The following is a 57,671-nucleotide window of genomic DNA, read 5'->3' as shown; positions in this document are numbered from 1 at the left end:
CTTGCGAGTAATGCTGCAGCCAGTTTACCTGTATGTCAAATTTATAATTAATAGCAGCAAGATCTCTCGCTCCCCAGGCAGACAGTTTTAATATGGCCGGGCCACTCATCCCCCAGTGTGTAATAAGTAATGGCCCTTCAGACTTTTGCTTTATACCAAGTACTTTTATAGTGACATCTTTTGCAACACCCATTAACCCCTCAATACGTTTATCTTTTATATTAAAAGTAAAAAGTGACGGTACGGCGTTAGTAATAGTATGACCTAGTTTTTCGAGGAGTTTCCACATTTTAGGGTTACTACCTGTGGTCATCACTAGCTTATCGCAAGTAAACACACCCTTACTAGTTTTTACAAAAAAGGTGTTGGTAGTTTGCGCTTTCGCGAAAGCGTCATCAAAACCTACATCTTGCACCGCGTGGTTAGTAAGCACTTCAATGCGATGCTTTTTTGCCAGAGAGATAAAACAATCTACAATAGTGGCCGAAGAATCTGTTACTGGAAACATTCTTCCATCTTCTTCTATCTTGAGCTCGACACCACGTTCTTCAAACCAGGCTATGGTATCACCCGTCATAAAAGTATGAAATGGCCCAAGCAGCTCTTTCTCACCTCGAGGATATTTTTTTGAAAGCTCCTTAGGTATAAACTCTGCGTGGGTAACATTGCAACGACCACCACCAGAAATTTTAACCTTAGTAAGGACATCTTTACCTCGCTCAAGTATAGCAATCTTGAGTTGCGGATTTTTTTCGGCAAGATTAATAGCTGTAAAAAAACCAGCAGCACCACCACCTACTATAAGTATATCAAATCTATTCATCTTAACATCTGGAATAATACGTTTGTAAAGATAGGTTTATTAAAGCCTTTGCTATACAATTTACTTTGCTTCTATATTAGTGTGGCCCCATCATTAAATACTTTTTTAAAATAGCAACTTAAGGAGCTCTAAGGATATTAAACAAAGTGACTAATAATATGAGTACGCTTTCGCGAAAGCGTAAAACCAATTATAGGACCCGCATCACTTGTTTTACAAGTTGAAATTTTAACATTTACTAATGTTACGAAAACATTACGAAAAGGTGTTTTAAATAGCTAGGTTTTAAAAAATCGTTTTTCATTTAGAGATTACACCCATAAAATTATGCGAAAACACGAATTTTGATTACCATTTTTTACTGAATTCCTACTAAAATGGGTTTGTTCACACGAAATCGTTTTCGTAACTTTATCGGGCAATGTGTATGGTCTTAACATAAAATTTACATATTTTTAGCTTTTAAAATGAGGTAATTACTCATAAAAAAACTAAGCAAACTAATTTTTAAACAAGATTCTTATGAAGAAAGTAATACTTAAAAGTATGCTCTTGTTTGTCGCAATTCTCTTTGTAGGGATTGCCCAAGCCCAAACAGTAACAGGTACAGTTACTGAAGAAAATGGCCCGCTACCGGGAGCAAACGTAATTGTAAAAGGTACCTCAAATGGTGTAACAACCGATTTTGACGGTAACTACAGTCTTAACAATGTTCCTAGCGATGCTACCCTAGTATTTAGCTATGTGGGATTTGCTACTCAAGAAGTAGCTGTAGGAGGTAGAAGTGTTGTAAATGTTTCTTTGGCAACAGATAACGCACTAGACGAAGTTGTACTTATAGGGTACGGTTCTACTACTATTAAAGATGCTACAGGGTCTGTAGACAACGTAGGGTCTGAAGATTTTAACCAAGGGGTTATTCAATCTCCAGAGCAACTTATACAAGGTAAAACTGCCGGTGTACAAATCTCAGAATCTTCTGGTGAGCCGGGTGCAGGTATTGCTATACGTATACGTGGTAACAACTCTATACGTTCTGGTAACGACCCATTATTTGTAGTAGACGGTGTGCCACTTTCTGGTGGAGGAGCCCCTACGGTAGGTGTTGGAGCTGATGTACAAGGTGGTGCTACTGGTGGTAACCCGCTAAGTTTTATTAACCCTAACGATATTGAAAGTATCTCTATACTTAAAGATGCATCTGCTACAGCGATTTACGGATCAAGAGGAGCAAACGGTGTAATCATTATACAAACTAAAGCTGGACGTGGAGCGTCTAAAGGTGTTTGGGAACTAACTTCTTCTGTAAGTTCTGCAAAGCCACAAAATAGTTATGACCTACTTAACAGACAACAATTTCTTGATGCTACAGATGCAATAGGAGCTACTCCTCTTGTAGAAGGTGGTAACACAGACTGGCAAGATTACATTACTCGTAATGCTTTCTCAAGACAGACTGACTTAAGTTACTCTAAGAGTTACACTGGTGGTAACTTACGTGCATCTTTTGGATACGGAAACAACAACGGTGTGATTGAAAACTCAAGCCTTGAGCGTATCGCAGGTAGATTAAACTTCTCACAGCGTTTACTTAATGACAAACTTTTAATTACTGGTCAAGGTAGTATCTCTCGTATTAACAGAGAGAACCCTGCACTAGATGGTACTGCTGGTTCTACTGGAGATTTAATAGGTGCTGCACTAAGAGGTAACCCTACTTTCCCTTCTGATCCAGATTTTAATCCAGGTGGAGGTGTACTTAACCCAGCAAGTTTACTTCAGTACTTTGAGGGTAGAACAAATAGTAAAAGATTACTAGCAAACATCTCTGCAGATTATTCATTTACAGATGAGTTTAGCGCAAAAGTAACTGTAGGATATGATAAGACAGATGCAGAGGGTAGTGCAATTTACTCTTCTAGCATAGTAGGTCTTCCTAACACTTCTGGAATAGGTCGTGGAGGTTTTACAGAGACCGAAAATAAAAACTCACTACTTGAAGCTACACTTAACTATAAGAAAGACTTTGGAAACTCATCTTTAGATCTTTTAGCTGGTTATTCTTACCAAGAGTTTGACAATAGCGGTTATTTCTCAAATGCTGCTGGTTTTGGATCTCAAACACTAGAGCAAACTAGAGACGCTTTAAGTCGTCAGTTTGGATTAGTAGATGATGTACTTGATGGAGGATATGCTGTATTTGGATACGGTGCAGATGGTACGTATTTAACAAGGTTAACTCCAGAGGTTCAAACTGGTCTTGAATTACCTACAAACTTTACACGTTTATTACCTGCTTATACAGCTGGTATCTTTGACTCTGTAGATGAGTTACAATCTTATTTTGTAAGAGCTAACTATACTATTGCAGATAAGTATTTATTTACTGGTACATTTAGAGCAGATGGTTCTTCACGTTTTGGTGATAATGAGCGTTATGGTTACTTCCCTTCTGGAGCATTTGCTTGGAAGATATCTGAAGAAGATTTTGTAGGAGATAATATTTCTACATTAAAACTTAGACTAGGTGCTGGTATTGTAGGATCACAAGATGGTCTTGGTTTTGGACAGTTCTTACAGATCGAGAGAGCTGCAGGAGCAGGAATTGACAACAACCTTAATGTACTGGCAGGAGGAGTTCCTGGAACTTTTATTGACGGAGCATTTACTAACCCTGACCTTAAGTGGGAAGAAACAACAGACTTTAACGTAGGTCTTGATTTTGGATTTAATGATGATCGTCTTAACGGTTCTGTAAACGTATACCGTAAAGAAACTCGCGATTTATTACTTAATCAAGATGTTGCTGCACCTGCAGGAAGCGGAGGAACAGTTTTCCAAAACTTAAAAGATGGTGTTGTACTTAACCAAGGGGTTGAATTATCATTAAACTATGATTTCTTTGATACGGATGATTTCGGATTTGGAGCTAGCTTCAACATCGCGTATAACAAAAACGAAGTACAAGACACACCACTAAGCATCCCAACTGGAGCAATACGTGGTAATGGACTTACTGGTGCATTTGCACAACAACTTGAAGCTGGTCAACCATTATTCTCATTCTTTATGGCTGAGTTTACAGGATTTGACGGAGATGGTAACCCAACATATAGAGACTTTAACGGTGACGGTGTAGGTGATCCAGATTCTGACAAATTCTTTGTGGGAGAGAATGCTGTTCCTAAAGTAACTTCAGGTTTATCTCTTAATGCACGTTATAAGAACTTTGACATCGCTACATACTTTAGCGGTCAGTTTGGATTCTCTGTATACAACGGTACTGCAAACGCTTTCTTTACAAAGTCTGCTCTTTCTATTGGTGGTAACGTAACTCAAGATGTAGTAGCCAGCAATGAGAATGCAAACTCTACAGTTGCTGTATCTACAAGATTCCTTGAGAAAGGAGATTTTATTAGAATGCAAAGTGCTTCTATAGGATATAACTGGCCATTAAGCGGTGAAGGGATGTTTGATTCTTTACGTTTAAGCCTTACTGGACAAAATTTATTCTTAATTACAGATTACAGTGGTCTTGACCCAGAAATAAGCCAAAACACTGGTTCTCTTAATGCTTCTGCGATTCCTACTGCGGGTATCGACTACGCTTCTTACCCTAGAGCCCGTACATTCACACTTGGTGTAAATGCAAGATTTTAAATAAAAAAAAAGAAGAATTATGAAACACAACAAAAATTTATCAAAGATGGTTCGCAATATTGTGGGCATCTTTGCGGTGGCAGCACTCACTGTAGGCTGTACCGATCTCGAAATTGAAGGAAACGAAGCAGGTATTGTAACAGACGCTAGTTTTGCTGGTGTTACAGATCCAGATTCTTTCATAGACAATATGTACGGATCACTTAATGGTTACATAGGAGACCAAGCAAACTTATTTGCTTTATCTGAAGTAACTACTGATGCTGCTGTTGTACCTACTCGAGGATCTGACTGGGGTGATAACGGAATATGGAGACAGTTACACCAGCACAACTGGTTAACAACTCACACGTTCATTCTTAATACATTCGTACAGTGGAACTCATTACATTTCCAATCTGCACAAGTACTTTCAAGTCTAACTAACTCGTCTACTCAAAACAAAGCAGATGCTTACTTTTTAAGAGCATTAGGTATGTGGGTAGTACTTGATAACTTTGGACAGGTCCCAGTAAGAGATCCAGAAGAAAATCTATCTGTTAACCCTGTTGTTTTAACTGGTGCAGAAGCTGTAGATCAAATCGTTTCTGACCTTAACGCTGCAATTACAGATCTTCCAGCTGGTGGACCTGGATCAGGTAACTCTAGAGCAACTAAAGCGGCAGCAAGATACCTTCTTGCAAAAGTGCTTCTTAACAAGCATATATACTTAGGTAATGAAGCTGCAGATAGTGCAGATATGAACCAAGTAGTATCATTAGTAGACCAAATACAGGCAGAAGCTTATGGTCTTGAAGATGGATATTTTGATATTTTCAGAGAAGAACTTGATGACGAAACAATCTGGTTTATCCCTACAGGTGTAGGTAACCGTATCTGGAATGGTCTTCACTACAATATGTCCCCAGAAATTGCTGGAGGTGGATGGAATGGATTCTCAACACTTGCATCTTATTATGACTTATTTGAAGGAGATCCTAATAATAATGAGCCAGGAAACGGTCAAGAAGAAAGAAGAGGTTTTGTACCAACATCAGGTCTTACTCTTGCAGAATTCCCAGAAGGAACTGATGGTAATGACAATGGTATTGCAGATGGAACAAGTATTGGTTTTGGATTCTTAATTGGACAACAATATGCAGATGATGGTACTCCATTACAAGATCGTGCAGGTAACCCACTCTTCTTTACAAGAGACTTTACTGATGCAGATGGAAACATAAGCCTTATTAACAATAACGAAATTACAGGTATACGTGTTCAAAAGTATGCTGCTCGCTATGGAGGATTTACTCCACACGAGATATTCTTCAGATATTCTGATGCACATATGATGAAGGCAGAAGCAATCTTCCGTTCTGGAGGTGATGCAACACCACTTGTAAATGAATTAAGATTATTAAGAGGAGCTACAGCCTTAGGTTCTGTTACTGCTCAAGATATTATAGATGAGAGAGGTCGTGAGTTTTATGCAGAATTCTGGAGACGAAATGATTTGATCCGTTTTGGTCAATTTACTTCAGACTGGCAACTTAAAGACCCTGCTGCTGTAGGAAATACTGATAAGAATTTATTCCCTATCCCAGCAAGTCAGCTTATTTTAAACCCTAACCTTACCCAAAATCCAGGCTACTAAACTTGGTACAATAATTAGCTTAAAAGAGGGTTAGAGTTTTCTAACCCTCTTTTTATATATTACATTCTCATAAGTAATTTATCTAAGTGAAAACTTCATTACCCCTACTCCTACTATGTATGTTTCTTTTCTCCTGCTCGCAGCCAGAGAAAAATTACCGCTTTGTACATAAAATAGATACTGGGATCACTTTTACAAATGAACTTACAAAATCACCAAAGCTTAACATACTTAATTATCTCTACTACTATAACGGTGCTGGCGTTGCTACAGGCGACTTTAATAACGATGGCCTAATAGACATTTACTTCACTTCAAATCTTCAACAAGATCATCTATATTTAAATCTAGGTGACTTAAAATTTAAAAATATAACCACCTCCTCTGGTATAACCAACAGAGACGGCTGGACCACTGGCGTTACTACAGTAGATATAAATAATGATGGATATCTAGATATTTATATCTCCAAAGTATCTGGCCACCTCAATCTTAAAGGCTCAAATAAACTATATATAAATCAAGGCCTTACAGATGGAGTACCTACTTTTAAAGAAGAAGCGTCAACCTATCAATTAAATATAGATGGTCTCAACACACAAACAGCTTTTTTTGATTACGACCTAGATGGTGACCTTGATGCATATATACTATCACACTCACTGTACCCCAATGCTTACTTTGGCAGAGGTAGCCAGCGAGAAACTAGGGATACTATAAATGGCGATAGACTGCTAGAAAATAGAAACGGTGTTTTTTATAACGCTTCCGCGAAAGCGAATATATATGCATCAAAAATAGGCTACGGCCTAGGAATTAGTATTAGCGATATTAATAACGACGGTTATCCAGACATATATATTGGGAACGACTTTTTTGAAGATGACTATTTGTACCTAAATCAAAAAAACGGCACCTTTAAAGAAATACATAGCAGTGCAGGAGTTTTAGGTCACACCTCGCACTTCTCTATGGGAAATGATATAGCAGATTTAAATAATGATGGCCTTTCTGATATCATATCTGTAGATATGTTACCAGAAGATCCATACACCTTAAAAACATCTGGTGCCGAATATAACTACCCTATATTTTCAAATAATCTAAAGCAAGGCTACAAACCACAATTTATGCAGAACACGCTACACATAAATAGCGGCGCTGCTACCTTTACCGAAACGGCATTTTTGAGCAACATAGCGAGTACAGAATGGAGCTGGTCTCCCCTCTTAGCAGACTTTGACAATGATGGACATAAAGACCTTTACATTACAAATGGCATACTAGGAGCTACTAACGATATGGACTTTATCAATTTTATCTCTAATGATAATATTCAGAAACGTCTAGGTAAAAATATGACTGATGGTGAACTTCCTTTTATAGAAGAAATACCTAGCAAAAAAACAGAAAATTACTTCTTTAAAAATAATAGAAACGCAACTTTTATAAACACCTCATCAGACTGGATAGCTCCTAAAACATCATTTAGTAATGGAAGCTCATATGCAGATCTAGATAACGATGGAGATTTAGACCTCATTGTAAATAATGTAAATGAAGCTGCTTACATACTGGAGAATAAGACACAACAAATAGACACCACAAGAAACTATCTTAAAGTGGCCTTTAATGGTCCGCATCACAATAAATTTGGTATCGGTGCAAAGGTGGAGGTATACAGTACGCAAGGTAAACAGTACTTTGAAAATTATACTACGCGTGGCTTTCTGTCATCTGTTGCTCCTGAACTATTTATAGGTCTAGATACTGTGAATACCATAGACTCTTTAAGAGTGATATGGCCAGGCGGAAAAACACAAAAGCTAAACACTATTATTTCTAACCAAAAGATAACTCTAGATTATAAAAATGCCTCTGGCGATTTTTATGATAGTATACAGATAACACCTATAACACGTTTTATAAATGACACCCTAATTCCTTTTCGTCATAATGAAAATGCTACCGTAGAGTTTAGTCGCAATCCTTTAGTGCCATATAGTTCTACTAATCTTAGCAAAGCCATACGTATAGGTGATATAAATAATGACGGCCTAAAAGATTTTATAACCCTAGGTGCAAAATCTCAAATAACTTCGTTACAACTGCAAACCACTTTAGGAAAATTTACTCAAAAAGAACTTCCTAATGATCGCACACACGCAATTACCGAAGATATAGACGCTATCATTTTTGATGCAAATGGTGACGAGCTCAACGATCTTATCATTGTGAGTGGTGGTAATGAGATACAAACCGGCAGTGCGCTACAACCTAGGTTGTATCTCAATACTCAAGAAGGGCTTAAACAAGCTGAAAAAGCTTTCGACAACATCTTTGTAAATGCATCTACTGTTCGTGCAGTAGATCTAGATCAAGATGGTGACCTAGATCTTTCTATAACAAGTGATGTTATCCCTCAAGAGTTTGGGACGACACCGCAACAATATCTTTTTAGTAATGATGGTGCAGGTAACTTTAGTAATATCTCAAAAAGTTATAGCTCAGACTTTACAGACATTGGTAATGTGCGTGACATACAGTGGCAAGATATAGATAATAATGGTTATCCAGACGCAGTAGTTGCAGGTCACTGGATGGCTCCCACAATTTTGCTCAATAACGGTAAGGAGCTTTCAAAACAATATAATAATGGCCTAGAAAACGCTAGAGGGTGGTTTAATTCGTTAGAAGTAGAAGACTTTGACAATGATGGAGACCTTGACATAATTGCTGGTAACTGGGGACTCAACACCCGTCTCAAGGCTTCGGAGGGAGCGCCAGTACAGTTATATATCCAAGATTTTGATGATAATGGTAAACTTGACCCTATAGTAACCTATTTCTACAAAGGAGCAGAGACGACTATTGCCACAAAAGACGAACTTGTAAAACAGCTACCACAACTCAATAAAAAGTATCTTTCTTATAACGCTTTCGCGAAAGCGGAATTTAAAGATTTACTACCTAACAACAAGCTTACAACCGCAACAGTAAAACGAGTCACAGAGCTTGCCTCTGTTTATTTTGAAAACAAAGGAGATGGCACCTTTACCAAAAGACAATTACCATTACCAGCACAAATCTCATCTGTACACGACATACTTGTAGATGATATAAATAATGATGGTTATAACGATCTCCTTCTAGTAGGTAATGATTACCAGATAAGTACACAATTAGGCAGGTTAGACGGCTCAAAAGGTATTGTCCTTTACAATGATAAAAAGGGCTTTTTTAACGTGGCGGAAAGGACAAAATTCAATATTTTAGGTGCTTCCAGAAGCATTGACACAACAACGATATCTGGAGAAAAATACATCATCGTTGGTAGAAATAATGACACTCCATTGTTTCTTAGAAAAGAAGAATAAACTTATGGACATTTTAAAAAAATACAGGCTTTTTACCTTAGTAACTTTTACCATTTTTCTATGCTCTTGTAATGAAGAAAGTGCAAGTCTGGATATTGACACTAAGGAGACACTTTTTACACAAATGTCGCCAGACAGCACGGGTATTTCTTTTATAAATAGTATAAAAAATCAAGCAGATTTCAACATTTTTAAATACCGTAATTTTTATAATGGAGGCGGTGTTGCTATAGGTGATATAAATAATGATGGGCTTGCAGATATTTACCTAACGGCAAATATGGGGAAGAATAAATTGTATCTCAATAAAGGCAATTTTAAATTTGAAGATATTTCTAAAAGCGCTGGTATTGAAGGTAACAAACCTTGGTCTACTGGTGTTACAATGGCAGATGTTAATGCAGATGGACTTCTAGATATTTATGTAAGTAATGCCGGCAACCTTAAGGAAAACAGTCACGATAATGACCTGTACATTAACAATGGTGACCTCACTTTTACTGAGCGCGCAAAAGAGTATAATCTCGCCACCTCTGGCTTTACAACACACGCGACCTTCTTTGATTATGATAAAGATGGTGATCTAGATGCATATATCCTTAACAATAGTAATGTCCCTGTGAGTAGTCTAGGTAACAAAGGACAACGGGACAAACGTGCACAAGATTGGGCAAATGTAGATAGCGATACTAGAGGTGTAGGTGATTTACTTATGCGCAACGACGGTGGAGTATTTACAGATGTAAGTGAAGAGTCTGGCATATATGGCTCTCTTATAGGTTTTGGGCTAGGCGTTGTAGTTACAGATATAAATAAAGATCTCTGGCCAGATATTTATATATCAAACGACTTCTTTGAGCGTGATTATTTATATATAAATAACCAAGACGGCACTTTTACAGAAGAGATTAAAGAGTGGACCTCTCACCTGTCACTCTCTGCTATGGGTATTGATATCTCAGACATAAATAATGATGGGCTGCAAGATATTTTTATCACAGATATGCTTCCCGATGGAGAGGAGCGCGTGAAGTCTGTAATGGAATTTGACGGTTATAATGTGTATAAACGTAAACAGCGTGATGACTTTTACCAGCAGTTTATTCAGAACACGCTGCAAATAAATAACGGCAATGGTTCATTTTCTGAAACAGCATACTTTAGCGGTGTTGAGGCCACAGACTGGAGTTGGTCGGGTCTTGTATTTGATATGGATAATGATGGTTACAGAGACATTTATATTACTAACGGTATTAACCACGACCTCACAGATCTAGACTTTGTAGACTTCTTTGCAAATGAACTTATACGTAGTAAGGTCAATGGTAAAACGCACCCAGTAGATTCTATCATTAATAAAATGCCTGTAAAACCACTACCTAATTATGCCTATCAAAACCAGAAGGACTTAACATTTACAAACAAGGCTCAAGACTGGGGCCTAGGCCTAGAGAGTATGTCTAATGGTGCTGCTTATGGTGACCTAGATAATGATGGTGATCTAGATATTGTGGTTAATAATGTAAATATGGATGCATTTGTTTACAGAAACAACTCTGTAGTAGATGAGTCTCATAATTATATAAAAATAAACTTTGAGGGTAGTGATAAAAATAGATTTGCCGTGGGTACTACTGTACGTCTATATCACGACAATCAATCTATTTTACAAGAACTTGTTCCATCTAGAGGTTTTCAATCTTCTATGGAGTATGGTATGACCATAGGTCTAGGAGCTTCAAAAACCATAGACTCATTGCGTATTATATGGCCTAATGACAAGACACAACTACTCAAAAACATTAATGCGAACCAAACACTTACGGCTAAAATTAGTGAGGCCTCCGAAATATATAAATACCCAGTCAAAGAGTCTAACACCCTGCTTAGAGAATTAGATAACACACTCCTTACTTCACATCAAGAAAATGAGTATAATGATTTTGACTATGAAGGGCTTATTGCAAAGAAACTCTCACAAGAAGGTCCTGCCCTCGCAGTAGGTGATATAGATGGAGATGGTAATGAAGATATCTTTATAGGTGGAGCAAAAGATCAAGCTCCTACCCTCTACTTACATAAGGGAGATGGGAAGCTTGTACCTTCTTCTATAAATTTTGATAAATCTGCAATTTTTGAAGATACTGCGGCTTCTTTTGTAGATGTAACTGGTGATGGCGCCTTAGACCTCATCGTAGCTACTGGAGGAAACCAGATAGACGGCGCTCCATTTTACAGACCACGTATATATATAAATAAAGGTGACGGCTCATTTAATCCGGCTCAATTACTTCCAGCTGTAAATCAAGGTGCCTCGGTTATTGCTCCTTATGATTATGATCAAGATGGTGATGTAGATTTATTTATAGGTTCTAGAAATACAGCAAGCACCTACGGTATTAATCCAAAGCATTTGTTATTACAAAACAATGGTAAAGGTAGCTTTACAAATGTAACACCTCAACAAGGAGCTCTCCTTAATGATGCTGGTATGGTTACAGATGCTGTATGGACAGATATAGATGGTGACACTATAAAAGAACTAGTAATCACTGCAGAGTGGGATACCGTAAAAGCATATAAACTAGAAAATGGAAAGCTTGTAAGACACAACTCAAGTCTTGATAATGCTTACGGCTGGTGGCAGAGTATAGAAAGTGCAGATATAGATAATGATGGTGATCTAGATTTAATACTCGGTAATGAAGGAACAAATATTCATTACAAACCTACTCAAGATGCACCTATGAAGTTATTTATAAATGATTTTGATGCAAATAGTACGATAGAGCAAATCACTACCATAACTCAAAATGGCAAAGATTACCCGCTACACCAGAAAAAGGAGATAATGGGACAAATCGTATCACTAAAAAAACAGAATATCAAGGCCTCAGATTATGCAAAAAGATCTATTGATGAGTTATTCTCTGCAGAGGTACTGGCAAACTCTAAAGTAAAGAAGGTTAACACCTCTGAGTCTGCTATTGCCATAAATGATGGGAAAGGAAACTTTACCTTAAAAGCACTACCTGCTGGCGTACAATTATCTTGTGTGTGCGGTATAAGCTGTACAGATGTAAACAATGATGGACTGCTTGATCTTGTTATGGGTGGTAATAACTTTGAGTACAAACCACAGTATTCTCAACTAGATGCAAGTTTTGGGAGTGTATTACTAGGTGATGGCTCTGCAAACTTTGAGTGGCAACCATATACTAAAAGCGGATTTTATGTGCGCGAAGAGATGAAACACTTACAGACGTTTACGGATGCAGCTGGTAACACATACTTTATAGCCGCGCTTAATGACAGTAAACCTAGAGTTTTTGCGCTTAACAATTAACTATGAGAAGAGGTGCACTAGTACTTTTATGGATCGCACTTATCATTGTCTCGTGTACACGCGAGACTGTAGATGAGAGCTTGCCGCTTTTCAAAACTCCACCTGGACACAGTACTGGAGTCACCTTTGCAAATACACTTGCAGAGAGCGATTCCCTTAACATACTAGATTACCTCTACTTTTATAATGGTGGTGGCGTAGCTGTGGGTGACATTAATAATGACGGCCTACAAGACATTTACCTATCTGGCAACCAAGTACAAAACAAACTGTATCTCAACGAGGGTAATCTCAAGTTTACAGACATTACAACAAGCTCTAAAACCGGAGGGAATAACTCTTGGAGTACCGGTGCTATAATGTTTGATGCAAATGCAGATGGATACCTAGACATCTATGTGCGTGCTGTTGTGGGTATAAATGATTTCGCTGGTCACGATGAGTTATTTATAAACAATGGTGATGGTACTTTTACAGAACAGGCAAAAACCTATGGGCTTGATTTTAAAGATTACGGGACTACAGCCGCAGTGCTAGATTATGATCTTGATGGAGACCTAGATATTTATTTACTCAACCACGCCATACACACAGAGTCCTCTTTTGGCAAAGCATCCCTGCGCAACAAGCGTGAGGAAAAGACAGGTGACAAACTTCTCAGAAACGATGGTAACCACTTTACAGATGTAAGTGAGCAGATGGGTATTTATGGAGGCATAAATGGTTACGGCCTCGGTATTTCGGTGGCAGATTTTAATCAAGATGGATGGCCAGATATCTATGTGGGTAATGATTTTCACGAAGATGATTACTACTACATTAATGAAGGAGGTTTACGCTTTCGCGAAAGCTTAAAAAAACACTTCCCACATACCTCAAGATTCTCAATGGGTAATGACAACTCAGATCTTAACGGTGATGGCTTCCCAGATATCATCTCATTAGATATGCTTCCAGATGATGAAGTTGCTCTTAAAGCGTCTGAAGGTGATGATAATATCCAAACGCAAAAGTTACGTACAGAGCGCTTTGGGTATCACTACCAGTTTACCCGTAATATGCTCTTTATAAATCAACCGGGATATCAATTTAAAGAGCAAGCACTATCTTCTGGAATTGCTGCTACAGACTGGAGCTGGAGCGCTCTTTTTGCAGATTTTGATCACGATGGTGTACAAGATTTATTTATTGCAAACGGTATTCCTAAGCGACCTAACAATCTAGATTTTATAAACTTTATCTCTAGTGATAAAATTCAAAATCGCATTAACGAGTCCCGACTACTGGACAATGAAGCTCTAGACCTTATGCCCATCGGGGCAACACCTAACAGGTTATTTAAGGGTGGTGGAGATTTGAACTTTACAGACAAATCACAGACGTGGCTAGCATCTCAACCATCTGTTTCTGGCGCATCTGCCCTTGCAGATTTAGATAACGATGGAGACCTAGACATTGTAGTTAATAATATAAACAAAGAAGCAACGCTCTACATCAACCAGACAGATACTACGGCTACATATGTCCAACTCAAATTTGAGTACACAGCTAAGAATCCTTTTGGGATAGGTACTAAAGTATTTGCATATGTAGGAGGTAAGACACAGTACAAAGAGCTTTATACCGCCAGAGGGTTTCAAGCATCGTCACAGCCTCTAGTGCATTTTGGCTTTCCTAAAAATACGACTATTGATTCTCTCAAGGTTATATGGCCAGATAACACGTATCAAACTGAGCGTAACATAACTACAAATTCATTGGTAAAGCTGTCACCACGAGCTTCAACACCTTTTGACTACCATAGTTTATTGCCAAAAAATGAAAAACTCTTCTCAAAAACACCAGGAAATCTAGGTATAGATTACACACACAAGGAAGATGCATACATAGACTTTAACCGCCAAAAATTAATTCCTTATCAACTTTCAGATCGGGGTCCAGCTACCGCAGTGGGTGATATAAATAATGATGGGGTGGATGATATTTATTTTGGTAGTTCAAAATTTACTTCGTCTCAAATATACTTGGGTGGAGATTCCGCTTTCGCGAAAGCGTATATAGAACCCTTAAAAAAACAGAGTAAAACCGAAGACAAAACAGCAATCATTCAAAATGGTGAGATTATAGTAGGCACCGCTGGCGCAGATTTTGCACAAACTAATAGTGCTCTTGATGATTATATCTTAAAACTAGATGATAGCCTCTCAAAGCAACCTCTCAACTTACTGGGCAACACTTCTGTTATCGCTCCAAACGATTATGACAATGACGGTGATATGGACTTGTTTATAGGTCACCAAGTAATTACTGGCGATTTTGGCACAGCACCAGAAAGTGTGCTTCTCAAAAACAACAATGGCAAATACACTGTAGATAAAAATAACAACCTAGGTAATATAGGTATGGTTACAGATGCCGTGTGGACAGATCTTAACGATGATAACCAGAAAGATCTCATTGTAATAGGTGAATGGATGGCACCTCAATTTTACATAAATAATGATGGCGTGCTTTCTAAAGAGAAGTTAACAACAGAGATGCTTACTGGCTTATGGCAAACCATAGCGCCTTTTGATATAGATGATGATGGTGATCTGGATTACTTGCTAGGCAACTGGGGAACTAACAGCAAGTTTACAGCTACAGAAGGTGAGCCGCTCAAAATGTATCACGCAGACTTTGATAACAACGGCCAAACCGAAACGCTGGTTGCTACTGCTAGAAATGGTAACTACTACCCTATTCAAAATCTTCCTGAACTAGCGAAACAACTTGTATCTCTTAAAAAGAAATATAGTACAAATAATGATTTTGCTGGTAAAACTATCTCAGAGATTATAGGTGCCAAGAGTTTATCTAAGGCTCAAGAATTAAATGTTACCACTTTAAAGTCTGGATACTTAAAAAATGAAAAAGGTTCCTTTACTTTTGTACCTTTCCCATCATCATTACAAGTTGCTCCCCTACTAGATTTTGTAGTATTTGACTTTACTAATGATGGAAAAAAAGGGGCCCTCGTAGGAGGAAATTATTTTGGCACAAAACCGTATCACGGTAGGTTAGATTCGTTCCCTGGTGCTCTTATAAAATCAGAACAAGAAATAATAGATGGGTATACCATCGGATTAGATTTTGCTCAAAAGTCTGTTCGTAAGCTATCTATCATAACACATAATAACACAAATTACTTGCTCGTTACTTTTAATAATGAACCAGCACAGGTATATACAATAGAAACTACACAATAATGAAAACACAGTATACACTCATAGTCCTACTTACTGCTTTAATTACTTTAAGCTCTTGTTCAAAAAAGAGTGAGCCTATTGTGATTACTCCAGATCACTTTCATAATGCGATAGATAAAGTTACAGAAGTAATTATACACGATATCTTCTCGCCACCAGTAGCTAGTAGAATTTATGCATATCCTAATATTGCTGCCTACGAGATACTAGCTCAAAACAATCCTACATTTTCTTCACTATCAGGACAACTCACAAATTTTAAAGCAATCCCAACACCTGCAGAAGACGCATCTATCAACTATGAACTTGCAGCCCTCGTTGCTCATATGGATATGAGTAAACGTCTTATATTTTCTGAGCAAGATATAGAGACTTATAGAGATAGTCTTTATGCAAACTGGCAAGAGCTTAATGAAGAAGAGTTTATAAACTCAAGAGATTATGGACTACAAGTGTCTAATCATATTGCAGCGTGGATGGATGGTGATAATTACAAACAAACTCGCACAATGCCTAAGTTCTCTGTACGTTCTGACGAGCCTTCTAGATGGCAACCTACTCCACCTGCATATATGGATGGAATAGAGCCACACTGGAATAAAATAAGACCATTTGTAATTAATACGGCAGACCAATTTAAACCTGTACCACCACCAGCATTTTCACTAGAAGAAGATTCAGACTTTTATAAAGAGCTTAAGGAGGTTTATGACATAAGCCAGCAAATAACAAAAGACGGAGATACCTCTGAGGAGATTGCCATAGCACAGTTTTGGGATTGTAATCCATATGTATCTGTTACGAGAGGTCATTTAATGTTTGCCACAAAAAAGATAACCCCTGGCGGTCACTGGGTGGGTATTACAAAAATTGCCTCAAAAAAGGCTGGCCTAGATGTTGTACATACTTTGCACGCCTATACAAAAACAACCATAGCAATGTATGACGCTTTTATATCTTGTTGGGATGAGAAGTACCGCTCTAATTTAATACGCCCAGAGACGCTTATAAATGATCATATAGATGACTCTTGGAAGCCTATTTTACAAACACCTCCTTTTCCAGAGTACGTAAGTGGCCACTCAGTAGTGTCTGGTGCTGCGGCAGAGAGCCTCACTAGTATTTTTGGAGACAACTTCTCTTTTAATGATGACACAGAGATTGCTTATGGTTTACCTATACGTAATTTTAAATCCTTTAGAGCAGCAGCGCAAGAAGCTGCTATAAGTCGTATGTATGGTGGTATACACTATCGTGCGGCTGTAGAGATAGGTCTTAACCAAGGAAAAGACCTTGGGCAATATGTCGTATCTCAACTTGATATGAAAACAGAAACTGGCGTTACTTCAAACTAAATCATCTATTATGAAAAAGATTATTGCATTCATAATAGTAAGTATCATAGCAACAGGCGTATGGTACCTATATCTTAAACCAGGAGACTTTACTGCAAAAATTAAGGCAAAAACTACTCTAGGTACTATAGAGCAATCTATAAAAAACTGGAAAGAAGGCGCGTCAGTCACAGAGGTACAACTGGGTGATGAACACACACAAATCATTCAAGAATTTACAGTACAAGACTCTACTCACATATACAAGTGGCAACTTAACAAAGTGCACGATTCACTTACGGAGGTTACGGTACACGTAATAGATCCCACACACTCTATAAACAATCGTATAAATGGGCTTTTTAAGGACACAGACTTTAAAAAAAGCGCTACTAGAACTGTACTAGAATTTAACGAGTTATTACAAGATCATCTAGATAGAATTACAGTAACTATAGTAGGTGAAGAAGAACTCCCAGCCAAGTTTTATGCCTATACAGAGCTTGAAGGGCTACAAATTCTCAAAGCAGACGGAATGATGCGCGATATAGGGCATCTGCAAGGCACAATGGCTACGTATGATATTGAGCTAGATGGACGCCCCTTTGTACAAATCGCAGACTGGAACAGAGCAACCGATAGTATAAAATATCACTTTGCATTCCCTATGATAAAAAGGGATTCTTTACCAGTAGTAAAAGACATTAAATATGGGTCAAGACCTGCACAAAGAGCACTTAAAGCTATTTATAACGGTAACTATATTACATCAGATCGTGCTTGGTATGCGCTTCTTAACTATGCAAAGAGCAATAATATTAAAGTAGATCTAAAACCTACTGAGGTCTTTTATAACAATCCAAATATGGCTGGTGACGAGAGCAGGTGGAAGACAGAAGTTTACTTACCCATTGTAGAATAATATGAGCTCATATTACAGTGATCAAGAGTTTACAGGTATAGATTACACTCAGCAACCTTTAGACAAAGGCGAGTATGATAATTGCACATTTAGGGAGTGTAATTTTGAAAGCCTCCATCTCTCAAACAGGACTTTTTTAGAGTGCACATTTATAAATTGCAACCTCACTAATGTAAAGTTTGGTGGCACTAGTCTCAATCAAGTTTTATTTGACGGCTGTAAACTGCTAGGAGCAGATTTTAGTGTTTGTAATATCTTTATGTTGGGATTACGCTTTCGCGAAAGCGTTCTAAACCTCTCAAACTTCACCGCATTACCACTTAAAAAAACAACCTTTATAGACTGCCCTATGGCCGAAGTAGATTTTACTGAGGCAGATTTGAGCGAGGCTAGGTTTGACAAATGCATATTAACCAAAACCAATTTTGAAAACTCAAAATTACTTAGAGCAGACTTTAGGACAGCTATAGACTACACAATAAACCCTACGCAAACGATACTTAAAGGAGCACTTTTTTCAAATGACAATCTTGCTGGACTTTTACGCTATTCTGGAATAATAATTAAGTAACATTACTATAAAGGGGCATTTACCCCTACCTAAAACTTAAAGAAGCAATTACATTTACATCATTAGAATGAGAATCGAAATTGGGGGATTTAGAAACTCATTAAAGCCGCACTTATGTGCGGCTTTTTATTTTATGTACCTTGGTTATATAATAAACTATTATGCGTAAAATACTTTTTGGGGCAGCTCTTGCACTTGTGATTGTTTTTGGTGTGCGTTATTGTGAACACACAAAAGATGAAAGTGAGCAGCTTAGAGCAAATACCGCGCTCATTGAGAAACAAATAAAAAACGTAGGGAAACTCATCGTTACAGAAGGTAACTATGCCCAAGTTTTCACCTATGAAGATTCAAAAAAATTCTATGTAGATGTACTTTCTGCGACAAAAAAGGCCCTAGTAGTTGTAAATGCCGAAGCAACTATCGCTTACGATCTTTCTAAGGTTGCTACAGAGATTGATGAACTTACAAAGACGGTACGCATTACCTATATCCCAGAACCTGAATTAAAGATTAATCCTAATATAGAATATTATGATGTGCAACAAGACTACCTCAACCAGTTTAATGCTCGCGATTATAATATCATAAAATCACGCGTGCAAAAAGGGCTTGAAAAGGAAGTTAAAAACTCTACCCTTTACTCAAATGCACAAAACAGACTTATCTCAGAACTTTCTAAAATTTACTTTCTTACTAACTCACTAGGGTGGACCCTTGAATATAATGGGAATGCAGTTACAGATAGTACACCTATAAAATTATAGGCTTACCAGCTCTTTAAGCTGGTAATACCTCTCTCTTTTCTCCGTTTACAAGAATACTTAAGCCTTCTCCACTTACAAGTGTAAAGTTGGTTGCATTATTAGCCACTTCTACTTTTAAAATCTGGCCTCTAAAGTTTACTTTAAAACTGTAACCCGTCCAAGCATTAGGTATTTTGGTATCAAAAGATAAAGTGTCATTCTTTACACGCATCCCTCCAAAGCCTTCTACCACACTCTGCCAGGTACCTGCCATACTCGTGATGTGCAGTCCCTCTTCTACCTCCTTATTATAATCATCGAGATCTAGACGTGATGTGCGTAAGTAAAACTCATATGCTTGATCCATCCTACCTAATTTTGCAGCTTGTATAGCGTGCACACAAGGAGATAATGAACTCTCGTGTACGGTAAATGGCTCATAAAAATCAAAATGCTTTTCTAGTTGCTCCTTAGTAAAGTGGTCTTCAAAAAAGTAGAACCCTTGTAACGTATCTGCTTGCTTTATGTATGGAGAGCGCAGTATGCGGTCCCAAGACCATTTTTGATTAATAGGTCGGTTTGATTTTGGTAAATCTTCTACGGTGATTAATTCCTTATCTAAGAAACCATCTTGCTGTAAGTACACACCATTTTCTTCTGAGTATGGAAAGTACATCTGCTCTGCTGTAGACCTCCAAGAAAGCATCTCGTCGTAAGACAGATGCGTTTTTCCAGAAATACGTGACCAATCTTCTTTCGCAGTATCTCTTAGCAGCTCTGCTTGTTCAAAAGCATACTCTAGACACCACTTTGCGATATAGTTTGTAAACCAGTTATTATTTACATTATTCTCGTACTCGTTAGGACCTGTAACTCCTAGAATCACATAGGCATTCTTAGCCTTAGAAAAAGTCGCCCTCTGTCTCCAGAATCTCGCTACACCTATAATTACCTCAAGCCCCATCTCTGGAATGTAGTTCGTATCTCCCGTGTAACGCTCGTAATTATATATAGCATAAACCATAGAGCCGTTACGGTGTATCTCTTCAAAGGTAATTTCCCACTCATTGTGACATTCCTCCCCGTTCATAGTAACCATAGGGTATAGTGCCGCTCCGTTTGTAAAACCTAGTTTTTGAGCATTTTCTATAGCCTTATCAAGCTGGTTATACCTATAAGTGAGTAACTGTCGTGCAACACTTTGATCTTTGGTAGCCATATAAAATGGAATACAGTAAGCCTCGGTATCCCAGTAGGTAGACCCTCCATATTTTTCACCAGTAAACCCTTTTGGACCTATATTGAGACGGCTATCTTGCCCCGTGTAGGTTTGATTAAGATGAAAGATATTAAAACGTATACCCTGCTGTGCTTTTGTGTCTCCCTCAATTGTGATGTCAGACATCTCCCAGGTTTTTGCCCAGGCTTCCTTTTGAGAAGCTAGCAAAGCATCATAACCCAAGTCTGTTGCTTTATTTAGTACGTCTGTTGCTACTGCTACGAGACCACCTTTATCGTGATTAAGGCTACTTACATAACCTCCTATTTTTTGTATGGCAAAGGTTTCTCCTTTGGCAACATCTGTCTCATACTCGTGACCTACGTAGGTTGCAGTTTTTTGAGAACGCTTTCGCGAAAGCGTAATCTCATCACCATCTATAAAAAGCTTGTTTTGCATCATCGTACATACGTGAAACTCCGTCTTCATAGTATGTGCGGTGATGAAAGCCATATCATCATTTTCTGAAACTTCTAGCGTGTTCCAAAACTTGTCATCCCAGTTTGAATCTTCATTAGTGATACCGCTATCTAAATACGGCTCATAACTTATTGTAGTGTCTACATTAATAGGTGTCACTTCGTATTTAATAGCACCTACCTCATCCATCTCCAAACTTAAAAAACGTGTTGCTTTTACTGCAATCTCAACGTCATTTTGTAGGGTGGCTTTAAAACTTCTGTACAATACACCAGCTTTCATATCAAGCTCACGACGGAAATCTTTTACCTCTTTACAGGTATGTAAATCCAGACTCTCTCCGTTTACTGTAACTTTTATACCTATCCAGCTAGGCGCATTGAGCACTTTTGCAAAGTACTCTGGATACCCATTTTTCCACCAGCCTACGCGGGTTTTATCTGGGTAATACACACCTCCTATATAACTTCCTTGAAAGGTCGCGCCACTATAATCTTCTTCAAAATTTGCGCGTTGCCCCATTGCACCATTACCTAGCGCCATAAGACTCTCTGATGATTTTACGTTATTTGGGTTCCATCCATCTTCTATAATGGACCAATCATTTGGAGTGATATAATCTATATGCATATTATGGTAGTCTTACGTATGAGCTTATCTCATACTTGATGATAGTTGTAGTTAGATTAAATTTATGCTTCTATAAGTTCTAGAAGGAAAGCATTACTCATCTCTGTAAAGTCTTTAAAAACGTAGTTTGCCTCGTGTAGCACATCTTGCTCTCCTATACCTATGCTTATCATACCTGCGCTGTTTGCAGCTTGTATACCCGCAATAGAATCTTCAAAAACGATACAATCTGTACGTTCAATTTTTAAAGCTTCTCCTCCTTTTAAGAATACTTCTGGATCTGGCTTTGCTGCTGTCACATCATTACCATCTACAATCGCCTGAAATTTATCTAATAAATCAAGCTTAGTTAAGATAGGTCGTGCATTTTTACTTGCGCTCCCTAGGGCTATGCCTTGATTTTTTTCTTCTAGAAAATCGAGTACTCTCACCACATCTGGTAAGATCTCACTGTCATCCATCCCTTTGATGTACTTAAGATACTCTTCATTTTTCTGGATGAGCCACCTGTCTTTTTGTTCTTGAGTTGCATCGTATGAAGCTAGGTCTAGTAGTATCTCTAGCGATCGCACACGGCTTACCCCTTTAAAAAGTTCGTTTTGCTCTTCTGTGAAGTCAAAATTCATCTCTTTGGCAAGGTTACGCCAGGCGAGATAATGAAATTTTGCAGTGTCTACTATAACTCCGTCTAGGTCAAAAATGAATGCTTTCTTTTTCAATTTCAATATGTTTTCGGTCATCAGAGTTGTTTAGTTTTCACTCGATGTGTTTTTATTTAATTTTCGCGAAAGCGTAATATCCCTATTTTACTCTCTTTGTGCTCTCACGCTCTATGAGACTTGTATCTATATATGCAGTGGTATATTGCTCTACCTCTTCTTCTGGTCGCTCTAGTTTATTGATAAGTAACTCTGCTGCCTTACGTCCCATCTCTTCTCCGTGCTGGCTTACTGTAGTGAGGCTAGGTACAAAGTGTTGAGATAACTCACCATCTGAGAAGCTCACAATACTCACATCTTCTGGAATGGTTTTATCTGCTTCCATAATATATTTGGCAGCGGTCACAGCAAAAATTTCATTTATCGTAAATACACCATCTATGTCCTTTCCTTTTAAGAAATGTTTAATACGAGCCTTTGCTTTATCATTAAGCTCATCTATAGCATCTAGTTTTAAAATAAGATCTTTATCTACGGTAATACCGACAGATTCAAGGGCTTCCATATACCCCTTAGTACGCAACTTTCCTACGGTGATATAATCTTCTGTAGTGATGATGGCTATCTTTTTACAGCCCGTTTTAATCAAGTGGTTTACACCTAGCTTTGCTCCCTCGCGGTCATCTATAAGCACTTTATCACAAGGTATCTCATCTACTATACGGTCAAACATTACAACAGGCATCCCTTGGTCTATAGCCTCTGTGAGGTGTCTAAAGTCGTCCCTTTGCATTGTTTCTTTTGATAAAGAAAGGATAAATCCATCTGTACTACCATTTGCGAGTAGCTCCATATTAAGAACTTCCTTATCAAAATCATTATTAGAAAGAGTGATAATCACATTGTAATTGTGCTCTCTCGCCATTTGCTCAACCCCACGTATTACAGTGGTAAAAAAGTGATGCACTATTTGCGGTATAATAATCCCGATAGTGCGTGTCTTCCTGTTTTTAAGACTTAACGCGATATTATTAGGCTTATAATTATACAGCTTTGCAAAGGCTTTAATCTTCTGGCGTGTGTCTTCACTTATCTCTGCACTATCACGGAGTGCTTTTGAGACAGTAGAGATAGAAACATCAAGTTCTTTGGCAATTAATTTTAAGGTGAGTTTTCTTTTCATAATGGTATCGTAAAAATAAGCTTACTAAAAGCTATAGTACAATTTAAACAAATCCTTTTGGGTACGAAAACGATGTATTCTTAATAAGTTATTATATTTATTATCATAATGTGAATTTTTGACCTATTTTAGAGCTGTTTAACTACTAAATCAAGTATTACAACTAAGCCACGGGGTCTCACAAGTTTTAAAAATCACATTAAAAATGAAGCATCTTTTTTTAATTTTCTTATTTCTCACATTAGCTAGTTGTAAAGAAAAAACAACTTCTATAAACAATAAGGAGGCTTTAGTAGAAGAACGCTTTCGCGAAACTTATAGACCGCAGTATCATTTCACACCACCCACAATGTGGATGAATGACCCTAACGGCCTCATATACCACAACGGCACCTATCACTTATTTTACCAGCACTATCCAGAAGACATTGTCTGGGGGCCTATGCACTGGGGTCACGCCACCTCAAAAGATCTCGTTTCTTGGGAGCATAAGCCTATAGCACTATACCCAGACGAGCTAGGTCTTATATTTTCTGGTAGTGCTGTGATGGATACAAATAACACCTCTGGCTTAGGTACAAAAGATAATCCTCCTATGGTTGCCATTTTTACCTACCACCTTATGGAAGGCGAAAAAGCAGGACGTAAAGATTTTCAAACTCAGGGTATTGCTTACAGTCTAGATGAAGGTGAGACCTGGAAAAAGTATAGTGGCAATCCCGTTATAGGTAATGAAGGAAACATCAAAGACTTTAGAGATCCTAAGGTAATGTGGCACGATGACACTCAGAAGTGGGTAATGTCACTTGTCGCTGGCGATCACGCAAAATTTTATAGTAGCCCAAATCTTAAGGACTGGACGCTTATGAGTGAGTTTGGAAAAAACATAGGAGCTCACGGCGGCGTCTGGGAGTGTCCAGATTTGTTTCCGCTTGAGGTTGAGGGAAGCGATGAGACTAAGTGGGTTTTAATTATAAGTATTAATCCTGGTGCTCCTAACGGAGGTTCTGGAACACAGTATTTTATAGGTGATTTTGATGGCACCACATTTACTACCAACCAAAAGGAAATAAAATGGCTAGACTACGGTACAGATAACTATGCCGGCGTTACCTTTAATGGACTGCCAGACACAGAACGTACGTTTATAGGCTGGATGAGTAACTGGAACTATGCCCGTGACACGCCTACAGAAGCGTGGCGCAGTGCAATGACGCTTTCGCGAAAGCTTACGCTGCATAAAAACAAAACAAATGGCTTTTACCTTAAAAACTACCCCATCACCTCTTTAGATGAATATGCCTATGCAACCGTAGTACACGATACGATGAAAAGTGGAATGTCACTCTCTAGTAAAAATTATAATGAGCAACGCCTAGATTTTAAAATACCTGGTAAACTAGATGACTTTAAACTCAGCTTTACAAATGTCAATAAGGAATCATTAAAATTTGGTTATGATAGCAGCACAAAAAACTACTATCTAGACCGGAGAAAATCTGGCGTTGTAAGCTTTGAACAATCTTTTGGTGATAAAGTTCACACAGCACCAGCAATTCTTGACAGTCCTACTGATGTAGCTTATAGTATTGTAATGGATGCATCATCTATTGAGATTTTTATAGATGGCGGGAGCACTGTATTTACAGACCAAATTTTTCCTACCACACCGTTTACCGCACTCACATTAACAAGTGAGAATACTACAATCGTAAATTTAAAAGTGAGCAAAATAAAACGAATATGGAAGTAGTGCAGAAGCACGCGACCTCATCACCCTAAACAAGGCATATGAAAGAAATCACAAAATGGAGTATTACCGTAGCCCTCGCTGGCTTTTTATTTGGTTTTGACACCGTAGTCATAAGTGGTGCAAACTCACCCATAAAGGAGTTATGGAATTTATCACCTTTTATGCACGGTACTTTTATAATGAGTATGGCATTATGGGGGACCGTGGCTGGATCTCTACTAGGTGGTTTTCCTACTAAAAAATTAGGACGTAAAAAGACACTCTTCTGGATAGGAATTCTCTTTTTTGTCTCTGCCGTAGGCTGTTCGCTAGCACAAGATCCGTATTCATTTTCGGCTTTTAGATTTATAGGAGGCATTGGTGTGGGGGTCTCATCTGTCGCGGCACCTATTTATATATCTGAGATAAGCTCTGAGTCTAACCGTGGTAAACTAGGAGGTCTCTATCAATTTTGGCTCGTCTTTGGTATCCTCATTGCCTTTGTGTCAAACTGGCTGCTTAAAGGTGTAGACGGCACAAACGACTGGCGATGGATGCTAGGTGTAGAAGCTATACCTGCGCTTATATATACTCTTATGGTGATGAAAGTGCCTAACAGCCCGAGGTGGCTCGTACTACAGAAAAAAGATGATGCAGGCGCAATGCTTGTTTTACAAAAAATATATGAAGGAGCTGGGGCTGCACAGTCTAGACTAGAAGAAATAAAACTAGACTTACAGCAAACTAAAACCTCAGAAAATCTTTTCCAAAAGAAATATTCAAAAGTACTATGGCTAGGTTTTCTTATTGCTTTTTTCAATCAGTTATCTGGTATCAACTTTGTGCTCTATTATGCTCCACAAATATTAGAACAAGCAGGTCTTGGCGGGTCTGAGTCGCTCTTTAACTCTATTGCGATAGGTATTGTAAACCTCATCTTTACATTTATAGGCGTGCGATTACTAGACAAGCTAGGAAGAAAACAACTTATAATAATAGGGTCTGTAGGCTATATTGTGAGCCTTATTATGGTAGGTATTTGTTTCCAGATGCAACTAAGTCCAGCCCTCTTACTTACTTTCATATGTACCTTTGTTGCGTCTCACGCTATAGGACAAGGTGCTGTTATATGGGTTTTTATCTCAGAGATTTTTCCAAATCGCGTGCGCGCTTATGGGCAATCTTGGGGTACGAGTACACACTGGGTTTTTGCAGCCGTCATAACGCTCGTAACTCCATTTTTTATAGATGATAAAGAAGGCATAATGAGAGACCATCTTTGGAATATTTATTATTTCTTTGCAGGAATGATGGTACTCCAACTACTATGGGCAATTATTGCTATGCCAGAGACCAAAGGACGTACCCTAGAAGAACTAGAAAAAGAGCTTGTTACAGATGCCTAATACACCACTTAAAATAGCCAGTTACGGCGAGATATTATGGGATGTTTTCCCAGATGAGAAACGACTAGGCGGGGCGCCACTTAACGTTGCGCTACGTTTACACTCCTTTGGGGTAGATGTGTCTATGATCTCATCTTTGGGAAATGACGCTTTAGGTAAAGAAGCGCTGGGGCTTATAAAGGAAAAAGGGCTTAACACGGCTCTAATACAACGCAATGACAAACCTACAGGACAAGTAAAGGTCACCTTAGACAAAGCTGGAAGTGCCTCATATGAGATTGCTCAAGACACTGCTTGGGATGCTATCGCTTGGAATGAAAAAAATGCCGAAGCAGTGACCGCAGCAGATGCTCTTATTATAGGTAGTCTCGCTTTTCGCGAAAGCGGAAATATACTTGATGCTCTTGATGAAGATAGTACTATGGCTGAAACTGCTGTAAATCTTGAAGCAATTGAGGTACTTGCCGAACGATCTAAGTTTACTGTTTTTGACCTTAACCTGCGTGCTCCTCATTATGATCTTGAGATTGTGGCGAGCCTAATGGAAGCGGCAGATATGATAAAGCTTAATGATGAAGAGCTTGAGCTCATCGTGATGGCAATGGGCATAGAGGGTGACACACTAGAGGATGAGTTGAAAATGCTCAGTGCAATGACAGAGACCCCTACAGTCTGTGTAACGCTAGGGTCTGAAGGTGCGATGCTCTATCATAAAGGCGGCATACATACACAAGTAGGTTTTCCTGCAAAGGTGGTAGATACTGTAGGAGCCGGAGACAGCTTTCTGGCAACATTAATTTTTGGGCTTCTCTCTGGTGAGACTGCCGAAGATGCACTAGAAGTAGCTTGTGCCGTAGGTAGTCTTGTCGCTGGAAAAGCAGGTGCAAACCCTGTGGTTACTAATGATGAGATTAATGATTTATTAGGTTAGAAAGTCTAACCTAATTTTTTACTTTATTCTTTTGCCTTGAGTGGTAAAGGATAAACCTTGTTGCCCCATAGTAGAGCTCATCACACCTTCAAAAAGGGGCTCTGATGCTCCTGCAGGCATACTCCACTCAAATATAAAATTAGAACCCGTACCGCCAGTGACATCTTTTTCATCTATCACAATCTCTGTAGTTTCCAGCGGTGATAGATATATTGCATTATCAAAATATGTACGCACTAACTTACCGTGTGTATCATAATAAGAGGCATTTGTTATATATATCGTATCTGTATCACTAGTATTACGTAAACTTACCATAGCGGTTAAGTTATGCGTTTTATGCTCTGAGTAACTAAAAATTTGAGAATAGATAGACAGGTACGTCTTCCCTACAGCTAGCGTATCACTGGTAGGGATTCTAGCCGTTCTTGCTCCCCAGTTTTCTGGGTTTACAGAACTTACTTGAGGTTGCTCATTGCAACTTATGACACTTAGTGCCAAAACCAGAGTGCATATTACTTGTACAGCAGATGTTTTCATAATACTTAAAAGTACTAATTAAATAATGATTTCTTCACCGTATCGTAGTAGCCATTGGTTTACAGTTACGCAAAATCAAATTATAAGTCTAGAACATTGAAAAGTGTTTATTATTACTTCCTATTAAAATAATATCTAAGTTCAGGTCATATAATTGTTTTGATTAAGTAATTTTAATAATGCCTATTATTTCACTTGAGAAAACACATAAAGCATCTCTGTTGCAATTTGTGTACTACGCTCTAAGTATTTTTCCTTTTGCTGTGGGGTGCTGTCATACACTTTAGGATCTTCAAATGTAATAGGCACACGCTTTTCTGCACCGGCTACAAAGGGACATCCACCATCTGCTTGCGAGCAAGTCATTATTGCTGCAAAGCCTGCACTAGGATTAAAAGTATCATCCAGCTTTTTCGAAAACCCTATAACAGGATGCTCATTTTCTGCAAACTTTATTATGTAAACAGGGTTATCACCACTAGAAATAGTCTTTACTAAAAAACCTGTGTTTTCTAATGTTGTGGCAACTACAGGAAAAAGAGCTGTGCGCTCCGTTCCGCCAGAATAACTACATACCTTCCCTATCTCAAAATAGTAAGCCATAACCTGTGCCCACACTTGAGCGAGATGACTTCTTCTAGAGTTATGTGTGCATATAAAATTGAGTCTTATAATCTCCTGCTGCCTGTGCTTCTCTTTAACAAACGCTACTAACGGCTTAAGGGTCTCCTTGCGCTCTTTTGTAATACTATGTATATCTAACCCCTCTATAAAATCATTGATCTTTGGATATAGCGTTGATACTGTTGTGGTCATATAGGTTTCTTTTTAAAAATGTGATTAACAACACGTACTATTAGGCCCACAACAAGAAGAGCTTGTCTCTGCAACTACCTCTACAGCAGGTTCTACGCCAGGTATACCGCATTGATCTTTTGCTAGACAATCTGTTTGTTTTGAAGTAAGTAAAAAACTTGACCCATTAAATTCAAGACCATATTTACCTATAGTGCTCGCTTGATACTCTACTTCTATCTCTAGATCTTCTATTCCTAAAATTTTTTCCGAAAGCTCTATAATATTTACTAGCTTTTCTGGATGGAGTCTATGGTCATAATCATCTGCATTCCATAGTTGGAAGGTTACTACTTCCTCTTTTCTCACGGTACCACCGCAGTCTATAAAGTGCTTTGACACCTTACCTACCTCAGTGACGTGAAAATGACTTGGCACTAATTCTCCACTTGGTAGTTGGAAAGAAATTGTCTCCAACCCATTAAGTACATTTTTTACTTCTGACAGTTTCATAATTCTATTTGTTTATTGCGATTATACGATTAATGAGAATAATTTTTTTTAGCAACAATCTGTTGCGAGAATATCTTGATCTAAAAATTGCTGCATTACTTCTTTCATACGTGTCCAATTTTCTGAATTGATACAGTAGCAAACACTCGTACCCTCTACATTACCTTTTATTAAACCTAAATTTTTAAGCTCCTTAAGGTGTTGTGAGATGGTAGGTTGTGCAAGACCTATTTCATTTACAAGGTCGCCACATACACAACTATTTATTTTAAATAAATGTTGCAATATCGCTACACGAGCAGGGTGACCAAATACTTTTGAAAAAAGTGAAATTTGATTTTGCTCGTCTGTAAACATTTCGGTTTTTGTTAATCCCATCTTGTTATATTATTTGATTGCAATATTACGATTAATAATTAATTCATACTCATTATACTAAGTTAAAATTCCTTTTGGTATAAATTTTAATGGTAGCTTCAATTAAAAAAGCATAATAAGATTTTACAACACTCACAATATTTGAATTAGTTTGCTTACTACAAAAATGAGTGTATAATAAAGAGTATCGGGGGATGCTCTTTATTTTTTTGCCTTTTAATGAAGGTTAGGAGGCTTTTAAGAAGCTAATATCAGCATTATAAAGTCTTACGCACAAAGACTTCCTGAAGCATCAAAAAGAGCCTTAAAAAAGCCTTTAATGACTCACGAGAATTTATCGCATAAAAAAAGCTGACTAATTAAAGTCAGCTTTTCTCGTTGTACAGGCGGAGAGACTCGAACTCTCACACCGTAAGGCACTAGATCCTAAGTCTAGCGTGTCTACCAATTCCACCACGCCTGCATTTCAATAAATCGTTACTCGTTTACTTCGTAACGGGGTGCAAATATAATACATTTTTTCAATTGCAAAATATTTTTTTAATAAAAATTGCAATTCGTTATTCGTATTTTTACTTCAAATATGAGATTACAATGCAAGATCCAAAAGAATATATAGCACAACACAAAGACAGATTTCTTAACGAGCTTATAGAACTCCTTAAAATACCGAGTGTTAGTGCAGACTCTGCCTATGCAGAAGCCACACATCAAACTGCCGCAACCGTTGCCGAAAGCTTACGTAAAGCTGGTTGCGATACGGTAGAAATTTGTGAGACACCAGGCTACCCAATTGTGTATGCAGATAAGATTATAGATAAAAACTTACCTACAGTACTTGTGTATGGTCACTATGACGTACAACCACCAGATCCTATTGATCTATGGGACTCACCACCGTTTGAGCCTGTAATTAAAAAAACAGAGAAGCATCCAGAGGGTGCCATCTTTGCACGTGGCGCTTGTGATGACAAGGGGCAAATGTATATGCACGTAAAAGCGCTTGAGTATATGGTTGCAAATGATAAGCTTCCTTGCAACGTAAAATTTATGATAGAGGGTGAAGAAGAAGTAGGAAGCGCAAACCTTGCTTGGTATGTAGAGCGTAACCAAGAAAAGTTAGAAAATGACGTCATCCTTATTTCAGACACGGGGATGATTGCAAATGATATTCCTTCTATTACAACAGGCCTACGTGGCTTGAGTTATGTAGAAGTAGAAGTTACAGGACCTAACCGTGACCTTCACTCTGGTCTTTATGGTGGTGCCGTAGCAAACCCTATTAATGTGTTATCAAAAATGATTTCTTCACTACACGATGAGAATAATCACATCACTGTAAAAGGCTTTTATGACAAGGTAGAAGAACTCACACAGGCAGAGCGCGATAAAATGGGTGAAGCACCCTTCTCACTAGATGAGTATAAAAAAGCGCTAGATATAGACGCTGTGTATGGAGAAAAAGGCTACACTACAAACGAGCGCAACTCTATACGCCCTACCCTAGACGTAAACGGTATCTGGGGAGGATATACTGGAGAAGGAGCCAAAACAGTGATTGCAAGCAAGGCATATGCAAAAATATCAATGCGACTAGTTCCACATCAAGAGTGGGAAGAAATCACAGAACTATTTAAAACGCATTTTGAGGGTATTGCTCCAGCAGGCGTAAAAGTTAAGGTTACACCACATCACGGAGGTCAAGGTTATGTTACTCCTATAGATAATGTGGCTTATCAAGCGGCCGAAAAGGCGTATGAGCAAACCTTTGGAAAAACACCTATTCCGCAACGTAGTGGAGGTAGTATTCCTATTGTGGCGCTTTTTGAGAAAGAGCTTAAAAGTAAAACAATCCTTATGGGCTTTGGTCTTGACAGTGATGCCATACACTCACCAAACGAGCATTTTGGCGTATGGAATTACCTGAAGGGAATAGAAACCATTCCTTATTTCTACCAGTATTTTACAGAGATGAGTAAGTAGTACTACATCTTATTTAATAAAAAGCGCTTTGGTAATCTAGTAATTACTAAGGCGCTTTTTTTATATCAATATTTTTCAAAAAACGAAGCCAGACAATAGACAGAAGCCTATCCCCTACTGATATAAATTAGGGTAATTACGCTTTCGCGAAAGCGTAAAAAGACACACTTACAGACACTTATCTTAAAATATTTTAACTCTACACTTGTAGAATTAAAATATTATTCTACATTTGTAGAGTACATTCTAACACTGTAGAACATTATGGCACTATCCACTTCTGAAGAACAGCTTATGCAATTGCTCTGGAAACAGGAAAAGGCTTTTATGAAAGATCTCATAGAAGCATATCCAGATCCAAAGCCAGCGACCACGACAATCGCAACGCTACTTAAGCGTATGCAAGACAAGAAGTTTGTAGATTATAAACAGTACGGCCGTTCTAGGGAATACTTCCCGCTTGTAAAAAAGACAGACTACTTCTCAAAACACGTAAATGGGCTGATTAAAAATTTCTTTAATGATAGCGCTGGGCAGTTTGCTTCATTCTTTACCCGTGAGACAGATCTCTCACAGCAAGAACTAGAGGAGTTAAAACAAATCATAGATAACCAACTTAAAGCCAAAAAGAAATGATACTCATCTATCTCTTAAAAAGCGCTTTATGTTTAGGCATCCTATTTGGCTTTTATAAGCTAGCGCTAGAAGGAAAAGCGATGCACCACTTTAAAAGGTTTTATCTCTTGGCAAGTCTTGTGTTTTCATTTACCATACCGCTTATCACCTTTACATACCAAGCAGCGCAAGTACCACAGATTACTCCCATATTTCAAGAGTATGTAGAGACAGTTTCTGCGCCAAACCAAGTGCCTCAGGTTACTGAAGTAGATTACACAAACACCGTTATCTGGGGAATATACCTTCTAGGGGTATTCATTTTTGGCACTCGTTTTATTGTAAATCTTGTGCGCTTAAAGCGAAAGATACATCAGGCAGAGCTTCACCCATCATCACACTTTACGCTTGCCCTATTAGAGCAAGTGATGGTGCCACACTCTTTTCTCAAGTGGATTTTTGTAAACAGACAATCATACACACAACAGGAAATAGCACCCGAAGTACTTGCTCACGAGGCAACTCACGTGCGCCAAAAGCACTCCCTAGATATTATTGCCATAGAGTTTATACAGGTCATTTTCTGGTTTAATCCGCTGGTGTGGCTCTATAAAGGTTCTATAAAATTAAACCACGAATTTCTAGCAGATCAAGGTGCTATTCAAGATAAAAGTAATATTGCTATATATCAAAACATACTCTTAAGTTATGCAAGCAGTACTCATCACACTGCGCTCGAGAGTCCTTTTAATTATTCATTAACCAAAAAACGAATCGTTATGTTATCACAATCATTTAGTCGTAAAAAAGTAGTGCTGCGCGCATTACTACTCATTCCTATCATAGGTCTGTGTGTTCTCTTTTTTAATCAAGCTATTGTTGCTCAATCGGGACCAAATGCTATATCTGGTATTATGTCATACGAGAATAGTGCAACAAACACTCTAGAGCTAGAACTAGACACCGAAGGTAATTTCTATTACAAACTAAAACCTATCTCTATACAAGGCATTGAGAACCTTATTAAGGAAACGGTTTACGACTACTTATCTATACAAGGTAGACCAGGAGTATCTAGCAAGTTAGGAAGAGAAAAGCAACTACTCGTAGCAGAGCTATGGAACTTTAGTAGGGTTACTTTTTGCACCTCAAATTTAGTTGATGACCAAAATGCAATTTTTGATCCTGAGGCAAATGCACTTGTAAGAGCAAATTTTGTAAAATCAAAAAAACCAAACTATGAAGACCTTGTTAAGTGGCAAAACACATCGTTGTTTGCCATATTTTTAGACAACGAGGAAATTTCAAATAAAACTATTTTAGATTATCACCCAGATGATCTCCCTTACTACGCTATTGGTGATCGCACAAATGGTAGATACAGAGTAGATGTATGGACTAGTCCATACTGGCAAAGTCAAAAACACGTAACTACCAAGGCACCTCAAACCTCAACCTACGCCACACAGTTTATAGAAGGTGCAGCACGTAATGGTAAAAACGCACTAGTTATAGAGGTACGAAATGATAGTATCTATATAAATGGACAATATAGTCCGCTTGACAGCTTTCGCGAAAGCGTAGATAACATCACCGCACAGTGGACAAAAGAGGAGTTTGCACAGCCGGTGAGATCTATGATTTTTAAGGGCAACTCAAAAGAATTTATAAATAAAGCCGAAGCTGTCTTTAGACAAACGCAATTGTATAAGGCAAATAACAGTTTACGCCTTATTCCTCCACCACCTCCTGCTCCACCAGCACCTAGAGGAGAGCTTCCGCCACCGCCACCGCCGCCATCTCCAGAGGAACATTTACTCAAAATGCACAAACTGGGTAGCCTTTTTATCTATAATGGCAAAGAAGTAACCTATGAAGAAGCTGTACGCCTTGCAAAAGGTGGTGTAACAGAAATTAAAACACCGTATCCTTACAGCAACCCGCCCAAAACTTTTATAGGAAGCAAGGATAATAATGTGCCGCAAAAACCAGCAATTAAAAAAGGTGATACTTTAACAATCACTGTAAATGATACTGGTCAAAAAGCACTAGCTGTGATGAATAATAACAAGAATGGAGTTATTATAGATAAGCTTCCTGAAAATGCAGGAGTTGATGGACGCCAATTAGAAATTTACAATCGCCTCACATCAAAATATAAAAACAAAACTGTTGAACAAATTCCTGCTGCTGATTTAAAAACAATTCAAATTATTTATAATGATATGAATGATGAACAGAAGGATAAAAATCAGCCTTATCCAATAAACCAAAAAGGCAATCATTTTGAAGTTAAAGCAAGTTATGATGAAGATGGTTCTTTATCAAAAAACGTTGAACAGCACGCCCTAAATGGCGGTACTTTTGAATTTGAAGGAAAAGAAATCTCAAAAGAAAATGCCATTCTGAAATCTAAAGAACCTAATATTACCATACACACATCTTCTTTTCATAACAAAATGGTTTTCATCAAAAACTTTCTAACTAGTAATGCAAATTATTACTTAAATGATAAATTATTATCTGAAGATGAAATCACCCAGTTTGGTGCTAATTACAAAACTGTGCTCATTTCAAGAGGTTCTGAAAAAGAGAAACCATCTTTCAAATTTGTGAAAATCAAAGAATAATTATAAGCTACACTTCACACAGCTTATTTCTTAAAACAAAGCCAATAGCAAAGCCATTAATACAGATATATGTAGCTTTGCGGCAATGGATTATAAAAAGGAAATAAGCTGTTTTTTCTTTGATCATTTTATTGATTGGGGACTATCAGAAACCTTCTCTAAGTATCTCAATGCCTTTGTACTAGGTGTTATTGTGCTAGTGTTGGTTTTTCTGGCAGATATGCTCGTGCGTAAAGTACTGCGAAAGCTGGCTGCATATATTTCAAAAAGTACAAAAACAAATTTTGATGATCTCCTCATTAAAAACCGTGTGCCTAGAAGACTAGCACACATACTACCGTTGTACTTACTTATAGGAGCGCTTCCATTTATACTAGATGATTTTCTTGAACTGCAACACGTTTTTAGCGTGATTCTTAATCTTATAGGAATCATTCTTGCGCTACGTATCATAAGAGCCCTTTTACACACTCTTAGAGATTACTTTAAAACCATACCAGGCTTACGAGATAAACCTATAGATAGCTACATACAGGTCTTTATGATTTTTGCGTGGGTGTTTACCATCTTTTACGCCATAAGTCTTATAACACCTGTTTCACTAGGACAGGCCTTGGGAACTTTTGGTGCCGCTTCGGCCATTATACTACTTATTTTTAAAGATACCATTCTCGGGTTTGTAGCAAGCATTCAGGTTGCTATTAATGATATGGTGCGCATAGGCGACTGGATTACTTTTGAAAAGTATGGAGCAGATGGTGATGTGGTAGAGATTAACCTCGCAACGGTAAAGGTTCAAAACTTTGATATGACCATCACAACCATACCTACCTACGCGCTTATCTCAGACTCTTTTAAGAACTGGCGTGGTATGACAGACAGTCCTGGTCGTCGTATAAAACGTTCCTTGTATATAAAACAAGACAGCATAAAGTTTCTTACTGACCAGGATATACAGCGCTTTAAGAGAATAGGACTCATCACAGATTACCTCACAAATATGGAGGAAAAACTGGCCCGCATTAACGAGCGAGATGATTCTGATAAGTCTATCCAAATCAATGGTAGCAACCTGACTAACGTAGGTCTTTTTAGAAAATATATGGAGACCTATATTCAAAACCACAGCGCCATACACAAAGAGATGCTTCTTATGTGTCGCCAGCTGGCTCCTACTCCACAAGGTATCCCACTAGAGGTATATTGTTTTAGTAAAGACAAAAAGTGGGAAAACTACGAGTACATAATAGCAGATCTTTTTGACCATTTTTTGGCTGCTGTACCTTACTTTGATCTTGAACTCTTTGAGTACCCAAGTAGCCCTAATCGTGATAACTTTATAGACGTTTCTCAATAGTTTTTTACGCTTTCGCGAAAGCGTAACACACACAACTGCAACAATCTCATATTTTATGAGTCTCTTAAAGCAAGAGACTCACCTACGCCTGCACCTTATTATGTAATACATACGAAAAAACAGGAAACCGTCGTTGTAGTACTCCACACCCTCATCAATCATCCGGGTGCATAAAAACCACCCACTCAAAAACTAACTAAACGAACCGTATTATGATTCAATCCTTTTTTATTCTCTGCTCAGGTGCAGATCGTGACGTTTTAGACACCTGCTCTCGCGGAGAAAAGAATAAATATGCTGGCATAGGGGCTACCGTATTTTTTACAGCCGTATTAGCCACCATCGCAGCAACCTATGCACTTTTTACCGTTTTTGACAATGTGTATAGAGCCATACTTTTTGGCTTATTATGGGGACTGGTTATTTTTAATTTAGACCGTTTTATTGTCTCTACACTTAAAAAGCGAAACAACTGGTGGAAAGAATTTGGGATGGCAATTCCCCGCCTTATTCTTGCGGTAATTATTGCTGTGGTGATTTCAAAACCTTTAGAGCTTAAAATTTTTGAGAAAGAGATAGACCGCGTAATGCTTAGTCAAAAAAATGAGTTTACCGTGCAAAATCAAGGCGAAATACTCGCACAATACACCCCAGAAATCAATAAACTGGATGCCCAAATAGCTGCCGCAAAACAAGAAATTGCTACCAAAGAGACAGAAGTAAATAACTTATATGAAATCTACATAGATGAGGCAGAAGGTACTGCTGGCACAGAGCTACTAGGCAAAGGCCCAGTCTATCAAGAAAAGCGAGACAAACACGATGCGGCTCTTGCAGAACTCACTGCTCTCAAAACCACAAATGCAGAAAAAATAGCTCAAGCCGAAGCGCAAAAAATACAGCTGCGTGATGAATTTAATACTGCTGTAAGTACGAGTCAGCCCATTATAAATAACTTTGACGGATTAATGGCGCGCATAGATGCGATGAAAGAACTCCCGTGGTTACCCTCGCTGTTTATTTTCTTACTCTTTCTTGCCATAGAGACGGCACCTATATTTTCTAAGCTCATCTCGCCTATGGGTGAGTATGATATAAAACTTGCAGACCACGAGCTCACCATAAAAGAATGGAGCGCACAAAAAGCCTTACAACGCAAGATCCTTACCGAGACAGATCACATTGTAAATGATCACGTGTATACAGATATTGCTCAAGATGAAGAGCTATACAACTACAAGAAAAAGATGGCAAAAGAGATTTTAAAACGACAGCAAGATGCCTTTTACAGGCGGCAGACTAAAATTTTAGGATAGTCACATTTAGTCCTACGTTCTATAATGTATCTTTATAGGAAATAGGCTTATTATGAAAATGGTTATCACGCTCTTGCTTGCTAGTTTCTTATTAATAAATTGCAAGCAACAACCTACAGTTGCTCAAGATAAGGCAGCCATTACCGCTGTCTTAAAAGTACAACAAGAAGCCTGGTCACAAGGAGATCTTGAAGCTTTTATGCAAGGCTACTGGAAGAGTGATTCCTTAAAGTTTTATGGAAGTAAAGGCCTTACCTATGGGTGGGAAAACACACTAGCAAATTATAAAAAAGGATACCCTACGCTAGATCACACAGGTGAGCTGCAATTTGTGATAAATGATATGACACTCATAGAAGAAAACGCTTATTACGTGATGGGAGAATATCATCTTAAACGTAAAGTAGGAAATGCAGACGGTGTTTTTATCATCATCTTTAAGCGTATAAATGGCACCTGGAAAATTGTAGCAGATATGTCTTGCTAGAAGGTAAAGCGCATCTGTACATCGATCTCTTCTTCTTTTACAGCTTTTGCTGCATCCTTCTTTTTACGGTCTTCGGTATTGAGGTTAGACAGTGAGATGCCTAAGAGACGCACGCTATTTTTCATTTTTTCTTGATACAGTAAGTCCTTTGCGGTTTCTAGTATGATGTCTTTAGACCTCACGTATAAGTCCAGCGTTTTTGACCGGGTCTGTAGTGTAAAGTCTGAGTACTTTATTTTAAGAGTAATAGTCTTACCTGCTACTTTACTTTTTTCTAATCTTCGCTCCACTTCTTCGGCTATGTGTTCTAGCTTTTCAAGCATAAAAATCTCCGAAGTGATGTTTTCTCTAAAAGTGCGCTCCGCTGCAAGTGACTTGCGTATGCGATTAGGCTTTACTTCGCTATGTTGTATACCTCTCACAATATCATAGTAGTAAGCTCCACTCTTTCCAAAGTTGTCACTCAGATATTCTTTTGATTTTAATTTGAGATCCATCCCTGTAAAAATGCCGTGTAGATACATTTTTTCGGCAGTCTTTTTTCCTATGCCATAAAACTTTCTGATGTCTAGTTCCTCAAGAAAGGTGATTACCTCCTCTGGCGGTATGGTTTTCTGGCCATTAGGTTTATTAATGTCACTGGCAACTTTTGCAATAAACTTATTAATGCTTATTCCTGCACTGGCATTGAGTCCTGTTTTTTCCTTTATGCGTTGTCGTATCCACGAGGCAATAACCGTTGCGCTAGGCATTCCTACTTTGTTTTCGGTAACATCTAAGTAGGCTTCATCTAGTGATAAGGGTTCTACAAGATCTGTAAACTCGTGAAAAACGGAGCGTATCTGAGCCGAGACCTCTCGGTACCGCTCAAAGTTAGTCTTTACAAATATGAGCTCGGGACACAGTTTTCGCGCAAGCGCACCCGCCATAGCAGACCGCACGCCATATTTACGAGCCTCATAACTCGCTGCACTTACCACACCACGCTCACCACCGCCGCCTACAGCAATAGCTTTACCTCGTAAATCTGGGTTGTCTAGTTGCTCTACAGATGCATAAAATGCATCCATATCTACGTGAATTATCTTTTTTATAGGCAGCTCAGACATTGTATGCAAGTTACAAAGTACTCAGAAGGTTTTATACTATAAATCGTAACTTTGAGTATGTCTAAAACAGCAATCGTACTCGGCGCCACAGGTCTTACTGGCGGACTTTTAACAGAGTTACTCATAAAAGACCCAGCATTTTCTAAAGTGAAAATCTTTACAAGGCGGCCCACCTCTTTTACACACGAGAAAGTAGAAGAGATTATTTGTGATTTACTAGACACGAGTACCTTCAAGGAGCAATTTACAGGTGATGTTGTTTTTTGCTGCATAGGCACCACAAAAGCCCAAACGCCAGATAGGGAGAAATATAAAGCTATAGACTACGGCATCCCGATTGAAACGGCACAACTGGCAAAGCAACACGGGATAGCAAGTTATATGGTTATTTCTTCGGCGGGAACTTCGGCTAAGAGTCCGTTTTTCTATGTGCGCACAAAAGGTGAGATGGAGCGCGACTTGAGTAAGGTAGGAATTGAGAACACCTACATTCTTAAACCTGCTTTTATAAATGGCCGTCCAGATGACGCTCGCAAAGGCGAGAAAACTCTTAAAATGATGATGGCCGTTATGGACTTCTTTATGGTAGGACCACTCAAAAAGTGGAAGTCTACACAAGCAAAAGATATTGCTCGAGCAATGGCACAACTTGCAAAACAAACAGTAACCCACACAGACATCACAAATATGGAGATTAAAGAACTAAGCAGTGCCTACCACGTTTAACCACATCACCGTTCCCTCCCTAGACCTTAAAGCGGCGATTGCGTTTTATACAGGCATTGGTATGGAACTTATTGAGCACGAGCTTCAGCATCACGCACATTTTGAAAACAAGGAGCACGAAGTCATTTTTACAGCTTATTTTAATCCCAAGCTTCCAGAACAACCCGTAACCGTTTACTTTGAAACAGACGGTATTGAGGTGTTTGAATTACGCTTTCGCGAAAGCGTACTCAGCCCCACCATATACAGAGACTGGGGTGGCAAGAACTTAACACTACGAGATCCCGATGGGAATAATGTGGTGCTTTACCAAAAGGACACACCTACGACCGTAACTCCCTGGCAAAAATAAACGCTATGAACCTCAACCAAATCACCGTACCGTCACTAGATCTTGCAACTTCCATTGTTTTTTATGAGCAATTGGGATTGCGTCTTATTGTAAAAGCCTTGCCACATTATGCACGCTTTGAGTGCCTGGAGGGAGATGCTACGTTTTCTATACATCTTGTAGATGAGCTACCTGCAGGTGCTGGTGTAACGGTATATTTTGAAACAGAGCGTTTAGACCAAGAAGTGGCACGATTACAAGGGGAGAATGTTACTTTTGACCTATTGCCCACAGACCAGTCGTGGTTGTGGCGAGAGGCAAGACTTAAGGATCCAGATGGGAATCAAATTATTCTTTACTACGCTGGTGATAATCGTAAAAATCCGCCGTGGCGCATTAACTAAAGGCTAGATATAACAGCAACATTATGTTAGAAATAGAACGAAAATTCCTAGTAACCTCAGCGGTTTTTAAAGAAGTTGCTCAAAAGGCAACTCGTATTACCCAAGGATATCTAAGCACAGATCCTGAGCGAACTGTAAGAGTACGAATCAAAGGCGAAAAAGGCTTTCTTACGATTAAAGGAAAATCAAACGATAGCGGTACCACACGCGTAGAAGTAGAAGAAGAAATCGCAGTAGATAAGGCGCAAACGCTTCTATCTCTATGCCTTCCCGGAGTTATAGATAAAACACGTTACGAGTATACTGCAGGTAATCACACCTGGGAAATAGACGAATTTTATGGAAAAAACGAAGGACTAACCATCGCCGAAATAGAACTAAACGCTGAAGAAGAAGATTTTACAACACCAGAATGGATAGGCAGCGAAGTGACTGGAGATAATAAATACTACAACTCGCAGCTATCTGAGAATCCTTTTAAAAATTGGTAAAATGAAAATTATATTCACTTTTTTAGTACTCGTACTACTAATAAGTTGTCAATCTAAGATTGAGACAAAAACTAGCGATGCCGCAGCTTCACCTAGTAAAGCACAACAAATTGCAGATCTTAAAGCCAATGGTTTTGAAATATTCGATTATTACGATGATGATATTCAGGACACGGTAATTATGCAAAAGTATTTTCTAGCTTTTCTCAATACGGGACCTAATAGAGCGCAAAGTGAAGATGAGGCGGCAGAGATTCAAAAAGGGCATCGTGCACATCTAGGTCGTATGTACGAGCTAGGCTATGCAGATATATCTGGACCTCTAGAAGATAGCTTAGGTATAACCCAAGGTATTACAATTTACAACGTCCCTAACCTTGCCACAGCAGATAGTCTCGTACGCCTAGATCCTGCAGTACAAAGTGGCCGACTGGTAGTAGATATAAAACCATTTTGGGCTGGAAAAGGTTACGGCTTGAGATAGGAAACACTTACTTTTTATCAAAGCTATATTCTCTTTCCACCTTGCATATTCTCACCGTATAGTTATCGTACCAGTCTGACTTTCCCATACGTTGCGCACCTTGATGCTCTGTCTGGGCTTTCCATCTTGCAATGTCTTCTAGCGAGCGCCAGTATGATACCGTAATCCCTAGGTGGTCACTATCATTTCTAGCTCCCTCTACTCCCAGAAAACCAGGCATCGTTGCGGCCAGCTCCTCCATAAGATCTGCTGCTTGTTTATAGCCTCTTGTGCTACTGGTTTGTGTAGACGTAAAGATTACAGCGTAGTAAGGTGGTTGCATTATTCTGTTTCGATTTTATATAAGATAGGCTTGCTAGGTGTGGCATCATTTTCAAAAGAGGCAATCTGGAGATTAAGAAGATACGTCCCGTCTGAAACTTTATGCGGTACATAGATCATCTCTGTAATAGTTGCATCTAGTCGTATCTCACCATTTACATCCCAAAACGCGTGATGCCCCTTGAGCTCTCCACCATCCTTCTCTTTATCTACACTAGGTAAATCTATGAGAAGGTGTTTTATACCGCTTTCGCGAAAGCGTACCATCGCACTCTCATCTACAAATGGCCAGTTTGTGTTAGACCAGTTCATTGTTTTCTTTTCGCGTGCGTTAGGCAATGTGCGTATCACCAAAGCTTCTGGTGATTTATCTTTAAGTAGGTTTTTAAACTGCTTATCACTTAGTATAAAATCATCATCTTCATTATCAAGCGGCTCTGGTATGACTGTCACCACCTCTGCGATAAAGAAAAATGTTTTGAGATTTTTATTAATGCTGTGTACCTTTTCTGTAATATGACCAGCGGTCTCTGTATGCGTGCCGTGAGAATGTGGGTTAAAGGTGATGGTAGTAAAATTTACATCGCCTCCCTTGCGCACACTTCCTACCCACTCGCCATCTGTGACTGTCTCAAACTTAGGCGGGTCAATATACCAAGCCAGCGGATTCTTCTTAGAAGTAAGGGGAATCGAGAGATCAATAGGTTTTGAAAGATTGACCTTAAAAGTTTCTTTATTATGAGTTATAGTTGCAAGCATAGCGTAATTAAAGAGAAAACTAAAGATAAAAATACTCTATTGATTTACCTAGAGTACTTAAACTCATTGCAACGAGTTAGGCTACTTTAAGTTGAGTATAAATAAATCACTTGCGATACCATCGCATAAAAACTTTCCTTTTTTACTTACATAGACCCTATCTTCTTCTATAAAAAGTAAATGTTCCTCTATGTGTTTTTGAGCCTGTTCTAAAAAGTAGTTATAAAAACGCTCGCCATATTGTGTTTTTATCTCAAGTAAAGAAACTCCATACTGCGTGCGCAATCTCGTCATTACATACTCATTGTACTGGTCTGTGAGCGAGAGCTCTTCTACCTCTTGAGGTAGCTCTCCAGCCGTGATTGCTTTTATGTACTTTGGGTTGTTATTTATATTCCACGCGCGGCGCTTACCGTCATAGCTATGTGCAGAGGGACCTATACCTAGGTATTTTTTTCCTTGCCAGTATGCCGTATTGTTTCTAGAATGATAACCAGGTTTTGCAAAGTTTGAAAACTCGTAATTTTCATAACCAGCAGCTTCCATCTTACGTATTAATAACTCGTGATGCTCTTGTGCCACCTCATCTTCTACCGGAGGTACAATTCCTTTTTTAATAAAATTTTCTAAGGCCGTCTTAGGCTCTACCGTAAGCGCGTAGGCAGATATATGAGGGAGGTCTAGCGCTAGCGCTTTATCTATATTCTCCTCCCAGCGCTCATTACTCATCCCAGGGATTCCATAAATAAGATCCAGCGAACTGTTAGGAAAGCTTGCTCTTGTTAATCTCAGGCAGTCTAGTGCCTCTTGGGCGTTATGAGCACGATTCATTAATTTGAGATCTTCTTCATAAAACGATTGTACGCCTATACTCAATCTATTAATGGGCGATGCTGCGAGCTCTCTTATTTTTTGCTCAGTAAGATCGTCTGGATTTGCTTCAAGGGTAATCTCTGGATCTTCTTGAATCTTGTAATGTGCGTAGCAAGCATCTATAATTTGTTCAATCTCTGCAGTGTTTAAGACAGAAGGTGTCCCGCCGCCAAAATAAAGATTAGACACCTCTTCATTTTCAAACTCGGCTTTACGCATCTCAAGTTCGCTTATGATAGCCGTTATCATTTCCCCTTTTTTACCCATCGTGGTCGAAAAGTGAAAATCACAATAGTGACACGCCTGCTTGCAAAATGGTATGTGGATGTAGATGGATGCCATTTATTTAATGGTATTAAACATAGGATTAAATACTCTCTTCTTTAGTAGTCTTCTTCTAATACTTAAATAAACAGAATAACCATATATCGGAAAAACTAAAACAATCAAGAACCAAACTACCTTATACTTTGGATTTTTGAAACTTGATAAGTATAACTCTCTACCAAAATAGAATAAGAAGGCCACGCGCAAGATGAGCATTAACTTTGAAAAGAGAATTACATTCATAAATCACTTCTTAACTCGTTTTTCATTTTGCTTTACAAAGCTCTCCCAGCCTGAGTAGCTTTTACCTATTTCTACTTTTCCAGAATTATAAAAGTGACACACTGCTGCGGCAAGACCATCTGTAGCGTCTAAGTTTTTAGGCAAGGTTTTAAGTTTTAGTAAAGACTGTAGCATTCTTGCCACCTGCTCCTTACTTGCATTACCATTTCCAGTAACGGCCATTTTAATCTTTTTAGGAAGATACTCTGTGATAGGGATTTCTCGAGATAAACCTGCTGCCATCGCCACTCCTTGTGCTCTACCTAGCTTGAGCATACTTTGTACATTCTTGCCAAAAAACGGTGCCTCTATCGCAATCTCATCTGGGTGATACGTATCTATGAGATGTATGGTGCGCTCAAAAATGAGTTTGAGCTTCACATAAGGGTCATTATACTTTTGTAACAATAACTCATTGAGTTGCATAAACTCCATCTTTTTACCCACAACCTTGATAAGTCCAAAACCCATAATAGTGGTTCCTGGATCAATACCTAATATGATTTTTTCGTCTGCCAATGCTTTTATTGTTACTTTGTGCTCATCCTTAACAAAGAAATGAATGCCTAGATTATCTCACAAAGCTACGCAATTACTCTGGGCGACTCTTAAGATTCTCATTGTACTACTGGCTGGCTATTTTATTTATGACAAACTAGATCGCGGTGACTTACGGTCACTACGATTTCAGCTTTCTGAAATTGACACATCATCGTTATATTTCTATATTATAGTCATACTCTTACTTACCGCTTCCAACTGGTTTTTTGAAATCAAGAAATGGCAAACTCTAGTAGGGAAATATGGATTATTACGCTTTCGCGAAAGCGCAATACAAACCCTCACCGCTCACCTCGTAGGGTTTGTAACTCCTGCCAAAGCTGGAGACTATGGTGCAAAGGCGCTCTATTACCCAAAAGAGCAACGCAAGCAGATACTCTTCTTAAACTTTATAGGCAATATGTATCAGCTGCTAGCGACGCTTATTTTTGGGAGTATTGGCCTAGGAGTTATTGCCTTTTTTACTAGTGGGACAGCGATATTCTTTTGGAGTTTGAGCATATTTATGGCACTCGTATTGTACCAAATACTCCCAAAAATACTACGAAGTGTACACTGGACACTCAAGGGAAATCCTTGGTATAAAATCAAGAAGTATTGGAAATCTATTGCTGCACCTATTAAAAAGAAGGTGCGCCTGTTTTCCATTATACGATATATCATTTTTGCACATCAGTTTTACCTCATTCTCTACCTGCTAGGTGCTACCACAAGTTATCCTTTTGTAATGGCTTGCATTTGTGCTACCTACCTTGTGAGCTCGCTCATACCTGTGATGCAGTTACTAGATGTTGTGGTGCGCGGTGGTGTGGCTGTTCTCATTTTTGGCTGGTTTAATGTACCCGAAGAGATTGTATTAAGTACTGTACTTTTAATGTGGCTGCTCAATGTAGTAGTACCGCTATTACCTGGTGCCTACTTTTTGCTAGTGCAAAAGCCTACTAGCACCATAAAGAGCGTATAATGATCTGGATGCTGTTTTTTGTATTCTTGCTCTATGGAATTATCATCCTCGGCTTTGCGCTTGAGATTAATCGCGCTGGTACGTTCTCACAAACTTGTGACACCCCAACTACCACATTTACTGTTATTGTACCCTTTAGAAATGAAGAAGCACATCTTACTAACTTGCTGCTATCACTAGCCGAAGTTGACTATCCACAAAACAGCTGGGAAATCATCTTAGTAAATGACGCCTCTACAGACAACTCTCTCGAGGTCATAAATAAGTGTATATCGCGTTATGAGCTTACAAATATTGATGTTATAGACAACGTGCGCACCTCTGCATCACCAAAAAAAGATGCACTCCAAACCGCCATCCATACTAGTAAACACCAGTGGATTGTGACCACAGATGCCGACTGTACCGTGCCCGTAAACTGGCTCAAAACATTAGACGCTATCATCCAGCAACAATCATCACTTATGGTGATTATGCCCGTTGCTATTGCGACCACCGCTCAACCTTCATTTTTAACTGCCTATGAGCAATTGGATTTTTTAAGTCTTATGGGCGCAACCGCCGGAAGCTTTTATATGGGCTTACCATTTTTATGTAACGGAGCAAATCTCGCTTATGATAAAGAAGCCTTTACAGCCGTTCAAGGCTTTGCAAATAATAATCATATCGCTAGTGGAGATGATCATTTTTTACTCGAGAAATTTCAAGAGAAGTTTAAAAATAGGATAAGCTATTTACGCTCTACAGATGCGATTGTAACCACACAGCCTCAAGAGCAGTGGAGCACATTTATAGCACAGCGCACACGCTGGGCGGCAAAGTCTAGTGCTTATACCTTTTGGTTCTCAAAACTAATGGGGATTCTTGTTTTGGCAGTAAATGTTTTAAGTGTTGTGGGAGTTCTTTATTACGCTTTCGCGAAAGCGGAAACCCAATCCATCATATTAATGGGCTTAGTCATAAAACTAGTAGTTGATGTTATCCTCATTGCCACCGAAGCTTCTTTTTACAACCGAAAAAGATATTTAAAATGGTATCCAGTTGTGATGGTTTGCTACCCTTTTATAAGCACCTACATAGCCCTAAGATCGCTAGCTACTGGGTATCAATGGAAAGGTCGCAACTACAAGCAATAGTTTGTGGTGCCTTACAATTACTCCACCTTTAAAACCACGGGGATTTTAAATCGTGTCTTTACGGGTACGCCTTCTTTAGTTGCAGGTTTTGCTTCTGGCAATTGTCTTGCGGCTTCGTGTATCCACTGTTCTAGGCGAGGGATTTCTGTGCGGATTTCCTGAGCGATTTTAAGGGTGTCTATACAATACTTCCCTTTTTCGTTTACTACAAAGTCTACAAATATGGTATCGTCTAGAGCGCGTTGCACTACGATGGTATGTTTTCCAAATGACTCGTAAAAGGTCTTTGTAACCGTCTCTTGAAAACAAGCCTTAAGCGGCTCCCCTTCTGGCAACGTAGCACAGGTATCAAAAGTGGGATATCCATCTACTCTATGTAGATCTATTGCCTTCCAACTCTCAGAAAGGTACTGCGAAGAAGATATTTTTTTTGTTTCAATCTGGTCGCACGAAGTCATCACAACTACTGCTGTGATTATCAATAAGCCACGATGTAAAAACCATTTCATACGTAGCTCGAAAATACAATATTTAAACCGCTCCAAAAAGCGGCCATCACTGCCCTACTCTTTCTTCTCTTGTGCCTCAAAAATTTCTCTTTTGAGTAGTGTCATTCGCTCTTGAGCAATTCTTGCTAAGTAAGGACGCTTTTTTAATTTCTTAGACTGTGCCACAAACTTCTCATAGAGTTTGAGTACTTCTTCCTTATCTTCATAATAATTATCTGCAGCCACGGCGGTTGCATAGACCGCATCAAGGTTATTTGCATCTTCCTTAGTAGAATTTCCGTAGTACTTCATCGCCTGCTCATAATTCTTCTTAAATTCATACGCTCGACCCATTGTGTAATACACATCATCTAGTGGTAGATCTTTGAAATACAGGGCTTTTTTTCCATACTCTAAGGCCTTGTCATACTCACGACTAAAGTTATATAACCTAGCAAGGGTGATAAGTGTACCCCAGTCTTCGTCATCATAAGCGAGTACTTCTTCATAAGCCTCTATAGCCTCTGGATACATTCTTTTCTCGTAGTAGGCACGCCCTAGTTTATTTCTTACAAATAAGGTATCTACTCCTAAATCGAGCAACTGGTTAAAAAGATGTATTGCCTCATCCCACCAGCCTTTGTAATAATAACTTTGAGCCAGCACGCCTATAATCTCAATATTTTCTGGCTCGCTCTCAAGGGCTTTTTTACAGATTGTTTCTACCTCTGGATAGTTTTTATGACCCAAGTGATACTTTGCAAGTTCAAACATTGCCTTTTGATGTGTTGAGTCCAGCTGGACTGCTTTTGCAAAAGCCTTTTCTGAGGTATCTATCTTTTCATTATCTGTTTTTTTACTTAAAACTAAGGTGTCCTTTACCGCGGTCTTTTTAAGTGCTCGTCCCCATTGATAGTGATACTCGGCATTTGTAGGGTATCTCGTTGAGAGTATAGCAAAAACACTGTCTGCTTCTTTAAATTTTGATTTTGTGAGGAGTAACCTTCCATACTCGGTTGCGGCGATGGGTTGCTTATCATCAAGCTCTAGTGACTTTTTATAAAAGTTAAGAGCAGCTGTTTTTGCTCCCTTCCCTTTATATGCTCTGGCTATTTGTAACCATATACGTGCCGTAGGTTCTTGAATCTTCTCGTACTGGGCTATTGCCTTTGTATACTCACCAGTAGCGTATAAACTATCTGCAACAGCCAAAGCCGGAGCTTGCGCCCCGACTTTTGATATCATTCCAATTACAATTACTATAAATAGTTTTTTCATAGGTTACTCTGCTATTTGAAACGTGATAGGGAGACTGTAGAGAACTCCTACTACTTCGCCATTATGCTTACCAGGTTTCATTTTTGGTAACATAGAAATCACACGCTGTGCTTCAGCATCAAGATCTGGGTGTGGCGAGCGCGTTCTTAAGTTTGTGATAAATCCGTTTTTATCAATTTTAAAGCTGACAAAAATTCGGTTAGTACCCTTGAGATTTAGCTCCTTCCCTAATGCAACATTAAAGTTAGCGCTAATTAAAGCGCTTACCTTTTGAGACATACATTTCCTTAATTGCTCATTTGAGGTAAGGGACTCGCAACCTGGAAAAACTGGAACCTCGTCTATTACGGCAAAAGGAATATTTCCGTTCTCATCTACATCATAAACACGTTCTACTTCGAGCACTTCTACTGTTTCGTCATCTTTTGCTCCCATACCGTGAGTATAAATACTCTTGTTGCCACCTTTTTCTAATAAGGTTTTATTAAGTTGATTAAAAAGTTTTCTCTCGCTCTCTGTAAGTTCTTCCTTTTGCTCTAGTGCAATTTGTAATTCTGCAATCTCTTGTTCTAGAGTGCGCTCACTCTCTACGCTATTGTCTTCAGAGCAAGAAACATACACGAGCATTGCAAGCACAAGTGGAATTAAAAGTAAATACTTTGCTAATGCGCTTTTTTGTGATTTTGATTTTTGTAACATAACGATTCGTTTTTTGATTAATGATTGATTAAAAAATGTATTTGTAAATGAGAGTTTACTTGTGCCAAAGGCAGTGTTAAGCAACTCTTCATAATAGGTGTATTTTGAGATACCTTCGGTTGCTTTTTGATCTGCTAGGTACTCGTGTACGATACTTATATTTTTTTGATATAAATAGGTAATAGGGTTAAACCACAGTACTACTTTTAAAATCTCAAAAAAGATAAGATCCCAAGTATGCCCTTGCTTTGCGTGTATCTGTTCGTGGGTAAGTATTTGCTTTCGCGAAAGCGTATCTATATCTGCCCCAATAAATATGTAGTTAAAAAATGTAAAAGCCTCTGTAGATGAAGGAATCTCTATGATGCTAGACCCTTTCTGTTTATAAGAAAAGTAGCTGGCAAATTTTTTAATCTTTATGGTGAGCACAACTAGACTAATCACCGCACCTGCCATATAAATTTGTAACCACGGTATGGAAAAAGACTCTGTAACGGGAGCCGCATCTGTAGATGTAATCACTGCCGCATCACCTATTACAACCTCTGGGAGAACACTGGCAAATGTCTCTACAGGCACCACCGTTTGTAACATTGCGATTTTTATAAATGGTAATGCTAGTGCAATAACGGGAGTGACTAGCAGGTATATTCTGTTATATGAGAAAAAGGTCTCTTTTCTTAAAAGCAAGTAATACACCGCTAGAAATAATGCTTGAAAACAGATGACTTGTATACTGTAAGATCCCATAATTACTTGTCTTTATTAATTTCGCTCAGAATAGATTCCAGCTCTTTTACATCTAGATCATTCTTTTTTACAAAGAAGCTTACCATACTTTTAAAACTACCATTAAAGTAGCTGTCCATCATTTTATGCATAGAGGCGTTGCTGTAAACCTCCTTAGTCACAAGAGGATGGTAGATATAGCCTCTTCCCTCCTTCTCGTGACCTACAAAGCCCTTGTTTTCTAAAATCCGTATGATGGTAGATATGGTATTGTAAGCAGGCTTAGGCTCTGGCATTTGCTCGATGAGTTGTGCCACGTTTGCCTTTTGTGCTACCCATAATAATTGCATTACCTCTTCTTCTGCCTTTGTAAGTTGTTTCATAAATACTGGAATTGAATAGTCTGTATGTCAACACATTGAACATCGACACATCAAATATAACTAAATATTTAGTTTAAACTAATGTTTTAGTTTAAAAAATGTAACATTATAACATTTTGACGTCTTATAAGCGATGAATTATGTAGATCTTTTTTTGGTTTTTGTAGGCCTACTGCTGGTTATAGCTGGTATAGTAGGCAGTTTTTTACCCGTGATACCTGGTCCGCCTTTAAGTTGGCTAGGTTTGTTGACCCTTCACTTAACAGATGCTGTACCGCAAGACTGGACATTTTTAGGCATTACGCTAGCTGTGGCGGTTGCAATCACCATACTTGATTATATCATCCCTGCAATGGGCACAAAACGATATGGGGGTAGTAAAGCAGGTGCCATAGGTACTACCGTAGGCCTTATTGTGGGATTGCTTAGTCCCATACCCTTGGGCTTTCTTATAGGGGCGTTTATAGGCGCTTTTATAGGCGAACTCAGCTTTAATAAGACTAGTACTCAGGTTGCACTTAAAGCAGCACTAGGATCCTTTATAGGCTTTATAGCTTCTACATTTATAAAAGCTGTGGTTACAATGGTATTCTTAGTCTTGTATGTACTACAAGTTATTGAGCACAAAGATGTAATTTTTTCTTTGGGATAGTATGAATAAAGGTATGAGTGCGCTTTCGCGAAAGCGTAAAAAAACCCCTCTCCGTAAGAAAAGGGGTTTTAGATATAAGTAGTAAGTTTCTTCTAGTTACTTATTACAATAAATTCTGAACGCCTGTTAAGCTGGTGAGCTTCTTCAGAACATTGTACACCGTTAGAACATTCATTAGTAAGTTGTGTCTCTCCGTATCCTCTACCTGAGATTCTAGATGAAGAAATTCCCTCTGCAATGATATAGTTTACAGTAGATTTTGCTCGCTTGTCTGACAGACTTAGGTTGTATGAATCATTACCTCTACTATCTGTATGTGAACGCGCATCTATAACCATATTAGGATACTCACGCATAACTGCAAGTACTTTTTCTAGCTCTAGTGCCGCATCTGGACGAATATTAAATCTATCAAAATCAAAATAGATAGGGTTGAGCTCAAGTATTTTTGCAAGGTCATCACCTACTTTAATAGGTTTTTGTAATAGGGATAACTCAAGGTCATTAGTCACTGTGCCAGAAACATCTGGTGTCTTTGTGATTGCCTCTGCTCCACTATAAGTCTCTTTTGCTCCTCGTATAATATATTGTGTATCACAGTAAGAGTTATCAAAGGCATAATAACCACTATCTGTAGTTTGTACTGAAGATACTACGTTACCGTTGTAATCTAATAAGGTAACTGTTGCTCCTGGTATAGGCTCTCCAGAATCTCTATCTGTAACAACCCCTACTAGCTCAATCTCACAAGGTATTTCTTCTTTTGTAAATTTATAGATATCGTCACTACCTACTCCTTGTTTACGGTTTGAGGCAAAATAACCCACTTTAGTATCCTCGTTTACAATAAATGTAAAGTCGTCATAAGAGCTATTAATAGGCTCTCCTATATTATCTATAACATCTTGAGCATTACCACTTGCATCTGGTGCTGTAGCAAATACATCAAGACCTCCAAGACCTGGATGCCCGTCTGACGAAAAGTAAAGCACTCCTTTGTCACTTAAAAATGGAAAGGTCTCTCTTCCTTCTGTATTAATGGGTCTTCCTAAGTTTACTGGCTCACTTACCACATCTGTACTATCTACATTTACTACCCAGATATCTGACAAACCTAGTGTACCTGGCATATCTGATGCAAAATACAGCTTTGTATTATCTTCATTTAATGCTGGGTGTGCCGTAGAGTACTCATCACTATTAAAAGGCATTTCTACTGGTGTGCTCCAGCGACCATTCTTTTTACGTGATTTGTAAATCTTAAGTTTATTAGTTCCTTCCTTAGACTTCTTATACGTTCCTTTATTATAATTGTTACGTGTGAAGTATACAGTTTGACCATCCTTTGTAAAGGTGGTTGTACTTTCGTGAAATTTTGAGTTGAGTTCTCTACTATAATTTTTTGGCTTACTGTAGCTTTCGGTCTGCTCTCCTACCTTAGTTTCATAAAGGTCTAAAAATGGTTCATTATTCCATTTATGTATTTTTTTTGAAACACCTCCTGTATCTCTCGAAGAAGCAAAAATGAGTTTACCTTCATACTCAGTAGGTGCAAAATCTGAGTAGCGCGAATTGATACTACGTATATCCTGCACAGTGTATGTGCTTTTTTTGTAATCTATGTTCTTCAAGTAATTAGGCTCTGCTTCAAAAAGTACCGCTCTAACATCATCTCCGTTAAGGTCATTAAAAGTAGCCATCATATCATCTGCCTTATCATAATTTTTTAAGGCACGTAATGTTTGTGAGTACCTAAAGTAGTACTCTGGCTTTATCTCATCTGGAAAGGTTGATATTAACTTCTCATACCAAACTTGAGCATCTGCATAACCAGCATTGAAGTAATAACTATCTGCAATTTTCTGGAATAAATCTGCAGACTCATATCCTTTGTCTGCAACTTCAAGATAAATTTTACGTGCATCTACAAATGCGTATTGGTCAAACTTCTTATCTGCTCTATCTATTTTACCTTCTTGGGCATAAAGTCCTACTGTTCCTAAGAAAAGGATACATAAACAAATATTAATCGTTTTAATCATCATAATTGTAAGTTTGAATAAGTCAAAAATAACTTATTAAAAGAATCTAGGGGTTAACATTCTATCATACTCATTAAACAGCTCAAATCGTAAAAATACTTCAAAGCTACCATCGTTATAAAAGGTATCACCTAAATCTGTACTCTCTCTATCGTAGGCAAGACCTATTAACATACTATCTGAAACTTGGAAACCTACCAGGCCGCTAAGTGCTGCACTCCATCTATATGCCGCTCCTAAGTGTAATTTTTCCATCACTAAGAAGTTTGCTGTAAGATCTACTTGCAATGGAGCTCCAGCAACCATTTTTACAAGTGTACTAGGCTTAAGTTTGAGTTGATCACTTATATCAAAAGTATAACCCATAATACCATAATAATGTATACGCTCTCTAGCTATTACACTTGATGAGTTATTACTTAAATCAAAGTGCTCGGTCTCTATAAGGTTAGGAACACTTACACCTGCATAAAAATTTTCTGTGTGATAATACAGTCCTGCACCTATTATAGGAGAAAGCTTATTATCTATATTTTGAGAAAACCTTGGATCTGTTACATCAAAAAGCGTAAGCTTAGTAAAATCTACATCTAGAATATGTCCTCCAGCTTTTAGTCCAAAGCTAAGTTTTCCATTTTCTGAAGTGTTGATTGTATAACTAAAATCTGCACCAACATAAGTCTCTTGTGATGGGCCTAAGGCATCATTTACAATAGATAGCCCTAAACCTACTTTACCTTCTCCAATAGGAGAATGAATACTTAAACTTTGTGTTCTTGGGGCTCCATCGAGTCCTACCCATTGACTTCTATGTAATCCTACAATACTAGTTACACCTCTATTACCAGCATATGCTGGGTTAATAGCTACGGTATTATACATATACTGCGTGTACTGAGGATCTTGCTGCGCAGAAAGGGATGTTGTACCAAGCGCTAAAATCAATAAGAATCCAAAAACTGAAACTACCTTTTTCATAAATCATTTAATTAAAATCACCGGCTGTTCTAAAAACTACCGGCGATTTAACATCTTTTATCGTGTTATATATAAGTATCCTGATTCATTAACTGTATCTCCTACTGCATTTACATATTCTAAAATCCAATAGTAGGTCCCTACAGGTAAATAATCATCTTGGCTAATAGTTGTCCTACCATTAGATAAACCTCTGAATTCATTGCCATCTACACCATAACGCTCTGCAGTGTACACCTCAATACCCCATCTGTTAAATATGGTTAAGGTATTATCAGGGAAGTTCTCAAGTCCTTGTATTCTAAAGCTATCATTACGGCCATCTTGACCTATTGATATACCATTATTTACAATGAGACCTGATGTCTGACTTAACACTGTAACAGTTGGATCATCAACATCTGTTGTTGGATCTTCTGGATCATCAGAAACATCTATCACTTCAACACCAAACGGTGCTAAAGCAACCGCTGTTGCAACATTTACAATCTCTCCATTGGCTACATCCTCTTCGGTAATTATATAAACCGCAGTAAAATTAGCACTTTCACCAGGAAGTAACGTTACCGGATCACCTGCAACGATAACCATCGGGTCATCGACGTGAACATCCGTTAAAGTGACGTTTCCAGTGTTCATTACAACAAAAGTATAAATAATCTGATCACCTGCATTTGCAAAACCATCGGCATTAAAGTCCTGGTAAGAAGCTGTTTTAGTGATGTTAAGACTAGGTAATTGGTCTATCAAAGTAATTGTAGGATCTTCTCCATCTCCATCTCCATCTCCATCTGTATCTGTTGTATCCATTGGGTCATCAGACTGATCTACTACAATATCTCCAACAGGATCCACTCCTTCTGCAAAAGCAATATTTATAACTTCTCCTGTGTCAATATCATCTTGTGTGATTGTATAACTTCCTGTAAATACAACACTATCACCCACCATAAGCAATGCTACTGTATTTTCTTCTAGAATAATCATTTCATCAGAAACAACTACATCTGTAAGATCTACTGAACCATTGTTAGTTACCGTTAGTGTATAGTTTATTTGGTCTCCAGCATCAATAACACCATTTTCGTTAAGATCTACAATCTCACTAGACTTTGATAAATCAAGATTTCCTGTTATATCATTATCTACGATAGTCACAGTTCCGCTTGGATCTGTATTGTCAGTGTTACCACTAGTCACTGTTCCATTTACAGTGAAGATTTCATCATCCTCATCAAGTTCATCATCTTCAATAGGAATCACAACCTCACCCGTAGTTTCTCCAGCAGGAATTATTACCGTTACAATTGTTTCTTCATAATCATCCTCCCCAGCTGTACCCGTTGTTGTTACTATTTCAATAATAGTATCCTCATCACTTGGGTTGCTTAAGGTTACAGGAATCGTTGCTGTACCAGCATCTTCATCTACAATTACATCTTCGATAGTCACGGTTGGAGGACCATCATTATCAGTAATGGTTACTGTTCCGCTAGGATCTGTGTTTTCAGTGTTATCACTTGTTACCGTTCCGTCTACTGTGAAGATTTCATCTTCTTCATCTGTCGTGTCTTCTGTAATTGGAACTATAACTTCTCCAGTAGTTTCTCCAGCAGGGATTATTACCGTTACAATTGTTTCTTCATAATCATCCTCTCCAGCTGTACCAGTCGTAGTTACTATCTCAATAACAGTATCTTCATCACTTGGGTTACTTAAGGTTACAGGAACCGTTACCGTTCCAGCATCTTCATCTACTATCACATCTTCGATAGTCACGGTTGGAGGACCATCATTATCAGTAATGGTTACTGTTCCGCTAGGATCTGTATTGGCAGTGTTATCACTTGTTACCGTTCCGTCTACTGTGAAAATCTCATCTTCTTCATCTGTCGTGTCTTCTGTAATTGGAACTATAACTTCTCCTTCAGTCTCTCCTGCAGGAATGGTTACCGTTACAATAGTTTCTTCATAATCATCCTCTCCAGCTGTACCAGTCGTAGTTACTATCTCAATAACAGTATCCTCATCACTTGGGTTACTTAAGGTTACAGGAACCGTTACCGTTCCAGCATCTTCATCTACAATTACATCTTCAATAGTTACGGTTGGCGCATCATCATTATCGGTAATGGTTACTGTTCCGCTAGGGTCTGTATTATCAGTGTTACCACTTGTTACCGTTCCGTCTAATGTGAAGATCTCATCTTCTTCATCTGTCGTGTCTTCTGTAATTGGAACTATAACTTCTCCTTGAGTCTCTCCAGCAGGGATTATTACCGTTACAATTGTTTCTTCATAATCATCCTCTCCAGCTGTACCAGTCGTAGTTACTATCTCTATAACAGTATCCTCATCACTTGGGTTACTTAAGGTTACGGGAATGGTTACTGTACCAGCATCTTCATCTACAATTACATCTTCGATAGTCACGGTTGGAGGACCATCATTATCAGTAATTGTAATTTCGCCTTGAGCGGTATCATTATCTGTGTTACCACTTGTTACCGTTCCGTCTACTGTGAAGATTTCATCTTCTTCATCTGTCGTGTCTTCTGTAATTGGAACTATAACTTCTCCTTCAGTCTCTCCAGCAGGAATTATTACCGTTACAATTGTTTCTTCATAATCATCCTCCCCANCACTTGTTACCGTTCCATTTACAGTGAAGATTTCATCATCCTCATCAAGTTCATCATCTTCAATAGGAATCACAACCTCACCCGTAGTTTCTCCTGCAGGGATTATTACCGTTACAATTGTTTCTTCATAATCATCCTCTCCAGCTGTACCCGTTGTTGTTACTATTTCAATAATAGTATCCTCATCACTTGGGTTGCTTAAGGTTACAGGAACCGTTACCGTTCCAGCATCTTCATCTACAATTACATCTTCGATAGTTACGGTTGGAGCATCATCGTTATCGATAATGGTTACCGTTCCGCTAGGATCTGTGTTTTCAGTGTTATCACTTGTTACCGTTCCGTCTACTGTGAAGATTTCATCACCCTCATCAAGATCATCATCTTCAATAGGAATTACAACTTCTCCAGTAGTTTCTCCAGCAGGGATTATTACCGTTACAATTGTTTGTTCATAATCATCCTCTCCAGCTGTACCAGTCGTAGTTACTATCT

At 38.5% G+C, this 57,671-nt stretch carries 46 protein-coding genes and 1 tRNA gene (1 of these 47 running past the window's edge); 26 read left to right on the top strand and 21 right to left on the bottom strand.

From position 1 onward, the window contains the following. A protein-coding gene (locus ACFO5T_RS08640; protein ID WP_380033626.1) for a BaiN/RdsA family NAD(P)/FAD-dependent oxidoreductase crosses the window boundary here: on the bottom strand, nt 1–823 show its 5' portion. The gene continues 413 nt to the left of window position 1, outside the view; 823 of the gene's 1,236 nt are visible here — the first part of the coding sequence; the start codon lies at nt 821–823; its stop codon lies off the left edge, out of view. Nucleotides 824–1,345: 522 nt separating this feature from the next. Here ACFO5T_RS08640 and ACFO5T_RS08635 point away from each other — a divergent pair. The 9 genes from ACFO5T_RS08635 (at nt 1,346) to ACFO5T_RS08595 (ending at nt 19,684) form a co-directional block, all read left to right on the top strand. Then, nucleotides 1,346–4,483 (top strand): SusC/RagA family TonB-linked outer membrane protein, encoded by a 3,138-nt coding sequence (locus ACFO5T_RS08635; protein WP_375252822.1) that lies wholly within the window; start codon nt 1,346–1,348, stop codon nt 4,481–4,483. 19 nt (nt 4,484–4,502) lie between these two features. Further along, nucleotides 4,503–6,119: a RagB/SusD family nutrient uptake outer membrane protein gene (locus ACFO5T_RS08630; protein ID WP_380033623.1), complete on the top strand. Its 1,617-nt coding sequence runs from the start codon at nt 4,503–4,505 to the stop codon at nt 6,117–6,119. Between the two features lie 86 nt (nt 6,120–6,205). Next, a complete protein-coding gene (locus ACFO5T_RS08625) occupies nt 6,206–9,496 on the top strand; it encodes a VCBS repeat-containing protein (protein WP_380033621.1) in 3,291 nt (1,096 codons plus the stop codon). Between the two features lie 4 nt (nt 9,497–9,500). Continuing rightward, a complete protein-coding gene (locus ACFO5T_RS08620) occupies nt 9,501–12,842 on the top strand; it encodes a VCBS repeat-containing protein (protein ID WP_380033619.1) in 3,342 nt (1,113 codons plus the stop codon). A gap of 2 nt (nt 12,843–12,844) precedes the next feature. Further along, nucleotides 12,845–16,090 (top strand): VCBS repeat-containing protein, encoded by a 3,246-nt coding sequence (locus ACFO5T_RS08615; RefSeq protein WP_380033617.1) that lies wholly within the window; start codon nt 12,845–12,847, stop codon nt 16,088–16,090. Next, nucleotides 16,090–17,445, top strand: coding sequence for a vanadium-dependent haloperoxidase (locus ACFO5T_RS08610; protein WP_380033615.1), 1,356 nt, complete (start codon nt 16,090–16,092; stop codon nt 17,443–17,445). The genes ACFO5T_RS08615 and ACFO5T_RS08610 overlap by 1 nt, the downstream gene beginning before the upstream one ends. Before the next feature lie 10 nt (nt 17,446–17,455). Continuing rightward, complete coding sequence (locus tag ACFO5T_RS08605) at nt 17,456–18,346, top strand: GyrI-like domain-containing protein (protein WP_380033613.1); 891 nt, start codon at nt 17,456–17,458, stop codon at nt 18,344–18,346. Nucleotide 18,347: 1 nt separating this feature from the next. Then, a complete protein-coding gene (locus ACFO5T_RS08600) occupies nt 18,348–18,917 on the top strand; it encodes a pentapeptide repeat-containing protein (protein ID WP_380033611.1) in 570 nt (189 codons plus the stop codon). Between the two features lie 161 nt (nt 18,918–19,078). Beyond that, complete coding sequence (locus ACFO5T_RS08595) at nt 19,079–19,684, top strand: DUF4230 domain-containing protein (RefSeq protein ID WP_038598802.1); 606 nt, start codon at nt 19,079–19,081, stop codon at nt 19,682–19,684. Nucleotides 19,685–19,697: 13 nt separating this feature from the next. Here the strand turns inward: ACFO5T_RS08595 and ACFO5T_RS08590 are convergent, their stop codons facing one another. The 3 genes from ACFO5T_RS08590 to ACFO5T_RS08580 all read right to left on the bottom strand — a co-directional run bounded on the left by ACFO5T_RS08590 (nt 19,698) and on the right by ACFO5T_RS08580 (nt 23,834). Continuing rightward, complete coding sequence (locus tag ACFO5T_RS08590; RefSeq protein ID WP_380033608.1) at nt 19,698–21,992, bottom strand: glycoside hydrolase family 65 protein; 2,295 nt, start codon at nt 21,990–21,992, stop codon at nt 19,698–19,700. Between the two features lie 62 nt (nt 21,993–22,054). Continuing rightward, nucleotides 22,055–22,711, bottom strand: coding sequence for a beta-phosphoglucomutase (gene pgmB / locus ACFO5T_RS08585; RefSeq protein ID WP_380033606.1), 657 nt, complete (start codon nt 22,709–22,711; stop codon nt 22,055–22,057). Between the two features lie 82 nt (nt 22,712–22,793). Continuing rightward, nucleotides 22,794–23,834, bottom strand: coding sequence for a LacI family DNA-binding transcriptional regulator (locus ACFO5T_RS08580; RefSeq protein WP_380033604.1), 1,041 nt, complete (start codon nt 23,832–23,834; stop codon nt 22,794–22,796). 205 nt (nt 23,835–24,039) lie between these two features. Here ACFO5T_RS08580 and ACFO5T_RS08575 point away from each other — a divergent pair, with 205 nt between their 5' ends. Genes ACFO5T_RS08575 through ACFO5T_RS08565 form a run of 3 tightly spaced genes read left to right on the top strand, consistent with a single transcriptional unit; the run spans nt 24,040 to nt 27,903 of the window. Then, entirely contained in the window at nt 24,040–25,587 is a 1,548-nt protein-coding gene (locus tag ACFO5T_RS08575; RefSeq protein ID WP_380033602.1) for a glycoside hydrolase family 32 protein, read from the top strand. A gap of 38 nt (nt 25,588–25,625) precedes the next feature. After that, nucleotides 25,626–26,972 (top strand): sugar porter family MFS transporter, encoded by a 1,347-nt coding sequence (locus ACFO5T_RS08570; protein ID WP_375253513.1) that lies wholly within the window; start codon nt 25,626–25,628, stop codon nt 26,970–26,972. Beyond that, nucleotides 26,965–27,903, top strand: coding sequence for a carbohydrate kinase family protein (locus tag ACFO5T_RS08565; protein ID WP_375253512.1), 939 nt, complete (start codon nt 26,965–26,967; stop codon nt 27,901–27,903). Before ACFO5T_RS08570 ends, ACFO5T_RS08565 begins: the two co-directional genes overlap by 8 nt. An 18-nt stretch (nt 27,904–27,921) precedes the next feature. Here the strand turns inward: ACFO5T_RS08565 and ACFO5T_RS08560 are convergent, their stop codons facing one another. The 5 genes from ACFO5T_RS08560 to ACFO5T_RS08540 form a co-directional block, all read right to left on the bottom strand. Further along, nucleotides 27,922–28,443: a DUF3124 domain-containing protein gene (locus ACFO5T_RS08560; protein WP_375253511.1), complete on the bottom strand. Its 522-nt coding sequence runs from the start codon at nt 28,441–28,443 to the stop codon at nt 27,922–27,924. Nucleotides 28,444–28,629: 186 nt separating this feature from the next. Beyond that, a complete protein-coding gene (locus ACFO5T_RS08555) occupies nt 28,630–29,259 on the bottom strand; it encodes a protein-tyrosine-phosphatase (protein WP_380033599.1) in 630 nt (209 codons plus the stop codon). A 24-nt stretch (nt 29,260–29,283) separates the two neighbouring features. Further along, the gene (locus tag ACFO5T_RS08550; protein WP_380033597.1) at nt 29,284–29,751 is read right to left on the bottom strand and encodes a DUF6428 family protein; all 468 of its coding nucleotides are present in this window, start codon (nt 29,749–29,751) and stop codon (nt 29,284–29,286) included. Nucleotides 29,752–29,799: 48 nt separating this feature from the next. After that, nucleotides 29,800–30,129, bottom strand: a complete 330-nt coding sequence (locus ACFO5T_RS08545; protein WP_038598747.1) for an ArsR/SmtB family transcription factor — start codon at nt 30,127–30,129, stop codon at nt 29,800–29,802. Nucleotides 30,130–30,510: 381 nt separating this feature from the next. Then, nucleotides 30,511–30,592, bottom strand: a tRNA-Leu gene (locus tag ACFO5T_RS08540). A gap of 131 nt (nt 30,593–30,723) precedes the next feature. Here ACFO5T_RS08540 and ACFO5T_RS08535 point away from each other — a divergent pair. The 6 genes from ACFO5T_RS08535 to ACFO5T_RS08510 all read left to right on the top strand — a co-directional run bounded on the left by ACFO5T_RS08535 (nt 30,724) and on the right by ACFO5T_RS08510 (nt 38,517). Further along, on the top strand, nt 30,724–32,112 hold the full coding sequence (locus tag ACFO5T_RS08535) for a dipeptidase (protein ID WP_375253583.1): 1,389 nt from the start codon (nt 30,724–30,726) through the stop codon (nt 32,110–32,112). Nucleotides 32,113–32,376: 264 nt separating this feature from the next. Then, the gene (locus tag ACFO5T_RS08530) at nt 32,377–32,748 is read left to right on the top strand and encodes a BlaI/MecI/CopY family transcriptional regulator (RefSeq protein WP_035326836.1); all 372 of its coding nucleotides are present in this window, start codon (nt 32,377–32,379) and stop codon (nt 32,746–32,748) included. Continuing rightward, nucleotides 32,745–35,357, top strand: coding sequence for a M56 family metallopeptidase (locus tag ACFO5T_RS08525; RefSeq protein WP_380033594.1), 2,613 nt, complete (start codon nt 32,745–32,747; stop codon nt 35,355–35,357). The genes ACFO5T_RS08530 and ACFO5T_RS08525 overlap by 4 nt, the downstream gene beginning before the upstream one ends. 85 nt (nt 35,358–35,442) lie before the next feature. Next, entirely contained in the window at nt 35,443–36,714 is a 1,272-nt protein-coding gene (locus tag ACFO5T_RS08520) for a mechanosensitive ion channel family protein (RefSeq protein WP_380033592.1), read from the top strand. A gap of 212 nt (nt 36,715–36,926) precedes the next feature. Beyond that, the gene (locus ACFO5T_RS08515; protein WP_380033590.1) at nt 36,927–38,030 is read left to right on the top strand and encodes a DUF4407 domain-containing protein; all 1,104 of its coding nucleotides are present in this window, start codon (nt 36,927–36,929) and stop codon (nt 38,028–38,030) included. 52 nt (nt 38,031–38,082) lie between these two features. Further along, complete coding sequence (locus ACFO5T_RS08510) at nt 38,083–38,517, top strand: YybH family protein (RefSeq protein ID WP_380033588.1); 435 nt, start codon at nt 38,083–38,085, stop codon at nt 38,515–38,517. Here ACFO5T_RS08510 and dinB read toward each other — a convergent pair. Next, entirely contained in the window at nt 38,514–39,626 is a 1,113-nt protein-coding gene (dinB, locus tag ACFO5T_RS08505) for a DNA polymerase IV (protein WP_380033586.1), read from the bottom strand. The two genes, ACFO5T_RS08510 and dinB, sit on opposite strands and share 4 nt — an antisense overlap. 57 nt (nt 39,627–39,683) lie before the next feature. Between dinB and ACFO5T_RS08500 the strand changes: the two genes are divergently transcribed. Genes ACFO5T_RS08500 through ACFO5T_RS08480 form a run of 5 tightly spaced genes read left to right on the top strand, consistent with a single transcriptional unit; the run spans nt 39,684 to nt 42,062 of the window. After that, entirely contained in the window at nt 39,684–40,352 is a 669-nt protein-coding gene (locus ACFO5T_RS08500; RefSeq protein WP_375253108.1) for an NAD(P)H-binding protein, read from the top strand. Beyond that, nucleotides 40,336–40,704 carry a VOC family protein gene (locus ACFO5T_RS08495; protein WP_380033584.1) on the top strand — a complete coding sequence of 123 codons (369 nt, stop codon included), beginning with the start codon at nt 40,336–40,338 and terminating at the stop codon, nt 40,702–40,704. Before ACFO5T_RS08500 ends, ACFO5T_RS08495 begins: the two co-directional genes overlap by 17 nt. Nucleotides 40,705–40,709: 5 nt before the next feature. Beyond that, complete coding sequence (locus ACFO5T_RS08490; protein ID WP_375253106.1) at nt 40,710–41,087, top strand: VOC family protein; 378 nt, start codon at nt 40,710–40,712, stop codon at nt 41,085–41,087. A gap of 23 nt (nt 41,088–41,110) precedes the next feature. After that, nucleotides 41,111–41,578: a CYTH domain-containing protein gene (locus ACFO5T_RS08485; protein WP_380033581.1), complete on the top strand. Its 468-nt coding sequence runs from the start codon at nt 41,111–41,113 to the stop codon at nt 41,576–41,578. 1 nt (nt 41,579) lies between these two features. Further along, nucleotides 41,580–42,062, top strand: coding sequence for a YciI family protein (locus ACFO5T_RS08480; RefSeq protein WP_375253104.1), 483 nt, complete (start codon nt 41,580–41,582; stop codon nt 42,060–42,062). A 7-nt stretch (nt 42,063–42,069) separates the two neighbouring features. Here the strand turns inward: ACFO5T_RS08480 and ACFO5T_RS08475 are convergent, their stop codons facing one another. The 4 genes from ACFO5T_RS08475 to ruvC form a co-directional block, all read right to left on the bottom strand. Beyond that, nucleotides 42,070–42,384, bottom strand: coding sequence for an antibiotic biosynthesis monooxygenase family protein (locus ACFO5T_RS08475; RefSeq protein ID WP_375253103.1), 315 nt, complete (start codon nt 42,382–42,384; stop codon nt 42,070–42,072). Then, nucleotides 42,384–43,142: a cyclase family protein gene (locus ACFO5T_RS08470; RefSeq protein ID WP_380033578.1), complete on the bottom strand. Its 759-nt coding sequence runs from the start codon at nt 43,140–43,142 to the stop codon at nt 42,384–42,386. The genes ACFO5T_RS08475 and ACFO5T_RS08470 overlap by 1 nt, the downstream gene beginning before the upstream one ends. A gap of 81 nt (nt 43,143–43,223) precedes the next feature. Then, on the bottom strand, nt 43,224–44,357 hold the full coding sequence (gene hemW, locus ACFO5T_RS08465) for a radical SAM family heme chaperone HemW (RefSeq protein WP_380033576.1): 1,134 nt from the start codon (nt 44,355–44,357) through the stop codon (nt 43,224–43,226). 231 nt (nt 44,358–44,588) lie between these two features. Beyond that, nucleotides 44,589–45,143, bottom strand: a complete 555-nt coding sequence (gene ruvC / locus ACFO5T_RS08460) for a crossover junction endodeoxyribonuclease RuvC (RefSeq protein ID WP_035326806.1) — start codon at nt 45,141–45,143, stop codon at nt 44,589–44,591. 43 nt (nt 45,144–45,186) lie between these two features. Here ruvC and ACFO5T_RS08455 point away from each other — a divergent pair, with 43 nt between their 5' ends. Further along, a complete protein-coding gene (locus ACFO5T_RS08455; RefSeq protein WP_375253100.1) occupies nt 45,187–46,149 on the top strand; it encodes a lysylphosphatidylglycerol synthase domain-containing protein in 963 nt (320 codons plus the stop codon). Then, the gene (locus ACFO5T_RS08450; protein WP_380033573.1) at nt 46,149–47,285 is read left to right on the top strand and encodes a glycosyltransferase; all 1,137 of its coding nucleotides are present in this window, start codon (nt 46,149–46,151) and stop codon (nt 47,283–47,285) included. Before ACFO5T_RS08455 ends, ACFO5T_RS08450 begins: the two co-directional genes overlap by 1 nt. Before the next feature lie 17 nt (nt 47,286–47,302). Here the strand turns inward: ACFO5T_RS08450 and ACFO5T_RS08445 are convergent, their stop codons facing one another. Genes ACFO5T_RS08445 through ACFO5T_RS08430 form a run of 4 tightly spaced genes read right to left on the bottom strand, consistent with a single transcriptional unit; the run spans nt 47,303 to nt 50,862 of the window. Beyond that, nucleotides 47,303–47,794 carry a hypothetical protein gene (locus tag ACFO5T_RS08445; RefSeq protein ID WP_148305656.1) on the bottom strand — a complete coding sequence of 164 codons (492 nt, stop codon included), beginning with the start codon at nt 47,792–47,794 and terminating at the stop codon, nt 47,303–47,305. A 54-nt stretch (nt 47,795–47,848) separates the two neighbouring features. Then, entirely contained in the window at nt 47,849–49,051 is a 1,203-nt protein-coding gene (locus ACFO5T_RS08440; protein WP_380033570.1) for a tetratricopeptide repeat protein, read from the bottom strand. A 3-nt stretch (nt 49,052–49,054) separates the two neighbouring features. Beyond that, on the bottom strand, nt 49,055–50,500 hold the full coding sequence (locus tag ACFO5T_RS08435; protein ID WP_380033568.1) for a M56 family metallopeptidase: 1,446 nt from the start codon (nt 50,498–50,500) through the stop codon (nt 49,055–49,057). A 2-nt stretch (nt 50,501–50,502) separates the two neighbouring features. Next, nucleotides 50,503–50,862 carry a BlaI/MecI/CopY family transcriptional regulator gene (locus ACFO5T_RS08430; protein WP_038598658.1) on the bottom strand — a complete coding sequence of 120 codons (360 nt, stop codon included), beginning with the start codon at nt 50,860–50,862 and terminating at the stop codon, nt 50,503–50,505. 133 nt (nt 50,863–50,995) lie between these two features. Between ACFO5T_RS08430 and ACFO5T_RS08425 the strand changes: the two genes are divergently transcribed. Continuing rightward, nucleotides 50,996–51,514: a DUF456 domain-containing protein gene (locus ACFO5T_RS08425; RefSeq protein WP_380033566.1), complete on the top strand. Its 519-nt coding sequence runs from the start codon at nt 50,996–50,998 to the stop codon at nt 51,512–51,514. 92 nt (nt 51,515–51,606) lie between these two features. On the opposite strand, the gene ACFO5T_RS08420 is transcribed toward ACFO5T_RS08425, so the two are convergent. From ACFO5T_RS08420 to ACFO5T_RS08410, 3 genes are read right to left on the bottom strand one after another with little or no spacing between them, the layout of a single operon-like run. Beyond that, entirely contained in the window at nt 51,607–53,556 is a 1,950-nt protein-coding gene (locus ACFO5T_RS08420; protein WP_465251695.1) for an OmpA family protein, read from the bottom strand. Between the two features lie 36 nt (nt 53,557–53,592). Then, nucleotides 53,593–54,534: a PorP/SprF family type IX secretion system membrane protein gene (locus tag ACFO5T_RS08415; RefSeq protein ID WP_380033562.1), complete on the bottom strand. Its 942-nt coding sequence runs from the start codon at nt 54,532–54,534 to the stop codon at nt 53,593–53,595. Nucleotides 54,535–54,591: 57 nt separating this feature from the next. Continuing rightward, nucleotides 54,592–57,606: a DUF7507 domain-containing protein gene (locus ACFO5T_RS08410; protein WP_465251694.1), complete on the bottom strand. Its 3,015-nt coding sequence runs from the start codon at nt 57,604–57,606 to the stop codon at nt 54,592–54,594. Between the last annotated feature and the right edge of the window lie 65 nt (nt 57,607–57,671).

The organism is Dokdonia genika, from assembly GCF_042652845.1.
GTDB classification, from domain to species: Bacteria; Bacteroidota; Bacteroidia; order Flavobacteriales; family Flavobacteriaceae; genus Dokdonia; species Dokdonia donghaensis.
Note: the sequence above shows the minus strand (reverse complement) of the source record. Positions and strands in the feature narration are given on the sequence as shown.

What these genes read in the sequence shown, in the direction of transcription:
- ACFO5T_RS08635 (WP_375252822.1), top strand. Translation starts at nt 1,346, where the DNA reads ATGAAGAAAGTAATACTTAAAAGTATGCTCTTGTTTGTCGCAATTCTC.
- ACFO5T_RS08630 (WP_380033623.1), top strand. Translation starts at nt 4,503, where the DNA reads ATGAAACACAACAAAAATTTATCAAAGATGGTTCGCAATATTGTGGGC.
- ACFO5T_RS08620 (WP_380033619.1), top strand. Translation starts at nt 9,501, where the DNA reads ATGGACATTTTAAAAAAATACAGGCTTTTTACCTTAGTAACTTTTACC.
- ACFO5T_RS08615 (WP_380033617.1), top strand. Translation starts at nt 12,845, where the DNA reads ATGAGAAGAGGTGCACTAGTACTTTTATGGATCGCACTTATCATTGTC.
- ACFO5T_RS08610 (WP_380033615.1), top strand. Translation starts at nt 16,090, where the DNA reads ATGAAAACACAGTATACACTCATAGTCCTACTTACTGCTTTAATTACT.
- ACFO5T_RS08605 (WP_380033613.1), top strand. Translation starts at nt 17,456, where the DNA reads ATGAAAAAGATTATTGCATTCATAATAGTAAGTATCATAGCAACAGGC.
- ACFO5T_RS08600 (WP_380033611.1), top strand. Translation starts at nt 18,348, where the DNA reads ATGAGCTCATATTACAGTGATCAAGAGTTTACAGGTATAGATTACACT.
- ACFO5T_RS08595 (WP_038598802.1), top strand. Translation starts at nt 19,079, where the DNA reads ATGCGTAAAATACTTTTTGGGGCAGCTCTTGCACTTGTGATTGTTTTT.
- ACFO5T_RS08590 (WP_380033608.1), bottom strand. Translation starts at nt 21,992, where the DNA reads ATGCATATAGATTATATCACTCCAAATGATTGGTCCATTATAGAAGAT.
- ACFO5T_RS08580 (WP_380033604.1), bottom strand. Translation starts at nt 23,834, where the DNA reads ATGAAAAGAAAACTCACCTTAAAATTAATTGCCAAAGAACTTGATGTT.
- ACFO5T_RS08575 (WP_380033602.1), top strand. Translation starts at nt 24,040, where the DNA reads ATGAAGCATCTTTTTTTAATTTTCTTATTTCTCACATTAGCTAGTTGT.
- ACFO5T_RS08570 (WP_375253513.1), top strand. Translation starts at nt 25,626, where the DNA reads ATGAAAGAAATCACAAAATGGAGTATTACCGTAGCCCTCGCTGGCTTT.
- ACFO5T_RS08565 (WP_375253512.1), top strand. Translation starts at nt 26,965, where the DNA reads ATGCCTAATACACCACTTAAAATAGCCAGTTACGGCGAGATATTATGG.
- ACFO5T_RS08560 (WP_375253511.1), bottom strand. Translation starts at nt 28,443, where the DNA reads ATGAAAACATCTGCTGTACAAGTAATATGCACTCTGGTTTTGGCACTA.
- ACFO5T_RS08555 (WP_380033599.1), bottom strand. Translation starts at nt 29,259, where the DNA reads ATGACCACAACAGTATCAACGCTATATCCAAAGATCAATGATTTTATA.
- ACFO5T_RS08550 (WP_380033597.1), bottom strand. Translation starts at nt 29,751, where the DNA reads ATGAAACTGTCAGAAGTAAAAAATGTACTTAATGGGTTGGAGACAATT.
- ACFO5T_RS08545 (WP_038598747.1), bottom strand. Translation starts at nt 30,129, where the DNA reads ATGGGATTAACAAAAACCGAAATGTTTACAGACGAGCAAAATCAAATT.
- ACFO5T_RS08535 (WP_375253583.1), top strand. Translation starts at nt 30,724, where the DNA reads ATGCAAGATCCAAAAGAATATATAGCACAACACAAAGACAGATTTCTT.
- ACFO5T_RS08530 (WP_035326836.1), top strand. Translation starts at nt 32,377, where the DNA reads ATGGCACTATCCACTTCTGAAGAACAGCTTATGCAATTGCTCTGGAAA.
- ACFO5T_RS08525 (WP_380033594.1), top strand. Translation starts at nt 32,745, where the DNA reads ATGATACTCATCTATCTCTTAAAAAGCGCTTTATGTTTAGGCATCCTA.
- ACFO5T_RS08520 (WP_380033592.1), top strand. Translation starts at nt 35,443, where the DNA reads ATGGATTATAAAAAGGAAATAAGCTGTTTTTTCTTTGATCATTTTATT.
- ACFO5T_RS08515 (WP_380033590.1), top strand. Translation starts at nt 36,927, where the DNA reads ATGATTCAATCCTTTTTTATTCTCTGCTCAGGTGCAGATCGTGACGTT.
- ACFO5T_RS08510 (WP_380033588.1), top strand. Translation starts at nt 38,083, where the DNA reads ATGAAAATGGTTATCACGCTCTTGCTTGCTAGTTTCTTATTAATAAAT.
- dinB (WP_380033586.1), bottom strand. Translation starts at nt 39,626, where the DNA reads ATGTCTGAGCTGCCTATAAAAAAGATAATTCACGTAGATATGGATGCA.
- ACFO5T_RS08500 (WP_375253108.1), top strand. Translation starts at nt 39,684, where the DNA reads ATGTCTAAAACAGCAATCGTACTCGGCGCCACAGGTCTTACTGGCGGA.
- ACFO5T_RS08490 (WP_375253106.1), top strand. Translation starts at nt 40,710, where the DNA reads ATGAACCTCAACCAAATCACCGTACCGTCACTAGATCTTGCAACTTCC.
- ACFO5T_RS08485 (WP_380033581.1), top strand. Translation starts at nt 41,111, where the DNA reads ATGTTAGAAATAGAACGAAAATTCCTAGTAACCTCAGCGGTTTTTAAA.
- ACFO5T_RS08480 (WP_375253104.1), top strand. Translation starts at nt 41,580, where the DNA reads ATGAAAATTATATTCACTTTTTTAGTACTCGTACTACTAATAAGTTGT.
- ACFO5T_RS08475 (WP_375253103.1), bottom strand. Translation starts at nt 42,384, where the DNA reads ATGCAACCACCTTACTACGCTGTAATCTTTACGTCTACACAAACCAGT.
- ACFO5T_RS08470 (WP_380033578.1), bottom strand. Translation starts at nt 43,142, where the DNA reads ATGCTTGCAACTATAACTCATAATAAAGAAACTTTTAAGGTCAATCTT.
- hemW (WP_380033576.1), bottom strand. Translation starts at nt 44,357, where the DNA reads ATGGCATCCATCTACATCCACATACCATTTTGCAAGCAGGCGTGTCAC.
- ACFO5T_RS08455 (WP_375253100.1), top strand. Translation starts at nt 45,187, where the DNA reads ATGCCTAGATTATCTCACAAAGCTACGCAATTACTCTGGGCGACTCTT.
- ACFO5T_RS08450 (WP_380033573.1), top strand. Translation starts at nt 46,149, where the DNA reads ATGATCTGGATGCTGTTTTTTGTATTCTTGCTCTATGGAATTATCATC.
- ACFO5T_RS08445 (WP_148305656.1), bottom strand. Translation starts at nt 47,794, where the DNA reads ATGAAATGGTTTTTACATCGTGGCTTATTGATAATCACAGCAGTAGTT.
- ACFO5T_RS08440 (WP_380033570.1), bottom strand. Translation starts at nt 49,051, where the DNA reads ATGAAAAAACTATTTATAGTAATTGTAATTGGAATGATATCAAAAGTC.
- ACFO5T_RS08435 (WP_380033568.1), bottom strand. Translation starts at nt 50,500, where the DNA reads ATGGGATCTTACAGTATACAAGTCATCTGTTTTCAAGCATTATTTCTA.
- ACFO5T_RS08430 (WP_038598658.1), bottom strand. Translation starts at nt 50,862, where the DNA reads ATGAAACAACTTACAAAGGCAGAAGAAGAGGTAATGCAATTATTATGG.
- ACFO5T_RS08425 (WP_380033566.1), top strand. Translation starts at nt 50,996, where the DNA reads ATGAATTATGTAGATCTTTTTTTGGTTTTTGTAGGCCTACTGCTGGTT.
- ACFO5T_RS08420 (WP_465251695.1), bottom strand. Translation starts at nt 53,556, where the DNA reads ATGATTAAAACGATTAATATTTGTTTATGTATCCTTTTCTTAGGAACA.
- ACFO5T_RS08415 (WP_380033562.1), bottom strand. Translation starts at nt 54,534, where the DNA reads ATGAAAAAGGTAGTTTCAGTTTTTGGATTCTTATTGATTTTAGCGCTT.